Below are 55,505 nucleotides of genomic sequence, written 5' to 3'. Positions count from 1 at the left end.
GGCAGCCGCCGCAGCCGCAGCAGAGGCAGAAGCCGAAGCCAAGCGTTTGGCCGAAGAGCAAGCCGCACAGGAAGCCGAAGCGCTGAAAGCCGCAGAAGCTGAAATCGCAGCTGAAGGTTCGGATGCCGACAATTCCGATGCCGATGCTGACAAGAAAGAAGGTGACGCATGAAACTCGATGTCATCAAACTCGACGGTGGCAAAGCCGGGTCCGTAGACCTGGACGAAGCACTGTTCGGCCTTGAGCCGCGTGCCGACATCCTGCACCGCGTCGTGCGCTGGCAGCGTAACAACGCGCAGCAGGGTACGCACAAGGTCAAGACCCGGTCCGAGACCAGCTACTCGACCAAGAAGATCTATCGCCAAAAAGGCACCGGCGGCGCACGCCACGGTGACCGTAACGCGCCGATCTTCCGTAAGGGTGGTATCTACAAGGGTCCAACCCCGCGTAGTCACGGCCACGAGCTGACCAAAAAGTTCCGCAAGCTGGGCCTGCGCCACGCGCTGTCCGCTAAAGCAAAAGCCGGTTCCTTGGTCATCATCGACGAAGCCACATCCGAAGGCAAAACAGCCGCTCTGGCCAAACAGGTGTCGAACCTGGGTTGGAAGCGCGCGCTGGTCATCGATGGCGCTTCGGTCAACGAGAACTTCGCACAGGCCGCGCGCAACATCGAAGGGCTGGATGTCCTGCCGTCGATGGGCGCAAACGTCTATGACATCCTCAAGCGTGACACTCTGGTGATCACCAAAGCGGGGATCGAAGCATTGGAGGCACGCCTGAAATGAGCGCCAAGCATGAACACTATGACGTGATCCGCAAGCCGATCATCACCGAGAAAGCAACCATGGCGTCCGAACAGAACGCTGTCGTTTTCGAAGTGGCGATTGAAAGCAACAAGCCGATGATCAAAGAGGCCGTTGAGGCGCTCTTTAACGTCAAGGTGAAGGCCGTGAACACGTCCATCACCAAAGGCAAGGTCAAGCGTTTCCGGGGTCAGATGGGCCGCCGGAAAGACGTGAAAAAGGCTTATGTGACGCTCGAAGAGGGCAACACAATCGACGTATCCACCGGGCTGTAAGCTTTCGGTTTGGTATTTGGGAAAGGCCTCCGCATTGCGGGGGCCTTTTCCGTTGTGGCGGGTGGCCCTTTGGGGATCACACATATGATTTCCCGACGAAGGGTGCCCCCCCCCCGGCAGCGGGCCGTAGGCGCTGGCCTTTCGGTTCCGTGGGAAGCTTTGCTGCATGGGCCGTTTCCGGCCTAAATGACGCTATGCAGCGGCAAAAGGCATCGGGGGCGTTGCTTGCGGCGCGCTTTCCTCTACAAGACCTCGGAGAACGACAAAAAGCAGGTCTATGTCCCACGAAAAATCTACCCCCGGCGCGTCTGCGGACGTGTCGAACGCGCGCGACTGGGTGCGCGTGCTGGCCCGCTACCGCGAGCCAAGCACTTGGCGCAGCAGTTTTGAACTGGCGATCACGCTCGGGCCGTTTGTCCTTCTTTGGGCACTGGCTTGGTGGGCGTTGTCGATCAGCGGCTGGCTGACACTTGGCATTTCGCTGGTGAATGCCGGCTTCCTGCTGCGGCTCTTTGCGATTCAGCATGACTGCGGCCATGCGGCCTTTTTCAGCAGCCGTCGCACCAGCGATTGGGTGGGCCGCGTGCTGGGGGTGCTGACACTGACGCCCTATGACGTTTGGCGCCGGACCCATTCGATTCACCATTCCTCGGCTGGGAACCTTGGCCGTCGAGGGATTGGCGATATTCACACACTCACCGTTGCAGAGTATCGCGAGCTGGGGCTGCTTGGGCGGTTGCAGTACCGTCTCTACCGCAATCCGGTCGTGCTTTTTGGTCTTGGGCCGAGCTACCTGTTTTTTGTGCAGAACCGCGTCCCGCTGGGGCTGATGGCGCAAACCCGTTATTGGTTCAGCGCGATGGGCACCAACCTGACGATCCTCGCAGCACTTGCGGTGATCTTCTATTTCGGGGGGATCATGCCCATTCTGCTCATCTTCGTCCCCAGCACCCTTTTGGCGGCCACGGCGGGCATGTGGCTGTTCTATGTGCAGCACCAGTTCGAGACGACCCATTGGGAAGAGAACGAAGCGTGGGATTTGCATGACGCGGCCTTTCATGGTTCGTCGCATTACATCCTGCCTCGGCCCTTGCAGTGGCTGAGTGCCAATATCGGCATTCACCACGTGCACCACCTTTACAGCCGTATCCCGTTCTATCGCTTGCCCGAGGTGCTGCGCGATCACGTGGCACTTGCCGAAGGGAATCGGATGACGATTCGCGAAAGCCTCGCCAATGCGCGGCTGCATCTGTGGGATGAAAAGAGCAAGCGCCTGTTATCATTCGCACAGGCGCGCCGCGCCGCTTAAGCCCTAACATATCGCTGATGTAAGACCCCCGCTCCGGCGGGGTTTTTGCGTTTTTAGGGGGTGGCATTACCCATGAGCGATCCCGGCGAGGCCCGCTTCAATCAAGTGGCGATCCATAAAAAGTTCCGAAAAAATGCTATCAATTTTCTTGGAACAGAGCGGAAAGCTGCCGGTTGTCTCACCGTGGAAGACGGGGTGCTGGGCGCCTCAACTATCTTAAACGAATACGGGAGAGACCTAATGATCTATACCAAAACACTCATGGCCGGCGTATCCGCCGTTGCCCTTTTCGCAGCCGCTCCGGTTCTGGCGCAGGACGCAACGGAGAACGTCGAAGAGACCATCGAACGCAACGCCGAAGCCGAAGCCGAGATGGAAGCAGAAGCTGAAGCCGAAGTTGAGGGTGACGCAGCCGCGACCGCTAATGTAGCCGGCGGCCAAGTGGTTGTTGAGCAGGAAGACGCCCAAGTTGATGTGACCGTGCCCGAGCCCGATGTAAACGTTTCGCAGGACGCTCCCGTGGTGACGGTTGAGCAGGGCCAGCCCGAAGTAACCGTAGCCGTGCCCGAGCCGACCGTTCGCGTGCAGCAGCAGGCGCCGATCATCACCGTTGAGCAGGCACAGCCGCAGGTGACCGTGCGTATCCCTGAGCCGGTCGTGACCGTGCAGGTTCCCAAGCCGCAGGTTGATGTGGAAACAGGCGAGCCGATCGTTGATCTGGAGCAGCCCGAACCCGTCGTGAAATTCGTGCGCCCCGAGCCGAAAGTGACCATCGAAGAAGCCGAGCCGCGCGTGACTGTTGAGCAGGCCGAAGCCAATGTGAACGTGGCTGAATCCGAAGAAGCCCGCGTCGCTGTTGAGCAGGAAGAAGCCAACGTGAACGTGCAGCAGGGTGAAGACGCGAATGTCGTCGTCGAAGAAGCCGAAGCGCCTGAGGTCAACGTTGAAGGTGCCGAAGGCGCCGAGATCAACGTCGAGCAAGAGCAAGCCCGCGTGCTGATGGAAGACTTCAATGCTGACGAGCAAGGCAATATGGCCGAAGAAGACCGCGCGCGCTATCAGGAAAACGTGCAGCGTCTGCCGATCTTTAACCTGACCGCCGAAGAACTGACCGGCCGCAGCGTCGCCACCGAAACCGGTGAAGACGTTGGTGAGATCGACTTTATAGGCGTCCGTGGCGACACCGTTGTTGCGATCATCGGCGTTGGCGGATTCCTTGGGATGGGCGAAAACGAAGTCGCCATTCCGGTTGAGAAGCTGATCATGCGTGAAGACGAAGTGATCGTCCCCGGCGTCACCGAAGAGCGTCTGGAAAGCATGCCGGAATTCAACGAAGCAGAAGTTGAAATCCTTGACCCCGGTATGCGTCTGGCCGAGAGCATTGGCCTTGACTAATACCCGCTTTGGGTAATCGGTAAACCTACAGAAGAAGGCGCTTCGGCGCCTTCTTTTCTTTTGTGCGGGCAGGGGAGAGGAATTTCGTCATGCCCACTGGACGGGCAGAATTGAACCTGTTAGGTCGCCACATCGGCTCAAGCCCCGGATTCGTCCGGGGTTTGGCTATTTGAACGATCCCGGTGGATGGGATGCCTGCCTCGCAAGAGATTTAAGCCCGCCCACCACTCCTACAGGGGACCTTCGGGGCCCTACAACCAACGCGCTTTCATCTTGATGGATGCGTGCCAAGCAAACGGAAGACAGAGAACATGGCACTCAAGTCGTACAAACCGACGACGCCAGGCCAGCGTGGACTGGTACTGATCGACCGTTCGGAGCTGTGGAAAGGCCGCCCGGTCAAAGCCCTTACTGAGGGTTTGACCAAATCTGGCGGTCGGAACAACACCGGACGAATCACAATGCGTCGTACAGGTGGTGGTGCAAAGCGCCTCTACCGTATCGTTGATTTCAAGCGTAACAAGCTGGACATGTCCGCTGTTGTCGCGCGGATCGAATATGACCCCAACCGGACCGCTTTCATCGCACTGATCCAGTACGAAGACGGCGAGCAGGCCTACATCCTGGCCCCCCAGCGTCTGGCCATCGGCGACAAGATCATCGCCGGCGCCAAAGTGGACATCAAACCCGGTAACGCGATGCCTTTCTCGGGCATGCCAATCGGTACGATCGTCCACAACATCGAGATGAAGCCCGGCAAGGGCGGTCAGATCGCACGTGCCGCCGGCACCTACGCCCAGTTCGTGGGTCGTGACGGTGGCTACGCTCAGATCCGTCTGAGCAGCGGCGAGCTGCGTCTCGTGCGTCAGGAATGCATGGCCACCGTTGGTGCCGTCAGCAACCCCGACAACTCCAACCAGAACTACGGTAAAGCGGGCCGCATGCGTCACAAGGGCATCCGTCCTTCTGTACGTGGTGTGGTGATGAACCCGATCGACCACCCGCACGGCGGTGGTGAAGGCCGGACCTCTGGTGGTCGTCACCCGGTTACTCCTTGGGGTAAGCCGACGAAGGGTGCCAAGACCCGCAACAAGAACAAAGCGTCCAGCAAGCTTATCATCCGCTCGCGTCACGCCAAGAAGAAGGGGCGTTAATTCATGGCTCGTTCAGTATGGAAAGGTCCTTTTGTTGACTCTTATGTCCTCAAAAAGGCAGAGGCTTCCCGCGAGGGCGGCCGTAACGAAGTGATCAAGATCTGGTCGCGCCGCAGCACGATCCTGCCCCAGTTCGTGGGTCTGACGTTTGGCGTGTACAACGGTCATAAGCACATCCCTGTTAACGTCAGCGAAGACATGATCGGTCAGAAGTTCGGTGAGTACTCCCCGACTCGGACCTACTACGGTCATGCCGCCGACAAAAAAGCGAAGCGGAAATAAGCCATGAGCAAGGATAAGAATCCCCGCCGCGTGGCAGACAACGAAGCAATGGCAAAACTGCGCATGCTTCGCACCAGCCCGCAGAAACTGAACCTGGTTGCAGCTCTGATCCGTGGCAAGTCCGTGGACAAAGCGTTGACCGACCTCACCTTCTCCAAGAAGCGGGTCGCGCAGGACGTGAAGAAGTGCCTTCAGTCCGCGATTGCCAACGCCGAGAACAACCACAACCTGGACGTCGATGAGCTCATCGTGGCCGAGGCCTATGTCGGTAAGAACCTGACCATGAAGCGCGGTCGCCCACGTGCCCGTGGCCGTTTCGGCAAGATCATCAAGCCGTTTGCCGAGATCACGATCAAAGTGCGTCAAGTTGAGGAGCAAGCCTGATGGGTAACAAAGTCAATCCGATCGGTATGCGCCTTCAGGTGAACCGCACCTGGGACAGCCGCTGGTACGCCGACACCAAGGATTACGGTGATCTTCTTCTCGAAGACCTCGCAATCCGCGACTTCATCAAGAAAGAGTGCCACCAAGCTGGTGTTGCCCGTGTGATCATCGAACGTCCGCACAAAAAGTGCCGCGTCACGATCCACACAGCACGCCCCGGTGTCATCATCGGCAAGAAAGGCGCGGACATCGAGACGCTGCGCCAGAAGATCGCCAAGATGACCAAGTCGGAACTGCACCTCAACATCGTTGAGATCCGCAAGCCCGAGCTGGACGCACACTTGGTTGGTGAAAGCATTGCACAACAGCTGGAGCGCCGGGTGTCTTTCCGCCGCGCCATGAAACGTGCCGTGCAGAACGCCATGCGCATGGGCGCACTGGGCATCCGCGTGAACCTCGCGGGTCGTCTTGGTGGGGCCGAAATCGCGCGTACCGAATGGTACCGTGAGGGTCGCGTGCCGCTGCACACATTGCGTGCCGACATCGATTACGCACATGTCGAAGCGGCCACCGCTTACGGCATCATCGGGATCAAGACATGGATCTTCAAAGGCGAGATCATGGAACATGACCCCGCCGCGCGTGACCGTAAGGCACAGGAACTCCAAGATGGCCCAGCACCTCGCGGTGCCGGCGGTCGTCGCTAAGGGGGAATGAGAAATGCTTCAACCAAAGCGTACTAAATTCCGCAAGCAGTTTAAGGGCTCGATCAAGGGTCTGGCAAAGGGCGGGTCTGACCTGAACTTTGGCACCTACGGCCTGAAGGCACTGCAGCCGGAGCGGGTTACAGCCCGTCAAATCGAAGCGGCACGCCGCGCCATGACGCGTCACATGAAACGTCAGGGCCGTGTCTGGATCCGCATCTTCCCGGACGTTCCGGTCACCTCCAAGCCCGTCGAAGTTCGTATGGGTAAAGGTAAAGGTTCCGTCGACTTCTGGGCAGCCAAGGTCAAGCCGGGCCGTATCATGTTTGAAATCGACGGTGTCGGTGAAGACGTGGCACGCGAAGCTCTGCGTCTGGCAGCCATGAAGCTGCCGATCAAGACCCGGGTTGTCGTCCGCGAGGACTGGTAAGCCGCACGCCCCGCGAGGGGTGGGTAAGAGGAATGAACCCCCGTCGAGCGATCGGCGGGGGTTTTTCTTTGTTAGACCAGCGCGTCGGCCTCAAGATCAAGCCAAAGCTTTCCATCCCGGTAGCCGCCTTTGATCAGGTGTCCCGGCTCTGCGATTTCCGGATGGGCGTCCGCCCAATCGCGGAACTGATCGCGGCTGACGACCTGCCCGCCGTAGTCTCGGGCGGATTGGAGTATATAGGGGTCCGCGGGCGTGCCCTTTGGGACGACCATCACCCGGTCCACCGGCAGGTCAAGTTGTCTGCTCAGCGCCTTGTCATGTTGATAGCGACCCGCGAGCAGATAGCCCGCGTTGGCGTCAAACACGACGCCGGGGGAATAGCCCCTCATGCGTAACTCATCCACAACGTCCCGGACCGCATTCATGTCCGGCGCGCCGGTCTTCCAATGCATGACGTTGGAGCCGTCGACGATGATCCATTTTGTCCGCTGCTGATGCGCGCCGCGGAAAGACCGGAGCAGAAGGATCGCACTGGCGATAACGCAAAGCGCCCCGAGCAGGCTGAAGTCCCCATAGCCCGGCGTGGATGCGGCTGCGGTTGTAAAAGCGAGCGATATAACGAGCAAAAGGAACGGGACAAACATCGGCAGGGATACTCAAATAAATCTAAAGGTTGAATGTTCACCAATCGGGCAGGCGGGGCAAGCAGCACCTGCAACGCTGGCCAATGCGCTTTATTCTAGGTAGCCTTTGCCTAACCCCATGCCGCAGGAAAGGCCCAGCCAGATGAAGCACGTCCCAAAGCCGAACACCGACGAAGACCTCATCAAAGCGTTTCTCGACAAGGGCGGAGAGGTGAAGAAGGGCAAGACCAAGCCGATGCCCAGTGATCTCGGGCTCAGCAACAATCAGTGGGGCAACAAGCTGACCAAGGAAGAAAAGGCCGCGGTCAAGGCGCAGGAAGAGGCGGCGAAGAAGCTGAAATAGCCGCCAGGCGGTGCCTCAGATGTCGACCTGATAGACGCCCAATGCCTCGGCCAAGGCGCTCTCTTCGAATTTGAAATGCGAGCGCACTACTGCGACCAGTTGGTCGAATATCGCGCGGGTTTCGGCGAATTGTTCTGAGCTTGGTGCCACAGTCAATCCGTCCGCCGCCGCGCCCAGCCGTTCGAGAAGCGCGTGAACGACCTCATGTTCGGCCCGCAGACGGTCCACGATTGCACGTACGGGTTCAGAGCCGCGCGCGTGCAGCTGCGGGAAAATGCTTTGTTCTTCGATATTGTGGTGCATCGTCAACGCCCAGCATTGTTGTCCGCAGAGCGTCCCGGCGGCGGCGAAGTTCTGCGACATCTGGCTGTGCAGAACGATATGCGCAAGATCAGCCGGAGGCGCATCACCGGCCTCGATACGGGTCATCACCTTTGCGATTTGGGATAGGTCGCTGAGGTAATGGCGGTGGATCGCCGCGAGGTGCCGCCCGGCCTGCCGTTGGGCTTCGGATACCTCGCCCATGTCGGGCAGGGGCGGGCGGGTCTCGGCGTCGATTGTCAGGTCCGACAGGGGGAGGGCACTCACGTCCTCGGCCATGGGTCAGGCCCAGTTGTAGTTGAATGAGACCGAAACGCGGTCTTCTTCGATCATGTTCATTGGCACCTCATGGCGCAGCCAGCTTTCCCAGAGCAGCACGTCGCCCGCGTCGGGTGCGACATAGATGAAGGGGCGCAGCTCTTCGCGAGCGTCCTTCACCCGGCCCGGCGCGGCCATCATCATCGGCAGGCGCGGATCCTCGAAACGGATCGCGCTGGCGCCTTCGGGCATGGTCACATAGGTCGTGCCCGAGATCACGGAGTGGGGGTGAATATGCGAGGTGTGGATGCCGCCTTCGGGCAGGATGTTCAGCCACAGGGAATCGAGCACCAGCTTGCGCGCGCCCAGATCGAAGTCGAGATCCTTGGCAAAGGCGGCCACATGTTTGTCCAGCACCGCGACCAGATCCTTGAAGATCGGAAAGCGGTAGGGCAGGTCATCGAGCGACGCATAAGAGGTGTAGCCCGCATAGCCGTTCTCTTCGCACCAATCCTGCCCGGCCTCATCATCCTCGGCGATCGAGAAACAAGAGGCGGCCAGTTCGTCGGTGTCGATGGGTTTGCCATGGTCCGACAGGGCGGCGTGATAGAGGCGGGTGGCGAAAAGCGATTTGATGTTTGACATAGGCCCTTCTTATGCGGAACATGTTCCTATCGCCAGCGTCTTTCCCGCCTAATTCACAGGCGCCGGGCCATCGGGGGTTGCCATGTGCGACCTCAGCGCGTATTGGCACCTTTCATCATGAACTCCACCAGAATCATGGTCACCCCACAGGGGCCTACTGGTGATGTTGAAAGGAAGAGGCCGTGAAAGCCAGCGAACTGCACGACAAGACGCCGGACCAGCTCCGCGACGAACTTGTGAACCTGAAAAAAGAATCCTTCAACTTGCGTTTTCAGCAGGCCACCGGCCAGTTGGAAAACCCCGCACGTCTGAAGACTGTTAAGCGTGACGTGGCCCGTGTCCACACCGTGCTGAACCAGAAAGCCGCTGCTGCGGCAGCCGAATAATAGGAGCCTGAAACATGCCCAAGCGTATCCTTACAGGCACCGTGACATCGGACGCCAACGCACAAACAGTTTCCGTTTCCGTAGAGCGTCGCTTTACGCATCCGGTTCTGAAAAAGACCATCCGTAAGTCCAAGAAGTACCGGGCTCACGATGAGAACAACACGTTCAAGGTGGGCGACACTGTGCGCATCATCGAATGTGCCCCCAAGTCGAAAACCAAACGTTGGGAAGTTCTGACTTCGGACAAAGCCGAGGCCTGAGCCCCTTAAACGAAACCCTGGGATGAGGGCCGCATCGCCCCCCAGAAGGTCGGGAGAAACCAAATGATCCAGATGCAGACCAACCTGGATGTTGCTGACAACAGCGGCGCGCGCCGTGTTCAGTGCATCAAGGTCCTGGGTGGTTCCAAGCGTAAATACGCATCCGTCGGCGACATCATTGTCGTCTCGGTCAAGGAAGCCATCCCGCGCGGTCGTGTGAAAAAAGGCGACGTCCGTAAGGCCGTTGTCGTTCGCACTGCCAAAGAAGTTCGTCGTGAAGATGGCACCGCCATCCGCTTCGACCGCAACGCTGCTGTTATCCTGAATAACAACAACGAGCCTGTCGGCACCCGTATTTTCGGGCCGGTTGTTCGTGAACTGCGTGCGAAGAACTTCATGAAAATCATCTCGCTCGCTCCGGAGGTGCTGTAATCATGGCTGCTAAACTTCGCAAAGGTGACAAGGTCATCGTCCTGTCCGGCAAGGACAAGGGCAAGACGGGCACCATCTCGTCTGTTGACCCCAAGTCGAACAAGGCCATCGTTGACGGCGTGAAAATCGCCATCCGCGCAACGCGCCAGACACAGACATCTCAGGGCGGCCGCATCCCCAAGGCGATGCCGATCGACCTGAGCAACCTCGCACTGGTGGATGCCAACGGCAAAGCCACGCGCGTAGGTTTCAAAATCGAAGGCGACAAGAAAGTGCGCTTTGCCAAGACCACGGGGGACGTGATCGATGCTTGATACCGCAACCTACACACCCCGCCTTCAGGCCGAATACCGCGAGAAGATCCGCGCCGCCCTGAAAGAGGAATTCGGCTACAAGAACGACATGATGATCCCCAAGCTGGACAAGATCGTTCTGAACATCGGCTGCGGTGCCGAGGCCGTACGTGACAGCAAGAAAGCCAAGTCGGCTCAGGAAGACCTGACCGCGATTGCAGGCCAGAAGGCTCTGACAACCGTGGCCAAGAAATCCATCGCTGGTTTCCGCGTGCGTGAAGACATGCCTTTGGGTGCGAAAGTTACCCTGCGTGGCGACCGCATGTACGAATTCCTTGATCGTCTGATCACGATCGCAATGCCCCGTATCCGTGACTTCCGCGGCATCTCGGGCAAGAGCTTTGACGGCCGTGGCAACTACGCCATGGGCATGAAAGAGCATATCGTGTTCCCCGAAATCGACTTCGACAAAGTTGACGAAACTTGGGGTATGGACATCGTGATCGCCACCACGGCGAAAACCGACGCTGAAGCCAAGGCGCTGTTGAAAGCTTTCAACATGCCCTTCAATTCATAAGCGCGGGAAGGATTAGAAATGGCTAAGAAATCCATGATTGAGCGCGAAAAGAAGCGCGAAGCACTGGTCAAAAAGTACGCTGAGAAGCGCGCGGCTCTGAAAGAGATCGTGAGCGACGAAAGCAAACCGATGGAAGAGCGTTTCCGCGCTTCCCTGAAACTGGCGAAACTGCCGCGCAACAGCTCTGCTGTGCGTCTGCACAACCGTTGCCAGCTGACGGGCCGCCCGCACGCCTACTATCGTAAACTGAAAATTTCGCGGATCGCGCTGCGGGACCTCGGCTCTTCGGGCCAAATCCCCGGCATGGTCAAGTCGAGCTGGTAAGGAGCGCATCAGATGAACGATCCTATCGCAGATATGCTGACACGCATCCGTAACTCTTCGCTGCGCGGCAAATCCACCGTCTCCACACCGGCTTCCAAGCTGCGTGCATGGGTATTGGACGTGCTGGCCGACGAAGGCTACATCCGCGGCTACGAAAAAGTCACGGGCGCCGATGGCCACCCCGCCATCGAGATCAGCCTCAAGTACTACGAAGGCGAACCTGTTATTCGTGAGCTGAAGCGGGTTTCCAAACCCGGTCGTCGCGTCTACATGGCCGTCAATGACATTCCCGTCGTCCGTCAGGGCCTCGGCGTGTCGATTGTCTCCACCTCCAAAGGTGTGATGTCGGACGCATCTGCACGCTCTGCCAATGTTGGCGGCGAAGTGCTCTGCACCGTATTCTAAGGAGAAGACAATGTCTCGTATTGGTAAGAAACCAGTCGCCATGCCTTCGGGCGTCTCGGCATCGGTGAGCGGTCAGACGATCGAAGTGAGGGGCCCCAAGGGCACCCGCAGCTTCCGCGCAACTGACGACGTGACCCTGACGGTCGAAGACGATGCAATCTCTGTGACACCGCGTGGCAAGTCCAAGCGCGCGCGTCAGCAGTGGGGCATGTCCCGCACCATGATTGAAAACCTCGTGACCGGTGTTACCGAGGGCTTCAAGAAGGAGCTGGAAATCCAGGGTGTTGGTTATCGTGCGGCCGTTAATGGCAACACGCTAAAACTGAACCTCGGCCTCAGCCACGATGTTGACTACGTTGCGCCCGAAGGCGTCACCGTGACAGCACCGAAGCAGACCGAAATCGTTGTGGAAGGCATTGACGAACAGCTTGTTGGTCAGGTCGCCGCGAACATCCGCGCATGGCGCAAGCCCGAGCCCTATAAGGGCAAAGGCATCCGCTATAAGGGTGAGTTCGTGTTCCGCAAAGAAGGCAAGAAGAAGTAAGGAACGGAAAGATGGCAAACACCAAAAGACAGCTGTTCCTGAAACGCCGCATGCGCGTTCGGAACAAACTCCGCAAAGTGAACGCCGGGCGTCTCCGCCTGTCGGTACACCGTTCGTCCAAAAACATCTCGGCTCAGCTGATCGACGATGTGAACGGCGTGACACTGGCTTCCGCTTCCTCGATGGAAAAGGATCTGGGCGTTTTCGGCAAGAACAACATCGAAGCAGCGACCAAGGTCGGTGCCGCGATTGCCGAACGTGCCAAGAAAGCCGGCGTCGAAGAAGCATACTTCGACCGTGGCGGCTTCCTCTTCCACGGCAAGGTGAAGGCTCTGGCCGACGCCGCGCGTGAAGGCGGTTTGAAGATCTGATTGTGCGGTGCGTGGGCAACCACGCACCCGCTTTCATATGGAGGCTGTGCCCTGCGCATAGCTTTCCTGCGAAGAGGGCCGGGTTGGCCCTCTCGATGATCCGGGGGCCAAGCGCTCACCAGGATTGATCCTAAGGGCCTCAGGGCCACAGAAAAAGGAAGATGCCAGATGGCAAGAGATGACAACCGTGGGGGCAACCGCCGCAACCAACGCGACGAAACCCCGGAATTCGCTGACCGTCTGGTCGCGATCAACCGCGTGTCCAAGACCGTTAAGGGTGGTAAGCGTTTCGGCTTCGCCGCACTCGTGGTCGTGGGCGATCAGAAAGGCCGCGTGGGCTTTGGTAAGGGTAAAGCGAAAGAAGTACCCGAGGCCATCCGCAAGGCGACTGAGCAAGCCAAGCGTCAGATGATCCGCGTTCAACTGCGCGAAGGCCGCACCCTGCACCACGACATGCATGGTCGCCACGGGGCAGGCCGCGTTATCATGCGTACAGCACCTGAAGGTACCGGTATCATCGCCGGTGGTCCGATGCGTGCTGTGTTCGAGATGCTGGGCGTGAAGGACGTTGTGTCCAAATCGGTCGGTTCGCAGAACCCCTACAACATGATCCGCGCCACTCTGGACGGTCTGAAGAAAGAGCAATCGCCTCGTTCCGTCGCGCAGCGTCGCGGCAAGAAAGTGGCTGACATTCTGCCCAAGCGTGAAGACAACGTAGAGTCCTCCGCACAAGTGGCTGAGGAGGCATAAGCATGGCCAAGACACTCGTAATCAAGCAGGTCGGCTCGCCGATCCGCCGCCCCGCCAAGCAAAAGGCAACTTTGGTTGGCCTGGGTCTGAACAAAATGGGTCGTACCCGTGAGCTGGAAGATACCCCTTCCGTCCGCGGCATGATCAACAAGGTCTCGCATATGGTTGAGATCGTCGAAGAGAAAGGCTGAACTTTGGTTCAGCGGTAGAGTGGGGGACCACTCTACGAAAGCGCCTCGCAGGGAACTGCGGGGCGTTTTGCTATTTGTGGCTTCTGAAGCTTTGTTGGCACTGTGTTCCCTAAAGGCGCAGACGGCTTGAAGCCGGTTTACCTAAGGGGCCCCGTCACCTCATCCGCCGAGCCCAGTTTATTACACTTGTTAATATTTGCTTAACCTTTACCTTCGAATGGCCTCGTAGAATTTGGCGAGGTCGTAAACGTATCGGATAAACAGTGAAAACCTTTTCAGCTTTAGCCCTCATTATCGCGACGATTGGCGTGCCATCCTTCGCCTCGGTGCACACACAAGTCGCCATCCCCTATACGCCCGAACATCCCTCCCATGGGGGCGGATGCCGGAAATCTTCACCGCCCGGTCAATGCTGCCATGCCGGATCAGAGCCATATCACTGCCATTAGAAAAGCGGGCTACACAGACGGGGGAAGGATGGAGCCTCACCTGAGTAGCCCACCCCCCTTGTCACGCCCCCCGCCATCCCCTATACGCCCCCGGTGGCCCATGTTGGGTCGCAATGGAATCGCAACGCCGCGTTTGGCCACTCCCGTCGCTGGGGGCCATTTCCGGCATAAGGAGAAGCGACATGAAACTGCACGAACTTTCCGACAACGAAGGCGCAACCAAGAAGCGTATGCGCGTTGGCCGTGGTCCCGGCTCTGGCAAGGGTAAGATGGGTGGCCGTGGTATCAAGGGTCAAAAATCCCGTTCCGGTGTCAGCATCAACGGCTACGAAGGCGGCCAGATGCCAATCTACCAGCGTCTGCCCAAGCGTGGCTTTAACAAGCCGAACCGCAAGTCTTTCGCTGTTGTGAACCTGGGCCTGATCCAGAAATTCATCGACGCCAAGAAGCTCGACGCCGGCAACACCATCGACGGTGCCGCCCTGATCGCGTCCGGTCTGGTCCGTCGTGAGCTGGACGGTATCCGCGTTCTTGCCAAGGGTGACATCACCTCCAAGATCGACCTGAACGTCGCTGGCGCTTCCAAGTCCGCCATTGAGGCGGTGGAGAAGGCAGGCGGCAAGGTGACCGTGACCGCCCCCAAGGCGGCCGAGGCATCCGAGTAAAGCGGCCTTAAGGCTTGTGAGCGGCGCGTTAGCCGCTTACATATCCTCAAGTTTTCCCGAACGCCGCCCGCCGGAAAACGGCCCGGGCGGCGTTTTCGCAACAAAAGAAGAGACCCCTCATGGTATCTGCCGTCGAAAACATGGCCGCGAACACGAGCTGGGCCGCATTGGGCAAGGCAACAGACCTGCGCAATCGGATCCTGTTCACACTCGGGCTGCTTATCGTTTACCGCCTTGGCACCTTTATCCCGGTGCCCGGCATCGACGGCGGCGCACTGCGTGACTTTATGGAGAGCGCAGGTCAAGGCATCGGCGGCATGGTGTCGATGTTCACCGGCGGCGCGCTTGGCCGGATGGGTATCTTCGCTCTGGGTATCATGCCCTATATTTCGGCCTCGATCATCGTTCAGTTGCTGACCTCCATGGTCCCGGCGCTGGAGCAGTTGAAAAAAGAGGGCGAACAGGGGCGCAAGAAGATCAACCAGTACACGCGCTACGGCACCGTGGCGCTGGCGACCCTGCAGTCCTACGGTCTTGCGGTCAGCCTTCAGGCTGGTGACATCGTGGCCGATGGGCAGATGGGCTTTAGCTTCATCGCCGCCTGTATGATTACCCTCGTCGGCGGCACCATGTTCCTGATGTGGCTGGGTGAGCAGATCACCGCACGCGGCATCGGCAACGGCATCTCGCTGATCATCTTCGTCGGCATCATCGCCGAGGTTCCCGCCGCCATCGCGCAGTTCTTCGCTTCGGGCCGCTCCGGTGCCATCAGCCCTGCGGTGATCGTGGGTGTGCTGGTCATGGTGATTGCGACGATCATGTTCGTGGTCTTCATGGAGCGCGCGCTGCGGAAAATACACATCCAATACCCCCGCCGTCAGGTCGGGATGAAGATGTATGACGGCGGCACCAGCCACCTGCCGGTAAAAGTGAACCCGGCGGGCGTGATCCCGGCGATCTTTGCTTCGTCTTTGCTGCTGCTGCCGGTCACCGTCAGCACGTTTTCGGGCAATTCCACCAGCCCGGTGATGTCCTGGCTTCTGGCGAACTTTGGCCCTGGCCAGCCGCTTTACCTGCTGTTCTTCGTGGCGATGATCGTCTTCTTTGCCTATTTCTATACTTTCAACGTCAGCTTCAAACCTGATGACGTGGCCGACAACCTGAAGAACCAAAACGGCTTTGTCCCCGGCATCCGCCCCGGCAAGCGCACCTCCGAGTATCTGGAGTATGTGGTCAACCGCATCCTCGTTCTCGGCTCGGCCTATCTGGCGGCGGTCTGTGTTCTGCCCGAGATTCTGCGCGGCCAGTTCGCCATTCCCTTCTACTTCGGTGGCACCTCAGTGCTGATCGTCGTTTCGGTCACCATGGATACGATCCAACAGGTTCAGAGCCATCTGCTGGCGCACCAGTATGAAGGTCTGCTTGAGAAGTCTCAGCTGCGCGGCAAAGGCGCGGGCAAAGGCAAAGGTACACGCAAGAAACGGAGCCCCGTACGTCGATGAATATTATCCTACTCGGGCCTCCGGGCGCAGGCAAAGGCACCCAAGCACGTCATCTGGTCGAGACCCGCAACATGGTTCAACTGTCCACCGGCGACATGCTGCGTGAGGCCAAGGACAGCGGTACGGAAATGGGGAAGATTGTCGCCGATGTCATGGACCGCGGCGCGCTGGTTACTGATGAGATCGTCATCGGCCTGATCCGCGAAAAGCTTACCGACAAAGCCGAGCATGGCGGCTTTATTTTTGACGGTTTCCCCCGCACGCTGGCGCAGGCCGATGCGCTGGCCGATTTGATGCAGCAAGAGGGCCAGACCCTCGACGCCGTAATCGAGATGAAGGTCGACGATGAGGCGCTGGTCGCCCGCATCACCGCACGCTCGACCTGTGCGTCCTGCGGCGAGGTCTACAACGACCTGACCAAGCCGATCCCCGAAGACGGGAAATGCAGCAACTGCGGCGGGATCGAGTTCAAGCGCCGCGCGGACGACAATGAGGAAAGCCTCAAAACCCGTCTGATGGCGTACTACAAACAGACCTCTCCGCTGATTGGCTATTACTATGCCAAAGAGATGCTCAGCGGTGTAAATGGTCTGGGCCAGATCGAAGAAGTCCGCGGCGCGATTGCGCAGATTCTCGACAAGTGATTGCCCGGTGGTGCGGGCAGGGGCGACGCCGCCTTTCGCGCCGCGCCGCCGATCCTACGGGAGTTTTGTGCAAGGCTTGACGCCCTGCGCAAAACCTCATAGTCACCCCTATCTCGCAAGAGAATCAAATTGCGGCAAGGGTTCCGCCCAGCCCCGCAAGATCACCTGATCAGCCTCAGCCCGATGGCCCAAACGCCTCGGGCTTGTGTTGTGAAAAAAGGGTCTGGAACGACGGACCCGCAACGAAAAGGAATAGCTAACGTGGCACGTATTGCCGGCGTAAACATCCCGACTGCAAAGCGGGTTCCAATCGCCCTCACCTATATCACCGGTATTGGCACCTCCTCCGCCAAAGCCATCTGCGAAGCCGTTGGCATCGACGCGACCCGTCGCGTTAACGAACTGTCCGACGCCGAAGTTCTGGCCGTGCGTGAGCACATCGACGCCAACTACACCGTCGAAGGCGACCTGCGTCGTGACACGCAGATGAACATCAAGCGTCTGATGGACCTTGGTTGCTACCGTGGCCTGCGCCATCGTCGTAACCTGCCCGTCCGTGGTCAGCGTACCCACACCAATGCTCGCACCCGCAAAGGCCCCGCTAAGGCCATTGCTGGCAAGAAGAAATAAGGGAGGGTCTGATCAATGGCACGCGATAAGACAAAGACCAAGCGTAAGGTCTCCAAGAACATCGCCGCAGGCGTGGCGCATGTGAACTCGAGCTTTAACAACACCAAGATCCTGATCTCGGATGTTCAAGGCAACGCAATTTCCTGGTCCTCCGCTGGCACCATGGGCTTCAAAGGGTCGCGTAAATCGACACCCTATGCCGCTCAGATGGCCGCAGAAGATGCTGGCCGCAAGGCGCAGGATCACGGCGTCAAGACGCTGGAAGTTGAAGTTCAGGGCCCTGGTTCGGGTCGTGAATCCGCGCTCCGCGCTCTGGCGGCTGCCGGTTTCAACATCACGTCGATCCGTGATGTGACCCCGATGGCCCACAACGGCTGCCGCCCGCCCAAACGCCGCCGCGTTTAAGCCGGGACTGTTTTACATGGGGTCGCGCCTTGCGTGCGGCCCCATACCGCTTTTCAGAAACCTCGAGCGTTTGTGTCATTTGGACATGAGGCACAAACAAGGATGGAGGGACGCATGATCCACAAAAATTGGGCTGAATTGATCAAGCCGCAACAGCTTGACGTCAAGCCGGGCAATGACCCTGCACGTCAGGCGACCGTCATGGCCGAACCGCTGGAGCGGGGCTTTGGCCTGACCCTCGGCAACGCGCTGCGCCGCGTGCTGATGTCCTCGCTGCAGGGCGCGGCGATCACATCTGTGCAGATTGACAACGTACTGCACGAGTTTTCCTCCGTCGCCGGTGTGCGCGAAGACGTGACCGACATCATCCTGAACCTCAAGGGCGTCAGCCTGCGCATGGAAGTCGAAGGCCCCAAGCGCCTGTCGATCTCTGCCAAAGGTCCGGGCGTTGTCACTGCCGGTGACATCTCCGAATCCGCTGGTATCGAGATTCTGAACCGCGAGCACGTGATCTGCCACCTCGACGATGGTGCGGATGTCTACATGGAGCTGACCGTCAACACCGGCAAGGGCTATGTCTCTGCCGACAAGAACAAGCCGGAAGACGCGCCCATCGGTCTGATCCCGATCGACGCGATCTATTCGCCGGTCAAGAAGGTCTCCTATGACGTGCAGCCCACCCGTGAGGGCCAGGTGCTGGATTACGATAAGCTGACCATGAAAGTGGAAACAGACGGTTCCATCACGCCGGATGACGCCGTGGCCTTTGCCGCGCGCATCCTGCAAGACCAGCTGGGCATCTTCGTCAACTTCGACGAGCCGGAATCGGCGTCCCGTCAGGACGACGACGATGGTCTTGAGTTCAACCCGCTGCTGCTCAAGAAAGTCGACGAGTTGGAACTGTCTGTACGTTCGGCGAACTGCCTGAAGAACGACAACATCGTCTATATCGGCGACCTGATCCAGAAGACCGAAGCCGAAATGCTCCGCACGCCGAACTTTGGCCGCAAGTCTTTGAACGAGATCAAGGAAGTGCTGTCGGGCATGGGTCTGCACCTTGGCATGGATGTCGAAGACTGGCCGCCAGAGAACATCGAAGACCTCGCCAAGAAGTTCGAGGATTCGTTCTAAGACACACGGACCCGGAAACTTTCAAAGTTTCCGGGCCGATTTCTTCAAAAGAAATCGGGCACCGTTACGACCGGGTGCAAGCCCCAAGGAGAGCCCGTGACACGCATCGCGGGCCAGACAAAGCAAAACCGCCCGTAGAGGGCTTCACGACTGGAGTAAGACAATGCGTCACGCACGTGGATACCGCCGCCTGAACCGTACACATGAACACCGCAAAGCGCTGTTCTCGAACATGGCAGGCTCGCTCATCGAGCATGAGCAAATCAAAACAACCTTGCCGAAAGCCAAGGAACTCAAGCCGATCATCGAAAAGATGATCACGCTGGCCAAACGCGGCGACCTGCACGCCCGCCGTCAGGCCGCGTCGAAGCTGAAAGAAGACCAGTATGTCGCGAAACTGTTCGACATCCTCGGCCCGCGCTACAAAGACCGCCAAGGTGGTTACGTTCGCGTTCTGAAAGCTGGCTTCCGCTATGGTGACATGGCGCCGATGGCGATCATCGAATTCGTCGACCGCGACCGCGACGCCAAAGGCGCCGCAGACAAAGCGCGTCTGGCCGAAGAAGACGCCGCAGAATAAGATTTCGCAGATTGCGGAATGGAAAGCCCTGCCATTTGGCGGGGCTTTTTCGTTGTCGCGGCAGAGATTTCAAGATCATTCCGAAATGGGAGTTGCGCCAGCCGGGGCGGCTGCGCATATCTGACGACATGAGATATTTGCTGATGATCCTGACGCTGTTTGCCGCCCCCCTAGCGGCGCAGCAGGTGCCCAGTTCCGCCGCGCAGATTCAGTTGAGTTTCGTGCCACTGGTCAAGCAGGCGACCCCCGCAGTGGTCAACATCTACGCCCGCATCCTGACCAAGCCACAGCGCACGCCGCTTCAGGCCGATCCGTTTTTCGAACGATTCTTTCGGGATCCCTTCTCAGAGCGGCCCCGCGTGCAGAATTCGCTCGGCTCTGGGGTGATTCTGTCGGCGGATGGCATCGTGGTGTCGAACTATCATGTGGTGGGCACGGCGACTGATATCCGTGTGGTCTTGAATGACCGGCGCGAGTTCAGTGCCCATGTGCTTTTGGGGGATGCGGAGAGCGATCTGGCGATTCTCAAGCTGGAAAGCGCGGCGGACCTGCCGTTTCTTGAGTTGCGCGATAGCGATGCGGTGGAGGTGGGTGAGCTTGCCTTGGCCATCGGCAATCCCTTCGGCGTGGGGCAGACAGTGTCGAGCGGGATCGTCTCGGGCCTTGCGCGGTCGGGGGCGGCGGATAATGGCGGGCAGGGCTATTTCATTCAAACCGATGCGCCGATCAACCCCGGCAACTCGGGTGGGGCGCTGATTGACATGGCGGGGCGGCTTATCGGGGTGAACACCTCGATCCTGACGCGCTCGGGCGGCAGCAACGGCATCGGCTTTGCGATCCCCGCTGATCTGGTCGCAGCCTTTGTCGCGCAGGCCCGCGCGGGGGAGGTGGCGTTCAGCCGCCCTTGGGCGGGGTTGGCCGGGCAACCGGTGGATGCAGATATGGCCGGGCCGCTGGGGTTGGATCGACCGGGCGGGATCATCGTGTCGGGGCTGCATCCCTCCAGCCCTTTCAACGCGGCGGGGCTGCGGGTGGGTGATGTCATCGTCAGCGTCGATGACCAGGCGGTTAATACGCCGTCAGAGATGATCTACCGCATGTCGGTCGCCGGGCTCGGTCATTCCGCGCGCGTGGGCGTCAGGCGCGATGGCGTTTTGCAAGAGATGACGGTGGCGCTGATCGCCGCCCCGGATGAACCGGACCGGGCCGAGGTCACGCTGGGCACCCGGAGCCTTTTGCCCGGGTTGCGCGCTGCGCGAATCAATCCGGCGGTGATTTCTGAACTGAACCTGCCGTTGGAAAGCAGTGGCGTCGTCGTCATGGATGCAGGCCGCTATGGCCCGCGCGTTGGGCTGCGGGATGGTGATGTGATCCTTTCGGTGAATGGGGTAGAGGTGGCAGAGACGCACAGTCTGGCCGCTCTGCTGTCGGGCGAAGTGCGGCGCATTCAGATGGTCATTCAGCGCGGCGACCGGCGTGTCGCTCTGCGGTTCAGGGGGTAGCGTGGCGGATCTATTTGGTGACGGCGACGCAGCGGCGGAGGCCGGGCACCGCCCCTTGGCGGACCGGTTGCGGCCGCGCGCGCTGTCCGAGGTGATTGGGCAAGAGAAAGTGCTGGGCCCCGATGCGCCGCTGTCGGTGATGTTGGCCGCGGGCGCGCTGTCTTCGCTGATCTTCTGGGGCCCGCCCGGCGTTGGCAAGACCACCATCGCGCGGCTTCTGGCGGATGAGACCGATCTGCATTTCGTGCAGATCAGCGCGATTTTCTCGGGCGTGCCGGAACTGCGCAAGGTTTTCGACGCGGCCAAGATGCGGCGGCGGCAGGGGCAGGGGACGCTTTTGTTTGTCGACGAAATCCACCGTTTCAACAAGGCGCAGCAGGATGGGTTCTTGCCGCATATGGAGGATGGCACGATCCTTCTGGTCGGTGCCACCACCGAGAACCCGAGTTTCGAATTGAACGCCGCTGTGCTGTCCCGCGCGCAAGTGCTGGTGTTGGAACGCCTGCCGCTCACCGATCTGGAGCGATTGGCGCAACGGGCCGAGCGCGAGTTGGGCAAGCCCCTGCCGTTGCAGCCCGAGGCGCGCGAGGCGCTTTTGGAGATGGCCGATGGCGACGGGCGGGCGCTGCTCAACCTGATCGAGCAGGTCACGGCGTGGAAGGGCGATGCGCCGCTCGACAAGGCGGGGCTGTCGAAACGGCTCATGCGGCGGGCCGCGCAATACGACAAATCGGGGGATTCGCATTACAACTTGATTTCATATTTAACTCTATAGACCAAAGCAAAAAAATACCCAAACCAGCGTTTTGAGGGTCGTTTCGACGACGGGGTATATTTTTACGGCAAAATGTAATATTGAATGGTGAATTAACTACCTGCCCACAGCCTGCAGATCATCATCAGGAGCAGTATGAGCGGATTTGAGGTTGTCACTTGCGAAGTCGAACACCAAGGCATGGTGAGAACCGTCAAGATGATCCGAGACGGTGATACGCTCGCACCCTACTTCCCTGCGTCTATCTGGCTCATGAATGAATACTACCGGAAGCCGAGAGGCTATGATCAACTGGCTCACCAAGTCGCAAATTTCCTGAACTTTGCCAAAAGCAAAGGGATAGAGCCTCTCCAAGTCGATGCGTTCTTTCTCGAAGCATACTTAGACAAACATCTCTTTCAAGAGAAGCGATTAGAAGCGACTACCGTTGAACACTATCACGGGTTCATCGCAAAGTTCTATAGGGCGATGGAGCATCTGGGGTTCATTGAGAAGGCTATAGAGGTATCGGAATACATAAATCATAGTCTGCAAGAGGAAGTGAATCTGGCGGCCGGAACAAAGAATTCACTCGATCCGTTTGGCCTTTACGCGAAATACCTTTCCTATAAAGACTTCGAAACCCTCTCTGGTTACGTTGTTAAAAAGAACGCGAGGCTAAGAAGGCGAGATGAACTCATACTTCGTGTAGCCTACGAGACCGGTTGCCGCGGCGCTGAAATTGTTGATCCCGACAACTTCAGTATTCCAAGAATTAGGAGTGAGCTGAAGAAAGCTGAAAGCAGCCAGAGAAACGAATTTTTGTACGCAATCATTGGTAAGGGGCGGGGTTCCGGAAAGGTACGGAAGATTGCTTTCCCAACTGCCTTGGCGAAGGATATCCTCCGCTATGTTAATACCTTTCATGTGTCGGGCGATATTGCGTTTGGGTCGGCGCGCGACAGAAGATTAAGCACGTCATATCCGTCAAAAATTTATAAGTCTTGCAAGGACGCCATACTATTGAATGGGAATGCGAACACTCCCAATCTCGATATGTGGATACGGCATAGCCGGACACGGACATTCCACGGATTGAGACATACCTACGCGACTAACCTTGCAAATAGGCTTCGCGCTTTGAACGAAAACTATGAGCAGCTTAGAGAGAGGTTAGGGCATGAAAGTCTCGACACCACGAATATATACATCAACTTCGAAATCCTTCTCCATGGCAACGCCGAAGAACAGAATGCCAAAATGGTCGATCAAACATCTGATGCCAGCCAAGTCCGCTACTTGACGGAGGAGTTTGAATGACTAATCGATCTTCATTTGCGGAAGCGCGTTTAATTCGTGGAGGCCTTACTGAAGAAGAGAGCGACTATGCTGCAGAATACCGTAGCAACGTCCAGAATGTACCAGGCACATTGAAGGGGGTGGCACGGATTGGTGTAGATAGCCTCGGCGTGGTTCAAGAGGTTGGCGTCCCTGCCCAACTACGATGCCACCGATATATCGGGCCGATGATTGCAGTCATAAATTCCCCAGAATCGGGCATCACAGCTTCCCGTGTGCCAAGTTATAAAAGAGCATTTGAATATATAGTGAAGGTAGCGGTCAGCGGTGAAGAATCAGACAGGCGTTATTTTGGAAGAGCGCTACTCAAGCGTTTAAAGTCTGAGTTGACATCAGAATACAGCATTAAGGCAAGCATGGACGACGCCAAGAGGCTGTTCAATAAAGCCGCCGATAAGAGCGATGATCTAAAAGTGAAGCGCGAGATCAGAACCCTTATCGGGGGGAAGGGGGCAAAAGCCCTCGATAGCGGCTATTGGCCAAACCTAAGAGCGGTAGAAAGATACCCGACCAGGTCTCTCGAAGATGTATTCGGCGATAGTCTTAACTATACGAATGAGCAGTACATCGATGCTGTTACTGATTATGCATCTGCGTTTATCCGAAAATGGTCAGATGTTCGAAAGCGACTTCGGAACGAACATCCAGAGCTATATGCTAAGATCTGTGATGCGGTGACGCGGATCGGCGTGGAACGGCTCAAGAAGATTGAAAGAACACAAGCGTACTCACCCAGAGTTCTGAAATGGGAGAATGAGTGGTTCGAAATCTTGGGTATTAACATCGAGATTCTGGTGGCTATGGATGATGCGTTTCTCAATGCAATCGCAATGTCCCAATGGCGGAAGTCAATACATTTCGAACGTTTTTCATCCGCAGTGAATTTGGCCAAAAATGGAGCGAAGGGTTTCGCAGACCAGCTTTTAAAAGTCACTGCGTCATGTTCATACCCGAAATCTCAATGGTCTATTTGGGAAAATGGAGGGAAGAATTTCTCCATTATGTCCAGATTAATGCTTTCACTTCTCGACTTCTTAGGCCCCAGTTTGGAAGAAGAGACGTGCCTTGTCTGGCTGTTGGCATCACGAAGAATTCAGTTGTCTAACACGGTTCGCCTCAAACGGGCGCAAATTGATGAAGATGCGACAGGAATTTGGATTAGAAGCTTCAAGGGGCGGAGTGGTAAGGCCGAGAACGTTTGTATTAAGAAGAATACTAGGATGGGTCGAGCGCTTAAAGCATATCTGTGGGACTATGATCAGCGCCCATTGGGGAATGTCGTTTCTGAAGCGATGATATCACCCTATAAACCGCAGACTGCCCGTTTTAGCTCCACCTGGAATTTCTATCATTTGGCTTTCTCCGATCACTCGGAAGGGCTGATCGAGTACGGTTTGTCAGACGCAAACTTAATTGTAGTTAAACAGATATACTTAAGCGTCGTTCAAGTCAAACGTCAGAATGGCAGAGCGTTTAATTTTGGTGACGTCGAAAGGCGTACGGCTAAAGCGCTGCTTCCTTCGGCAATTGCTCAGTCGCATGTATATGCGGAAGAAGCAAAACGAGGAGGATTCATTAAATCCACTACGCTGCTGAAGTCCTATTACAGTGAAGATCCAGATGAACTCTCACGACAAGCGCAGAATGAATTTCATACATTGAAGACCCGTGAGGAAATCTATCGGGCGCGGTCGAGAGATAAAGTGAAGCTGAGGAAGGGCAGGGCGTTTGCCGCCGCCGTGTCAGAGGAAATGGCCAGTATTTCACATGATATTATTGGTGAATGGGAGGAGAGAACAAGCCCGTTTTCAGTTTCTGCTTTAGTGGATTTTATAGGCTTGCGGGGAAGTAGTCTCGAAGCTCCTCCCGAAACAATCCTAGCGGCCGCCAAGGCAGAGAAATTTATTGTCGAAAAAAGCGGTTTGATTAAAAAGGATGGAATGATTTATCTCTTCGATTCCGGTCTCACGGCTCGCATGATGATGGAAGAGGTGCGCCATATCGAGGGAGAGTTAGAGGGTCTTTTTGCCACCCAAGACCTCGACAAGGCTATCAATGCGTGGGCAAAGCTTAACTTTCTTGAGTTGCTCCTGAAGCGCTTCAGTGCTGTCAGTCTGAAAGATGCATCTGAAAAATATGGGCATTTGGAACGCAGGATACCACATGCACCGATATCGGAAGGGGGGAACTCATGGATCGTGGAATGATAGATGCTGCTAGTTCGTCTGACGGTGCTCCTCTCATTGACTCTTCTTGTTACGCCAAGAACCCAGGTAAGTATTTCGACGATATTTGGTTTATTCATCACGTCGATTCAGGCGAGGTAGTGAAAATTGACTTTAGGAGTCGTTTCGGGGAGCTTCGAAGCTGGCAGCAGCTGGTCGCAAAGAATATTGTGTTCTTGCGTTGTGAAGGGGTGGATAATGGCTTTGCGACTGTGCAGAGTCCCAGAAGCATGAGTTCTACCTATGGTAACATTGCCTCAGTATTTCATTTCATGAACAGTAAGTTTCAGGGGCGACTGCTAGCTGATCTCAGTGAGAGTGAACTTATAGAGCTCGTGATACACAATATCGATGGTTCGATTGCTCGGGGGCCCACGGTGTTCAGTAGAATTCGTCTACTTGCGTGGATGTATGATCTGCGGTACGCGGAGCACCGTTTGGTGCCTGAGCAGTACTTACCGGCGTCTAATCTAAGTGGGCGTTGGGAAGACCTTTGCTCAGTATGGGTGAGAGATGCCGGCGAAAGCTACGCAGATTGGCGGGCTGGCGGAAGTTTTTCGATCGTTCCTTTCGAAATTGCTTTGGCTGTCCTAGGTTATTGTTTCCAGCTGATAAAATCGGATGAGACCAAATACGTCCTCGCGTGGTTTCAAACGGAACGAAGGCTTCGCGAAGAGGGAAGGCTTCCTAGTTGGAAGACCGCTGGCCAATTTTTCTCAAATTTTGGTGAACGGAGCACATGCTATGGCAGCCGATTAAAGGCTTGGTCTGTAGATCAAGTGTTCTTCGAGGAGCTTTGCAAGTGTTACCCGAACGTGAAGTCGAGAGATCAGCTTCCCCTTCCATCAATCCCATTCGCGATTGGCACACATTCAATTAAGAGTTCAATTACCCGAAAGGGGGACCATCTTCTTACAGCATGTTATTTGGCGATTCTTATTTTGACTGGTATCCGACATAGTGAAGCGAGCGGAATGGCACGCGACGCGTTCGAGAAAAAGGGGGCGGACTATATCTTCGCGTCGAACATCGAAAAAACCAACCATGGGGTCGTTACGGATCGGCATGTTTCGGCTGCTGTCGCCGATTTTATCGATGTCCTGGATGGTCTAGGTGGCGTCGGCTTGACCTGCGAGAGGAGGAAAGAGCTTTTCTCCTACTTTAGGTATAGTTTCAACTCGCAGAACCAGCCGGTATACTCTCTGAATAAAAACGCTATTAACGTTACGATGCAGGTTAATTCCTTCTACGAGATTTTTCTTGAGGGACAGGGTGATGATGTCCGTAACTATTGCCCGCACGTAACAGCTCATGGATTCCGCCATGCTTGGGCCGAGTTTGCCATGCGCCGTTTCGATGGAAATATTATGCCACTTATCCGCGATCATTACCGGCACCATTTCGGGTCGAAAATGACTGGAGTCTACACGCATAATAAGGTCGAGCTGTCGGAGTATCAGCACCTTGGTAGGCGCCAGATTTTTGAACTCGTCAGTCGATACGTAGATGGTGCTGCCACCCTCCATGGGCAGCTGGGTGAATTCCTCACGAGGCAAGCGGACAATATTGGTTTAGTCGAGATGCACGATAAGAGTGCGCGTGATGCAACCATTAGGCAGATTATAGAAGAGCATGTTGGCGAGCCGATTGTCACCCCTCATGAATATGGTTTATGTGTTTTGACTGAGAACACAAAACAACTCGCGAATTGCCGTGACGAAGCGGGTATTCCAAGAACCCAAACGGCTGATGTAGATAGCTGCGTAGGGTGTGTAAATAGTTGCATAATAAAACAAACTGACAACAAGGATGATCCTCACTTCCTGACATTAAAACGACGTCTTGCGACCTACCGAGCGGAGGCTCAGGAATGGCAAGGCAATGATCTGATCGGCCCACTGTTCGTTGATGGCGCTCAAAAGACTCTTAGGGCTCTGGAGGCTCTGGTGAGAAAAATGGAGAAGGTGGATGTCTGACCTTGAAATGGAAGATTTTGATCTCGATTTCTCTCCTCAGCTGCCTGACAAAGCTCGCCCGCCTCTCTGGTATTATGATGCTGATGTTGCGCAAAGCTACAAAAGCATTGTGGATGTCGCACTCGTAGCGTTCGAGAAGAAGCTGGCATTCACCCGGGGATTGAAGCCCGGACGCACAGTCAAAATCAAGGAGTGGAAATTGGTCGCCGCAACTCTCAACAAAGCAGCGGGGCTCAACGAGGGACACCTCAGAAATAAGGATCGGCGAGATGTTCTGCGCACTGTAGAGTTCATAGGGTCGCTGAACACGCGCTTGGAGGCCGCGATCAAGGCCCGGAGTTTGAGCAACGCTAGGCCCTCAGCAACTGAGAGAAAGGCCGCCTACTCCGCCCTGCTTGAAAAGTATCGTAAGCTCGAGCAGATAAAGCTTTCGGAGTATGCCAAAGCGGCGTTCGAGCAAAACATGGCCGATCGCCTAGCGTCCCAGAACCATTCCTATGTTTCGCTATTCCAACAGAACAATCGTCTTCTCGAAAATAACGCCAAGTTGGATGAGGATGTAGAGCGACTACAAGGGAAGCTTGTTGAAGCATACGAAGAGATCAGCAGGCTTAAAGATCAGTTGAGGACCAAGTTCCAGATGAAGGTGGCGGAATAATGTCCAGCGGTCGGCAATTAGGGAGCGAGAACTTTGCTCGCTTCGTTGCATGGGTCTCTGAGCGGGAAGCGCGGGGTGATCATGCGGACTATATTCGTCGGGGTAAGCTAAACCGCAAGGAGGTTGCCACTGAGCTTGGCTTCAACAGACGTTCATTTGGACAGAACCCCGCCATCAAACAACTCGTCGAAGAACTCGACGTTCGATGGGGTTCGCAACATCCAGCCCTATCCAAATCCATCGCTGAGGAAAGCGCCGCGAGGGAAAGAGCCAATGATCGAATGAAGCGCACAGCGACGTCGAATTCGAAGCTGTTGCAGCGGATCGCAAGCTTGCAAGAGGAGAACCGACAATTGCGCCGTGAACTCGAAGAGGTGAAGCATTTCAAGTCGGCGAGAGATGCCTTCTTGGAGACGACGAAAGACTTCCGCTGACCCATGCTCATCCAGGTATCGAAGAGGCGTCGAAATGGCTCTGTCAGCGCCATGCGCATCGCAGCTGATGGCAGCGTCATACACGTGGCGAATAGCCTCTCTGTTTCGCTGCCAGAAGCCTGCAAGGATGCTGCCAAGGTTGGTTCCTTGTGGGAAGTCGACGGGCCGACGGCACAGACAACGTTCACGGCCGGCGGATACACAATCATCGAGGATCATCTCGAAGCCCATACAGCTCGGTTCGTAAAGCCAAACACTCGCTTGCTGGAAACGTGGCTCCAGAGAAACGTGAAGGGCATTGGGGAGGTCAAGGCTGGTCGCCTGGCCCGCAATCCTCGCTTGATCGAGATCATCGAGGAACGGGACATTAGCTCGCTTTTGGAGGCTGGGGTTCCGAGTCGGTCCATCGGCCCACTGCTACTGGAATTCCCAAGCGATGCCTACATGGCAGCTATCAACTGGCTTGCTGATCACCATCTGCCGGTAAAGCTGGCTGAAACGCTTTCGGCGGTTTGGCGTGAGAAAACCATCGCGATGTTGAAGGAGAACCCGTTTCGGCTGCTGAACTTCGACGTCCCATTCGAGCTGTGCTGCAAGATTGCAAAGGGGTTGGGCTTTGCCTCGGATCACCCGAAATACCAAGCTGCGTTGGCAGCTGATCTCATTTCGCAATATTGTCGCGCTACGTCATCGACTTTGATGCTACGGCCTGCGTTCGAGAAGAAATGCAGAGAGATGGGTGTCGACTTCAATGTCGTCCTGCGGCACGCGATGGAACAGGAACTCATCGGCTATATCCGTGGCGAGGACGGCTTTCAACTTGAAGGGGAATTTCTGCTTGAGGCCCTTACGGGGCAGAGGCTGCGTGATGCAATCCTTCGACCGCCGGGCGCGGGCAGCAGCGCGGCGGATTGGGAGTGCAATCTAACCGTTGAGGCGGTTAAGGAGCGATTGCGCGAATTTGAGCAGACCATTCAATTCAGGCTCACGGATGAGCAAAGGCGTGCGGTGTTGCTTGCGTCAAGTATGAACGTGTTCGCGCTATCGGGCGGAGCAGGGACGGGCAAGACGACAATCCTTCAGGCTATCGTGACGGTGTTGGAGAGGGTCTCCTTTGGTGTTGATATCTTCCAGGTCGCGTTGTCAGGGCGGGCTGCACAAAGGATGGTTGAAGCCACTGGTAGACCTGCTTCGACAATTGCTAAGTTCTGTGCGGACATGGCAAGGAAGAAGCAGGACCAGCGTCCCGACCATTGCATCGTTGTGATCGATGAAGCCAGTATGGTCGATCTATATTCCATGCACGCCCTTCTGCTACACCTACCTGCTGCCACGCGTTTTATCTTCGTAGGTGACGTGGACCAATTGCCGCCCGTCGGGGGCGGCCTGTTGTTTCATAACATTATGAAATCGACCTTCCCGGCCGTCGAACTAACTGAGGTGAAACGCCAAGGAGCCGAGAGCGGAATTCATCGGTTTGCAACGGCGGTGAGGCATCAACACGGGTGCATAGCTTTGCCTGACTATCAGGAGGGAGTGGAAATTGATTGCGCTGTCCTACGACGCGTCGACCCAGATGAAATTGGTCAGTTGTTCCAGGTTCACGGGGGGGCTGAACGGTGCGCAATTCTAACCTCGATGCAAGCTGGCGAAGCTGGTGTCGGAAACCTGAACATGGGCATGCAACGCCGGCTGGGCTTCAACCGTCCTGTAGTTCGTCTAGTCCATGAGGACGGCGTCTATGACTACGTAAATTTCACAGGCAGCAAGTTCTACCTGAACGATCCAATCCTCATAACAAAGAACGACTACGACATTGGCGTTAGAAATGGCGATCTCGGCACCATCGTGGAGATCTTCGATGAACAAACCGAGGACGGGCACCTTGGCTGCGTTAAGATCGGCGGCCGGATGTTCGATCTAAATGCAGACCTGTTGGACAAGATGAGCCTCGGTTACGCTATGACCATCCATAAGGCGCAGGGGTCGCAGTGGGAGAACGTAATCCTCGTCTTGAACAGAAGGGCAACGCACATGCTGGATAAGACGCTGCTCTACACGGGCGCGACACGCGCACAGAAGAAACTAATTGTTTGCAGTGAGGATATGGGCCTGGTCCAGCAAGCGGTGGATCGAGGCTCAATCGCCCTCCAGCGAAAGACTAACCTTTTACAGCACCTGGACGCGGACTTCTAAGGTGGCCCGAATTCGATGCACGTTTGTCGCGAACCTCGAACGAAGACCTGATGTGCCTTTGATTGGGGAAATGAATGGAGCGACGAATGAACCTGTTTGAGCAACAAGACGATGCGACTGAGCCTGAAACAGGAAAGGCTAAGACCCGCCCCTTGGCTGACCTACTGAGGCCTCAAGCCATCGAGGAAGTTATCGGTCAAGACAAGCTACTGGCCGGCGATGGTCCGCTGGGCTCCATGTTGGCAGCAGGGAAAATCTCGTCTCTAATCCTGTGGGGGCCGACCGGCGTCGGGAAGACCACTATTGGCAGGCTGCTGGCTATGAAAACGGATTTTCATTTCGAGCAGATCAGTGCAATATTCAGTGGCGTCGCGGACCTTAAGAGGGCTTTCCAGGCGGCGCGCGGCCGCCACCGCAGGGGGCAGGGAACACTCCTTTTCATTGACGAGATCCACCGTTTCAACAAGACCCAGCTTGACGCCTTGCTGCCAGTGATGGAAGACGGGACGGTTACCGTATGCGGAGCAACGACAGAGAACCCATCATTCTCTGTGAACAGGGCTGTGCTTAGCCGGTGTCAGGTGATGGTCTTGGAGCGCCTTGACGAACGAGCGCTATCCGCCATAATTGCACGCACTGAGAGGGTTCTTGATAGCCCCCTGCCTTTGGACGACGAAGCGAAGGAGCTCCTTTGTGCCATGGCGGATGGTGATGGGCGAGCTCTTCTGAATTTGGTCGAGAGCACGCTCACTTGGCCCCGGGACCATATCTATTCTGCAAAGGAAGTGGCCAATCGCTTGACACAGCGCGCGGCGCAGTATGATCGCGCGTCAGATGGTCACTACTCGATCGCAAGTGCCATCCAGAAATCGATAAGGGGTTCTGACCCCGAGGCCGCAATTTACTGGGTCCATAGAGCGCTTGAGGGCGGCGAAGATCCTCGTTTTATCCTGCGGCGGCTGACAATGATCGCATGGGAGGACGTAGGGTTGGCAGATCCGGAGGCATCCCGTATCTGTCTGAGCGCGTGGGACACTTTCGAAAAGCTTGGCAGTCCCGAAGGCGATCTGGCTGTATCTCAGGCCGCAATTTACTTGGCCTTGGCCCCGAAATCGAATGCCGGCTATTTGGCACACAAAGCCGCGCGCGCTGATGCGAAAATATCCGGTTCCGCACCTCCCCCCATGCACATCGTGAATGCGCCCACAGCAATGATGAAGAATCTTGGATACGGCGAAGGGTATCAATATGATCACGATGCTCCCGACGGTTTCTCTGGTCAGGTTTTCTTTCCTGATGGGATGGCAAGGCCCCAGCATTATCTGCCTGTTGAACGCGGGTTCGAGCGAGAACTATCAAAAAGGGTTCGCTACTTCGAAAAGCTTCGGAAAGTCCGCAACTCCGAAGGCGGGTAAGAACTAGTAGGTGCGCCCCGCCGATCATTTCGCAGCAATGAGGGCCGACCGCTCTCATCATTAAGGGCCGTAGGTTGGCCCTCATTGTTTGTTGCGACCGGGCTATCGCCTGATAGACTTTTTACCTTCCGCGGTAGAAAAGGCGCTGGTACCAAATACTCGCACAGGAGGCTGTATATCTGCATGAATTGCAGGACGGGTTTCAAGCCAAGCGCTTAATCAAAGACTGGGTCGGGTTTTACAACTCCGAGGTGTCACACACGGCTCTCGACAAACAATCCTCTGACGACGCATTCGTTGAAGCAGAGCGGACCCAGAGGGCGGCATGAAACCAACCAAATTACATCTTAGCTGAGCCACAAAGCTGTCCTAAAAAACAGGACCATTTCAGGGGCACGAGAGAGGGGCGATATCGAGGTGAGCTTCACCGATACCTCGGGCTGATGTTCGCAGAAGCGCATCGGTGAAACACATGACGGAGCGAAACTCATCACTGGCAGGGGCGGCGCAGGTGAAAGCGATGCCCGCAGCTTACCCGACGGCCACTTCGGACGTAGGGTCGATTTTCTGACGGGGTGGCGTTCGGTCTTTTAACGCTGTCTGAAAGCAGTTTGTGGGGCCTTATCGTGGAGGCATTTCACTCGCCCCACCGACTTGGCCGGATGGTCCGCCACTCTTCATTCTTGTGCGCATGAGTGCGCTCCATACCGTTTGCTCTGGCAAACGATGCCGGTGACATTGTCACTGTCTTTCAGTATCTTTGTTGTCTTCGTGGTCGGGTTTCTTCTCTACGTCGCCGTGGCCGAAGAGTTGGACGTTCTGGTGCGCGTGGTGGATGTTCTCGAACTCAAAGCTGGAATGCATTATGCTGAACTCCGCACTCAGCCGTTCTTTGATTTCCGCCTTGACCGGTTCGATGCGGCTCCAGCCCGCCTCTGTCAGCACCACGTGACAGTCGAGCGCTGCTTCGTGTTCCTGCATTTGCCAGAGATGAACGTGATGCACGTCCTCGACACCATCCACCTCGGTCATCGCCCGGACCACTGCACGGCTATCCATGTCGGGGGGGCTGCCGAGCATCAACGTACGGATCGGCTTTCCGATTTCGGTCAGGGCGAGGTAGAGAATGTAGAGGGCAATGGCAATCGTGATCGCCGGATCGACCCAAGTCACGTCGTAGAGAATGATCAGCGTCCCCCCGATGATCACCGCTACTGAGGCCAGTGCGTCGGATAGATTGTGTAGGAAGAGCGCGCGGATGTTCACGCTGCCTTTCTGCATCGACCAGGTGAGCCATGCGGTCAAGCTGTCTACCGCGAGCGCCACGCAACCGAGGATAACGACGGTCCAGCCAGCGACCTCCGTTGGCTCGATAAAGCGCATCGCGCCCTCGTAAATCAGATAGACGCCGACAAGGATTAGGGTGGTGTAGTTGATCAGCGCCGCTACGATCTCGATCCGGCCATAGCCGAAGGTCATGCGTTCATCTGCCGGTCGCCGGGCAATCTTGCGCGCGACGAAGGCGATGACTAGCGATGCCATATCAGAGAAATTGTGCAGTGCGTCTGCAATGAGGGCAAGACTGCCAGAAAAGATGCCGCCGACGACCTGCGCAACAGTCAGAAGAGCATTGGCCCAAATGGCGACCGATACCCTCCGGTCCCCGGAAGTCGGGTCCATGTGGGCATTACCGTGATCATGCGGCATAATGCGGCTCCTCTTGATTGTGGGCCGTAATCTCTGGCGAGGGGACCAAGCGGCCCGACCGGAGCGCGGCGACACGTGCGTTCATCCAATGGCGAATTCCGTGTCGGTAGAGCCATCCACGAAGGCGTCCGAATTCCTGCCGATGTTGCCGATAGAATTCATCCGGGGCATCAAATGTTCCGAGGTCGCGCGTGATGCCAGTGCGTTGGATGTAGGTGTCACCACCGCGCCAGTCGACCGGTGGTGCGCCGAGACAATCTGTCCCGATGCCGTAACCGCAGAACTCTTTGCGTCCGGGGAAGTGCGCTTGGAGCCGGGTTAGGTAGTCAGTATCCAGAATAAAGCCTTCGAGGTTCACCCAGGTGCCAATAACGCGAACCTCGACCCATGAATGCAGGATCTCTACCGGCGCAATCGGGTAGACTGCTTCGGGCACGACGCCACGCTGAAGAGCCTTGTGAATGGTGAAGCCATGCAGCCGGCAAGGGAAACCGAGCGCGCGCAGAAGCGCCATCAGCAGCGTGGCCTTAGTATTGCACTGGCCATAGCCGTCCATCAGCACGACTGAGGCCGGAATGTTGTCCGCGCGGTTATAGCCGAAGTGGATCTCATTACGGACGAAATCATATGCTGCGCCGATCCGACCATGTTCGGAAAGCGCCAGCCAGCCACGCTTTTCGATGAGACTACTGATCGGGCCTCGGCAAAAGTCGAGTAATTCTGTCGGCTGAAGCAAAGTTGTGTCGGCATTCATTCCCGTCTCCATCGAATCGTGATGAGACAAGTGTAATTGCTACAGTAGATGTAGCTTCAAGTCGAAAGTTATCCCGTGCGCTGCGCTACTAGGATGATGTTCGCTCCCGCGAGGCACCATCACCAAAAAAGTCGAAATCCATTTTGAACATCCTGGAGGTTGATCCCTAGGTTAATGCGCTACACGAAGCCAACTACAAGTTCGGACCACCTAAGAACTCGAATTCCGTTCAGGGCGGTTAGCTCAGTTCATTTGTGTGGAAAAATCTGCTGCGATGGTGAGGTGCCCACATGCCAATGGATAGCGATGACCGTTTCCTTAACTACATCTTAGCTGGGGGCTGCGGCGTTAGCTGGGGTTTATGGGGCTACTTACATGCCTGTATGCCTGTGAAAACGGATCAGCGCCAATGGCCCGCGTCAGGAAGTGGCTGGCGTTATACATTCATAAAAGCCGGCCTTTGACCCTTGGCCGCAAACCGCCTGCTATTGTCCGTTGGCAGAGAATTGAAACGGTGAACTCGTATCATCAGTTGCTAGAAGTAGCTTTTTTCGTCACAGAAACCGCCCGAGTAGGGGTGTTAACACAAATAAGGGAACGGATTTAGGTTCCAAGAAGCCCGGTTCGATAGAAATATTTCTCTTGAACCTACAGCGGCTTTAGGAGTTAGGACCGCAGGCGAAGAACGGCATTCGAGTCAAACAGGCCATACTGCTTCAGGCTTTCCTTACTGAACGGCAGAGTGGTCTTGTTTAAGCTTAGTTTGCCTACCTAACGTTGAAGGAATAAGAATGATGCTGACAAGACGACATTTTCTCCAGACCAGCGGTGCGCTGTTTTCTACTCCAATCGCTGGCCCGCTACTGGCAGCCACCCGGCCCACCAAGGAGGAGAAGGCCGCCTGGGACGCGCAGGTCACACCTCCCGCTTTTGATCCAACTACGTCAAACCCGTGGGGCCTGCACCCGCGCTTTTTGCCCCAGCGGGTGGACGCTAAGGACGGGCTTGTTCCGGGAGACGTCCACGTCGATGCCGTAGCGCGCTACATCTATCACATCGAAGAAGGGGGAACTGCGATGCGTTACGGTGTGGCGATCGCCCGTGGTAACCTGTACGAGCCCGGCACGTATACGATCCAGCGAAAAGTGGAATGGCCAAACTGGACGCCGACCCAAAACATGATCGCACGCGATCCCGAGCTCTATGGCCCGGTTGCCGACGGTGTTGACCCTGGCCCAGAAAACCCTCTTGGCTCGCGGGCGCTTTACCTTTTTGAAGGCAACCGAGACACCTATCTACGCATTCACGGGACGCCCGAACCAAGAAGCATCGGCGGGCGCGCGAGTTCGGGGTGTGTCCGCATGGTCATGGCACATATCAACCATCTATACCCGAACGTCAAAACTGGTTCGACGGCGTTCCTGTATTCGGCAGAAGAAAGCGTGACCCCGCGAACGTGATCTACGCCCAACCAGTCTGCACTGGTCAATTAGTCACGCCGAGCGCGTGGTGCAGATCGGGTTGCCACCTATTGAGCGGAGCGGCACCAGTGTCGTTTCTACTGGACCGCTGTGCTCATACCAGTAGCATCCATCCTCGGAACGAAGCCGAGCTGTTGTGAGGTCCTGACCAGGTGCAGCTAGGTTAACGATTTGTTCGGGAAGGTTTCCAACCGCGTCTACCGGCGCGCGGGAGTTAGCCATTGGTGCGGCACATCCGCTTGCGAGCAGCAGGGCCGCTCCAATCATCATATGTCGTGTTTGCATTCAGTCCTCTGACCTGTCCTAATTTGGTTTTCACCAACAATCTTGCATACCGGGCACAGGTCCACAAGAACCACCCTGGGGCGGTCGGAGCGCGGCATCTTCAAAAGAGTTCATAAAAAGAAACGCAATTTTTCTATTGAACCTCTAGTAACTGTAGGGGCTATGTCAGAGTTGAATCAATCTAATCCTAGGGTCAATCTATGTCTATCCATGACCACCGCCGCGACCACAAACACAAATCTGACCGCGATCGCGAGCACAGTGATTATCAAGAGCATCCGAAAGGAGTTTCCCACTCTCATGGAGAAGGTGGTACGTGCTGCGGTGCTGGAGCCGACACGGAACCAGCACAACCCATCCCCGCGACCGGACGAAGTTTCCAGGTCTCTGGTCTGGATTGTGCCGAAGAGGTGGCGATCCTGAATAGGGCTGTCGGTCCAACAGTTGGCGGGACAGAGCATCTGGCGTTTGATGTCATTAATGGACGAATGACGATTCTGGATACTGCGGATAAGATTTCAGATGATGAGGTCGCTGAGTTGGTCGCGAGCACGGGCATGAGCGCGAAACCGTGGGATGCCGACAACGCGGCCGAAAATCAGGCAGCGCATTTGGCACGTCAAAAGCGTTTTACCACGCTGAGCGGCGGGTTTTGGGCGGCAGGATTTCTCTACCATATCGTCGAAACGGGCATGGGTGGTGCGCTTGGTCTGTTTGCAGGGCATGGCACGGCGCCGATGCCCATCGCGGAAGCCGGGCTGTTTGCCGTCGCAATCCTTTTTGGCGTCTGGCTCGTTGCACCAAAGGCCTGGTCTTCAGCACGCAGAATTAGCCCTGACATGAATCTATTGATGGTGGTGGCCGTGGCGGGTGCTATCGGGCTGGGCGAATTATTCGAGGCAGCGACAGTTGCGTTTTTCTTTTCACTGTCGCTCTACCTTGAGAGCTGGAGTGTGGGGCGGGCGCGCAATGCGGTGTCGGCCCTTCTGGATTTAGCACCACCGACAGCCAGGATTATCCGGCCGGATGGTAGCGAGGCGAATGTTCCAGCGGCAGAAGTTGCCGTGGATGATCGCTTCATCGTGCGCGGCGGCGACCGCATCCCACTTGATGGCGAGGTCTTAGAGGGGGCCGGGGCTGTCGACCAGGCCCCGATCACTGGCGAAAGCGCACTGGTTCCGAAGGAACTCGGCGACGAGGTTTATGCCGGCACAATCAATGGTGAGGGCACACTGACGGTGCGCGCGACGAAGGCCGCCTCGGACACGGTGCTCGCGAAAATCATTCGCATGGTCGGCGATGCCCATGCCCGTCGCGCCCCGGTCGAGCAATGGGTCGCGAAGTTTGCACGCATCTACACCCCCATAGTGATGGCGCTGGCGGTCGCCCTTGCGCTGGTGCCGCCGCTCCTCCTGGGCGGTGCCTGGGACTATTGGTTCTACAATGCGTTGGTGCTGCTGGTAATCGCCTGCCCCTGTGCCCTTGTCATCTCAACACCAGTTTCGATCGTGGCAGCGCTGACCGCGTCGGCGCGAGCAGGGGTGCTTATCAAGGGGGGCGCTTATGTTGAGGCGCCAGGTCGCACCACTGCGCTGGCGATGGATAAGACGGGAACGATCACTATGGGCGAACCCGAGGTTGCAGCAGTTCACGCATTGGGCGAAGCCTCCGCGCGCGATCTCATAACGCTGGCAGCGAGTTTGGAGGCACGGTCTTCGCACCCGCTGGCACGGGCCATTCTCGCGCGCGCGCAAACTGATGGTGTTTCCATAACTGCTGCAGAGGATACACGCACCGTGCCTGGACGCGGGCTGGAAGGGCGCGCCGACGGGCGTGTAATCTGGCTCGGCTCGGATCGGTTCGCTGAGGAGAAGGGGTTTGGCAATCACATTCCGACAGATTTGAGAGATCGAATAGAAGGAGCAGGGAGCACCTTAGTTGTAGTGGGTGACGAGACTGCCGTGGTCGGCATACTAGAGCTGCGCGACCGCATCCGCCCTGATGCTAAGGGGGTCGTTGAAAAGTTGCATGCGCAGGGTGTGGAGACGATCGTGATGTTGACGGGCGACAACGAACGCACCGCGCGTGCCGTCGCGGCCGAAGTTGGGATCGACGAAGTGCGCGCCGAACTTTTGCCAGAAGATAAGGTGACGGCCATCGAAGAACTGGTGGAAATCCACGACATGGTGGCGATGATTGGTGACGGCGTGAACGACGCACCGGCCATGGCGCGGGCGCATTATGCCATTGCCATGGGGGCTGTCGGATCTGATGCGGCCATCGAGACGGCCGACATTGCGCTGATGACTGACGATATCGGCAAGGTGCCCTGGCTTATTGGTCATTCACGCCGGACCATGTCGATCATCCACCAGAATATTGGTATATCGTTGGCGACCAAAGCGCTGTTCGTCGGGCTGACCGCGTTCGGCATGGCCTCTATGTGGGGCGCCATCGCTGCGGATGTGGGCGTATCCCTGTTGGTGGTCGCCAATGCACTGCGGCTTTTGAACGGCTATCAGGTCGAGGGCGGGCCTTCGGGCGGTGAACCGGTGGGCGAGAATATGGCAAAGGGAGCACTCGCGCACGGTCATTGATCCGGCATTTGCGGTTAAGTAACGCCTAAAACACATCAGACCTCACGAAAGGGGCATCAAGCAGTAATGACTACCAATTTTCCACGACGGGTCTTTATTCTAAGTGGGTTGGCTGCCTTCCTGTCAGGCTGTGCAGATAAGTTCCGGACCTACAACGGACCCAAAGTAACCCGTCTTCGCATGTACAAGGCACAGCGGTTGCTCGTCCTTGACGGGAAGGCGGGCGTTTTGCGTACATTTCCCATCGGATTGGGCTTCGCGCCCCAGGGTCACAAACAGTTCGAGGGAGACGGCCGTACGCCAGAAGGCACCTACGTGATTGACCGACGCAACCCGGACAGCCTCTTCCACCTCTCCATCGGCATCTCATATCCCAACGCGGCGGATATTGCCTTTGCTGAGTCCCAAGGAAAGTCGCCGGGTGGCGATATTTTTATTCACGGTGGGCCACGCAAGGGGATCGACCCGATGAACAAGCGTGACTGGACCGCAGGATGCATCGCCGTAACGGACCGTCAGATCGAGGAAATCTACGCAATGGTGAAAAATGGAACACCGATCGACATTTATGCTTGATGGTTAGGTAAATCGACGACGCAGCGTGATGTTGATCGCCTCGATGACGATGACTAGGCCGACGACGGCAATCGTGACGCTGGCCGCCTTGTCATACTGAAAAGAGCGGATGTAGGTCTGGATGTAAAAGCCGATCCCGCCCGCGCCGACGATGCCGAGGACCAACGACTCACGCAGGTTCAGTTCGAACCGGAAAATCGTGTCGCGGGCGATGACTGGGGCCATCTGTGGCCAAATCGCATGTCTGAGCCGCACGAGCGGTCCAGCCCCTGCACTTTCAAGTGCTGCGATGGGGGCGCGAGATACGCCGTCGATCGCCTCGGCATAGAATTTAGCGAGCATCCCAGTGGCATGAAAGGCAACTGCGATGATGCCGGGCAGCGGCCCGAGCCCGACCGCGCCCACCATGAGCATGGCCACGAGGATCAGCGGTACCGCCCGGATAAAGGCCAGCAGCGCGCGGACCGGCCCGAACACCGCACGCGAAACCATGGTTTCGGACGCGAGAATAGCCAGAGGGGTCGACAGCAGCACTGCGCCGAGGGAGCCGAGGATTGCTATTCTTAGTGTCTCTGCGCTGCCTTTTTTGATCTCGGTCATCACTGTCGGATCGGGCGGGAACATCCGGCCGATAAAGTCGGTAATCCGTGGACCGGCCGAAGCAAGACGCGACAACTCGACATCGGTTGTGACGAGGGACCATAGGATGGCAATAGCGATCAGCGAACTGGTGACGAAGCCGCCGAAGTCGCGGGGGGCCATCATAACACCGCCCGGGGACCGAGTTCCGGCGTCGGTCCTGACCCCCGATAGAGTTCGGCAGTCGCATCGTCTTTCAACTCGGACGTTGGCACGTTAAACGCGATCCGCCCCTCTCGTATGCCGATGATGCGCCCTGCAAAACGCCGCGCCAGATCGGGTTGGTGCGAGGAGAATAGCGCTGTTGCATCACGCGCTCGCGCCGCCTTGGTCATCAACCCCAGAACCTCTCCAGCGCGGGCGGGGTCGAGGTTGCTCACTGGCTCGTCGGCGAGGATCAGCCGTGGTTCCTGCGCCAGACATCGCGCAATAGCCACGCGCTGTCGCTGTCCTCCGCTGAGACTGTCGACACGGCGTTCCGCGAGTTCTGCGATGCCGCAATCGGCGAGTGCTGTGCGGGCAATATCGAGATCGTGAGCCATTGGCGATCCCAGTACTGCGTGGAAAGGTGACATCCGCCCCAGGCGGCCGTTGAGCACGTTGCGTAGTGCCGTGGAGCGTTCTACGAGGGCGAATTCCTGAAACACGAAACCGGTATCAGGACGGCGAGCTCGGGGTGGTGGGCGGTCGGGATTGAGCGGCGCACCCAAGACAGAAACGCGCCCGCGCCATCCCTGAATCCTACCGTCGAGCAGCGCCAGCAACGTCGTTTTGCCCGCCCCGGATGGGCCCAGTAAAGCGACACACTCGCCCGCCGGGATCCGAAATGAGACTCGTTCCAACGCTGGTAGCTGTGCGCCCTTATGGACATAACTCAGATCGTCTATTTCGATAGCCATGCTCATCGTAACAGCCCGTATTTCTTTGCCATATCGCGTACGCCTTCATACGCGGTGCCGTCTGCCCTGACGTAGCCATCTGGTCCGTAAAGATAGCTCAATTTGTCGCGGTGCTTCGGTTCGTTGAGCTTCAGCATGACGTCAACAAAACGAGCTTGCAGGGCGGCATCGAGTTCTGGGCGTGCGATCACAAGGTGACTTGGAATCGGCGCGCTTTCTACGAGCCAAGTCACCTCGGCCTGCTGTTGTGGGGTCAACAACAAATCCGCATACTGACTGGCACCGGCGGCATCGACCAGACCTTCGGCCATAGCCTGCATGGCTTGCTGGTAGCCTCCCGCAAAGAACACGCGGCCGAAGAATTTCTCCGCTGCGCCAGGACCCTCAATTAGCCCGGCCTTAACGAATTCGGAAAGAGGATAAAGATAACCTGATTCAGAGATCGGGTCGGCAAAGGCGATATCGCGCCCGCGCAGGTCTGCCAGCGTTTCGATACCGCTGTTGCGGCGGACAAAAATGCGTCCTGTGTAACTTGACGCGCCCCGGTAGACCTCAGACAAGAGAGGTACCGCGCCAATTTCCGCCTCCGCCAGAACGAAAGGCAATGCGCCCATGAAGGAGACGTCTGCATCTCCGTTGCGAAGTGCCTCGACAGCCGCAGCATGGTCGATGGTGACGAAGCCTTCCACGGGAACGCCAATCTGTTCGGATAGCCATCTTGTGATGGCCTCAATGTCGCCTAAGAGCTTGTCGGGATTCTCCTGCGGAATGAAAGCAAGCCGCAAGGGAGTGTCTTGTGCGGTCAGCGGGGAGGCCAGCGAGATCGCGCCTGCACTGGCCAAGGCCAGCATATTTCTGCGGGTTAGGTAGAATTCCATCAGAATGCCCTCTCTTCGATCGCGTCGGCTTCGGTCTTGAACGCGGTCCAACTTGCTTCGGCGGCCCCCCAGTCGTCGTCACGGACTGCATCGCCGACTGCGGCAAGACGCTCGGCCAAGGCATAGACTTCGGGCCGTGCGGTCAGGTTCGACATGGTGCTCGCGTCTGCGGCGAGGTCCGCAGCGACAGTATCGGTCAGCAGCAGGATGTGCTCTGCGTCACGTCGGGGCAGAAGCGTGTCGAGCGTCGATGCAAATGTCGCCAATTCGGCAAATGTCAGGCGAAAGGCGGTGTTCTCTGCGTCGAACTTCTCGTAAGGCTCGTCTGCCGACCCTACAGTCTCCAGATACGCGGTCAGTTCAGTCCGTTCCGTCTCTGATAGCCCAAGCGATTTCGTCTCATCGAACCACTCAACAACGGCGGCCAACGTCGACAGCGAACCGTCGTGAAAATAGGGGGCGGTATATGCGGTTCCCAGCAAGGACGGCGTATCCAGCGCGCCTGCGCGCGCGCCACTATATGCCGGCGAGACCGATCCAATGTCATGGGCTTGCCGATCGAGGAAATTTGCGTCAGGCACGTGGCAACTAGCGCAGGAGCGATCGCCTAGCCCAGCGAAAGGCCGATTAAAAATAGCCTCGCCTCGGTGCGCCGCGTCCGGGTTTGCCTCGGACAGCGTACCATCCGCATTCAGCTTAGAGTTTGGTAGGAAGTCGAACTCGAGCATGTATCCTACCAGCGCGTCGAGCATCAAGGGCGTCGGCTCCGCGCCGCCAAATTCATTGACGATCACGTTCCGGCTGAAGTCGCGCAGAGAGGCAAAGCGCCCATCGCGACCATAAGGCCCGGTGAAGCGCAGCCCGCGCAGGCTCGGAATGTCGATCGGGTCGTCGCGCCGGTCGTTGAAGATAGGATTAAAGAACGCGCCATCGACGTCGATGGCACCGGGTTGGTGGCTGGCGCCCGGGATGAAGAGGCGCTGGTTCACATCCGAGCGATTGTGACAGGTCGAACAGGCGATCCCGAGGTTTCGCGCAGGATTTCCGAATATCTGCGGGCTGTCGAAAAGCATGTCGCCATAAGCCACCAAGGGCAGATCGGTCTCGTCGATACCTTGTTCCTCGAAGTTGAGGACAAGCAATGGCAGCGGGTCCTGATCGAAGATGTCGGAGCCAGGCGGCAAGCTTGGCGGCACCTCGATAGTGCGTCGGCTGAACACAGCGGTTTCGGGCAGGGCACTCAGTGTCTGACGTGGAGCATAGTTGGCTAAGAGGTAATTTTCCGCGAGATAGCTGGAAATGACTGCGCGCGCGGCCTCCAGCGTGTCGCGATCCGCGGAAAAGGCGCCAGCGCCGAGAAGACCAGCGGACCCCGTGCTACTGTTAAGTTCCAGCCAAGCGAGGCCGATACGTCTTGCTGCTTCGGGGTCGGCTGCCGCGATACCATCCTCAAACGCACGGTAGAGCTCGCCTGCCGTTCGCAGAGCCTGGCGCGCCTTTGCAGGCTCTTCGGCTGCGAGAGTCCGGTCCAATTCCTCTTCGATCCTAAGCGCTACAAGACGAGTGGCCTCTGTGAAAACTGCTTGCCGGTCTTCACGTGCCATGGCGTCAAGGATACCATCCGGCTTGATACCGCTTTTGCGGTCCACCCACTCCAACGCGCCGGTCGAGAATTCCGAACCCCGGTGAGGTTCTGTCCAAGCGGTCTCGATGTCGTCCCAAGGCACTGGCGCGAGATTTCCAAGAAAAAGTGTCAGCCGATAGGCTGCCGCCTCAGGAAGCCACGGAGCCTCTTTGACAGGCGTCGCCCCCCCGGGTCCGGACAGCAGGACCGCGCTTGCAGCGGTTAGCAGCAGCCTCGAAAGATTTTTTATCACCATAGCCTCCAGCGCTAAAACTTAGACTCGTCTAACTTAGGTATTCTAGGCTAATTAGATTGTCAATTTTAGTTATTCGTTGCAATGTCCGGACATGTCGAAGCTACAATCATACGAACGCGAGGCGTTCGAGACTGTCGAGAGAGCTCCCGAAGCGCAGGCTAAGGGTTTCGCGACTGTGCGCCGAGCACATGAAAGCGAAATGGCGGAGGATTATGTGGAACTGATCGCAGAGCTGATCGAGTTGCGGGGGGAGGCTAGGCCGGTCGAAATCGCCGAGCGGCTTGGCGTGAAATCTCCAACAGTGACCAAGAACATCTCCCGACTCAAGGCTGCTGGTTTGGTGCGGCGGGAGCGTTACCGCGCAATATTTCTAACCGATGCGGGCCGAGAATTGGCCGAGGCCTGTCGCCGCCGCCATAGAGTCGTTGTCGCGTTTCTTCTCAGCCTGGGAATCGACGAAGAGACTGCGGAACGCGATGCGGAGGGGATCGAGCATCACGTCAGCACGACCACGCTGGAGGCCTTCGAGCACGCCCTCCAGAAGTTTCAGAGCAGCAAGTAGCGCAGCATCGAGTTCTCTCGAAATTCAGCAAGGCGAGACTCAAGAGGCTGCAGCGTCAGCAGTCATACGTTGGCGGGGTAGCATTTGTGTCAATGCTTAACTCTGGTCCAACCCATCGCATCCTCTGAGTTTGGCCAGCACGAAATAGTGCGCCCAATATTCCTACCTGCGCCGACCATGCAGCGAAAATGCCGGTCGCGTGAAAAGAGGTAGGCGCAACCCTTGAGTGGGTCCTCTGTTCAAAGCGCATAGACAATTGTCACCACCGTTGTGATGACGATCAAGAACATGACCAATGCGCCTATGGCAAGGGTCCGGCCCATGTCGCGGTTTGTCTTTGCCACTTTCAGACGCAATTCTTCGGCGGTTTCCGGAAACTCCAGTGCCGCTGAATTCGAGCCGCGTAGCAGGTCGTATCTCGTATTCCAGCGACGTACTTCCGCAGCGTCCCAGCCGTTCATGACCAGAATGATCGCGACGATCATCACCATCGAAGACGGGACCCAAATAGTATAGCCGCCGATCGTTTCGTCGGACAGCGCATCGATCAATCCAATTCTTTCCCTATGGGAGAATGCGTAAAGGCTCACCTCCTTGAGTGTCGTCAGGGAACCTAGAAAAATGTTTGCTACGATCACAACAAAGGCGGACAACAGCCTCGCTCCGCGTTTGGCGCCCACAGGGGGGTCTCTGGGATCGAAGAGCATGGTAAAGAACCAGAGCCCTGCTAGTACCATTCCCAGATGAGCGAACACTTCGATAGCCGCGATACGCTGCGCAAGTGCGTAAATGACAGGTACCTGCCAGATAAATAGCGCTCCAACAATCAACCCAGTTGCGGCCGTTGGATGCGCTACGAAACTTTGTCCCCGGGAGTTCGCTGGCGCACTGAAGTGTTGACGCCGGCGTCTTTCGAGGCTGGATAGCAGGATGCGCCACGGCTGCGATACGGCGATGAGAAGGGGGCCGATAAGGCGAAGAAGAAGATGTTCGACCTGATGTATTGAGAATAAGGTATGTCCCATTACAGCGAGCGGTGCGTTCATGGCTGCAAGAATGCAAGCAAGGCCGGCGAAGAACAAGATCGGACGCCAGACAGAGATCGTTCCGCGGATACGCACGGGTCGTCTGAGGCCGCGCATATAGAACCATGCGGCCAAACTGACGGATACAATGGACACTGGCGAAATCGCAAATCCAAACGGGTCGAAAAGAAGAAAGAAGGGGATTATCAGCTCCTGTCATTTTGTATTGTCAGCCAGTCGATAGGTACCGATGAACGTCGGGATTTTCCCATTACGCAACCCTAGGAAGCGGGCAGTTTTAATTCGATACAAAGACCAAATTCGCGTCAGGAAGTGATGCGTAAGAGAACCACTGAGATGAAGAAACCCAGTAGGCCTAGGGCGATGCCGAAGCTTGCCGCATATTGAAGGATGTCTAGGTAGTTCCCTTTGCGGCTCCGGGCTAAATAGCCTCCCCAAAAAGCACCTCCGATAAAGCCTACAAACATTAGCATCACGGTTCCTTTGGGTTTGTTTTTACAGACTTATGTCGCTGTTTGGCCAAGCCGAAGGCAAATCTCAACGTCCAAGCTGCACAGATGAGCGACAGAAATGTCCAATCGCCGAAACGTCCGTAAGGCGTAGCCGTACGCGCTGCCGGTAGGCTTTCATTTATGACGTCTGTTCGCCCAGTGTCGAGGCGCGCGACGATCTCGCCGTTAGCATCAATAATTGCGGATATCCCGGTGTTCGCAGCGCGCACCACGGGTAGCCCTTCCTCCACAGCGCGCATGCGCGCGGATGCGAGGTGCTGCTCGGGCCCGATGCTGGCGCCGAACCAGGCGTCATTTGTGGCGTTGAAAATCCAGTCGGGACGAAAAAGATCGTCGACCACCTGGCCCGGGAAAATGATCTCGTAACAGATTGCCACCGCAACCAGAGGCGCGCCCGGAATTGCCAGCGTTCGTGGCCCTGGTCCCGGCGTGAAATCACCCAAACCTTCGGCCAGACGCTCGAACGGCAGCCAACCTTTCAGGGGCACATATTCCCCGAACGGAACAAGATGATGTTTTGCATATCCCGTTAGAATTTCGCCGCTGCCGTCATAGACCTGAACCGTGTTGAAATATCGGGTTCCCCCATCCCTCTCTACGCGGTCAGGCACACCTGTCAAAAGGATCCTACCGTCTGGCAAAACCGTGGATAACCGCCTGCGCGCCAAGGCGTCTTCGTCCAGAAAACCGGGAAAGGCCGTTTCCGGCCACAGCAGCAGGTCGAAGCGTCCGGGTTGAGCGGACAAGCCGAGGTATTTTTCCAGCGTGCGTTCGCGGCTGCCCGGCGCCCACTTCTCGACTTGCGGCACATTGCCTTGGACGATGCGCAAAGCAATGTCCGTTGGCGGCACGTTCTGATTTAGCCGAAGCACACCGCCCCCCCAAATTACCGTCACCGCGACGGCAAAGAGCGCCAAAACAGCTGCGCGGCTGTTTGGCGCGGCTGCGATGAACACACCTGGCAATATGCTGATAAATACCGTGACAAAGCCCAGACCGTAACTTCCGACCCATGCGGCGGGTTGGCGCAGGGGGGCATGTTCGACAAGGGCATAAGCAGCAAGGTTCCAGGGAAACCCCGTCAGGACATGACCACGCAGCCATTCCGCGGCAACCCAACACGTTGCAAGCAGAAGACCTGCCGTAATGCCGCCGACAGCACGGCGCTGCATTACGGTGGCAAATAACATCGCCGCAATAGCTGGAAAAATGGCCAGTCCGGCGGACAGTCCCGCGACTGCTGGGATCGCAAGGGCACCGAAACGTTCGGAATCGACGTAAAAGCTTTCGGCAATCCAGGAAATTCCAAACAGGAACTGGCCCATTCCAAAGATCCAGCCGATGACGAAGGCGCGCGCGGTGGAAACCTGCATGAGCACGAGAAAGAGTGCTGAGAAGGCGACTGGAACAGCGATGATCCATGAGAACGGTGGAAGGGTTAAAACCGTTAAACCGCCCGCCATAAAGCTAATCCCTGATCGCAGGGGAAAGCAACGGCTGCAGCCAGTCAATTGCAGCCAACCCGTCATCATGGGTCAGTGTGAAGTTTAGCGGCTAACCACGGTGCTAGGAGCAGCAGCCCCACGCCACCGACCACGAACACATCCGCCATGTTGAAGGCGGGCCAATGCGTGGAGCCGACGTAGAAATCGAGGAAGTCCGTCACACCCCAAAATCGAATGCGGTCGAGGACGTTGCCGAGCGCGCCACCGATGATCGCACCATAGGCGATAGCCTCAACCCGGTTGTCAGTGCGTACCAGCATGACGGTCAACCCGCCGCAGATGGCTAGGGCCAAGGTCGCAAGGCCCCACCATGGTGCTCCACCAAGCAGTCCGAATGTCACGCCATCGTTGCGCAAGTAAATAAGATTAAAACTGGGAAAGACCGGAATTCCGGCGCTCAAATCTGTCGCATTAGCGACGACGATTGCTTTTGTCACCTGATCGACAAGAAAAGCAGTTCCAGCCGCAATGAAGCCTTGGAAATGGGACTGTTTCATCTCATCACCCCAGCCATACATCTAGGAACAACATGATCACGAGGCCGACCGCGAGACCGAAAGTCGCCCTGTTTTGATGGCCGGATCGGTGGGTTTCGGGAATGATTTCGTGGCTGATTACGTAGAGCATCGCCCCGGCGGCGAAGGCGAGGCCCCATGGCAACAGGGGCTGCGAGATGCCGATGATGCCAGCGCCAAGAAGCCCGCCTACCGGCTCGACAAGACCTGTCAGGGCGGCAACCCCCCACGCACGGCGCCTGGAATACCCCTCACCAAGCAATGAGACCGCTACGGCGAGACCCTCGGGCGCGTTTTGCAGCCCGATGCCAATCGCGAGCGGCAAGCCACCAGAGAAACCATCAGCCCCAAACCCGACACCAACGGCAAGCCCTTCGGGAAAATTGTGGATCGTGATCGCTATGATGAAGAGCCAGACGCGGCGCAGAGATGCGGCGGCGGGCCCTTCTCGCCCCGTTTTGAAATGTTCATGCGGCAGTCGTTCATTCATCAGAGCGACCGCCCCCATGCCAAGCAAGATCGCAACACAAACGATGGCTGCCGGGAGAGCACCGTTGTCGAACTGTCTTTCGGCTGCGTCGAGAGCCGGAATGATCAACGAAAAGAATGAAGCAGCGAGCATGACACCCGCCGCGAAGCCAAGCAGCAAATCGCGCGTGGCACGGGAGGGGACGCGTCCAAAGAGAACGGGGGTCGCCCCGACCGCTGTCAGCGATCCGGCGGCAAGGCTTCCAAGAAAGCCGAGAGTTATTGGGGACAAGGGTTCCAAGCGCTGAGTTCCCGCCGATACGTCAGTCAGCGGCCAAATAGCTGCTAAGGATTTCGGTCGACCCATCGCCCTGGATCAAAAAGACATCGTAGCCCTCGCGATCATTTTCCGGTCCCATGCCCGGGGAGCCATAGGGCATACCCGGCACCGCCACCCCCACTGCATCTGGACGCTCATCCAACAAACGCTGGATGTCTGATGCCGGTACATGACCTTCGATCACGTAGCCGTCGACCAAAGCCGTATGGCAGGATACCATGCGCTGAGGCACGCCGGTGTCGAGTTTGAATCGCACAAGAGATCCCCCGAACATGTCCTCGCCTATCGGCGCGAATCCGCTTTCCTCAAGGTGCTTCATCCAGGACAGACAACAGCCGCAGCCGTTTGTCTTCCGGACATCAATCTGGATCGCATCGGCGACAGCTTGCGCCGCGGAAAACAAGGCCAGCGTGACTGCAAGAGCGGGAGCCAGTCGTTTCATGGATTAAAGCCTTTCGGTTGTTGTCTGCACAAATTCGCTGGTGAGCCTCTCGGCCAGTAGCGAGCGAGCCTCAGCCAATCGCTCAAGTGCAGCCGTGCCAACCGCATCCCGGTCGGCCGCCTCTACCAGTCGGTCGTCTGAGAGAGGATCCGTCGGGCGACCATCGACCAGAACCTCATAATGCAGATTTGGGCCGGTCGCGGTGCCGGTCGCACCGACGCGACCGATTATGTCTCCGGCCATCACGCGCTGCCCTTGTTCGAGTGTGTCCGGCACCTCGCTGAGATGTGCGTATCGTGTCAGGGTGTCGGAACCATGCGATATCTCCACCACCCGGCCATATCCACCACGACGTCCGATGAAGCTCACGCGTCCAGGCGCCGTTGCTTTTACAGGCGTACCGCGGGCCGCAGCAAAGTCGACGCCGGTGTGCATGCGTACATTCCCATAGACCGGGTGCGTGCGACGGCCGAAGACGGAACTCAGCCGCGCTCCTTCCACCGGTTGGGCAAAGACACGCAGGACCTCTCCATCCACATAGATCGTCGCTTGACCGCTGCCGTCATCCGGCCAGACGATCTCATAGACCGATCCAGCAAGGTCCAATGCGGCAAAGGCAAGCTCGGGCTGGCCAATCCTTTTGTTTCCTTCTCGCGCCTCACGCCAAAGGAGACGCATCCTCTCACCCCCGGAGAGTTCACGTCGAAAATCGATTGTGCCGCCCAGCATCTGTGCCAGATCGACCGCGAAGCGTGCAGGTATCTTTGCCTTGTCCAACGCTGCGGAAATCGAACTTTCAACCACCGCCTCGCTTGCGAAAATCACCACTTTAGGGTCTGGTTCCAATACGCGCGTAAGAAGTTCTTCACCAAAAACCGTTTCGATCCGCACTCCATCATCAATGGCCAGTTCTACGCGCTTCGGATTGCCGTCCGCGTTTGAGATCACGGTGATCTCATGGCCTGGGCGCAATCGGCGCAGATCATATTCCACTCCAAGTGCCAGAGCGATCTCCGCACGGGCGGGTGCGGCAACGCCGGCGTTCGCTAAAACTGCATCCAACGTCTCACCCGACGCGATTTGACGCGTCCAAGTCACCAAGGGCGGTTCAATTGCTGGCAAGGCGGTTTCGGTGACGTCAGGCTGCAAGAGAGGGACGTTTAGGATTTTGCGCGCTCCGCCGACTTGTGTGGTTTTGGGAACCGTCATGACGCTATCAGCAAGTCGCGGTTCCAAAACTGCAGCAGGCGCCCATTGCGTTGCTTCGGCAATCGATTGGGGCACCGGTTCTTTGGGCCACCACCCTAAGGTGGCGATGGCAGTCATCGAAAAGGCGCCTACCAGGGCCACCGAGGCAACTCTTATTCTCATGTTGTGATCTCTACATCTTCTGTCAACGCACGTCGGATCTTCGGTACTGCGAATTCTCTTGGCTCGTGGTGGTCAATCATGGTGACGAACTCACCGTTGGCGCCAAAAAGAAATATGCTTGCCGTATGGTTCATCGTGTAGTCACCTCCCTCGGTCGGGACGCGCTCATACGAAGCCCGAAACCCTTCTGTAGCGCGGGTAATCTGGTTTTCCGTCCCGGTCCAACCCCGAATGGCCGGATGAAAATAGCCGACATATTCGGCCATGGCCTCGACCGTGTCACGCGCCGGGTCGACCGTGATGAAGACCACGTTCATCTGCGCGGCTTCGTCTCCGAGATCTTCAAGCCAGCCTGAGATATCCGATAACGTCGTGGGGCAGACATCCGGGCAGTAGGTGAACCCGAAGAACACCATGGTCGGCCGTCCGATCAGGGTTTCTGGGCCCACTTCATGGCCTTCGTGATCGGTCAGTCGGAAATCCATCGCCGTTAGGGGGAGCGGCCTTTGGCCAGTAGGTTTCGGAGCGCCGGGACCATCCACGCGCCACCAGCCGATACCAAGCATCATAGCCAGAGCGCCTGCACCGTATTGGAACAATTGCCGACGCTGCATCAGCTTTCCGGCCCGCGCGCGGCGATCCCCAGAATTGGGACCTCAACAGTCACTTCGCTACCGTCCGAGAAAGTCAGTGTCAGCGGGAAGGTCTCGCCTTCGATCATCGGGTCTTGCAGCTTCATGAGCATGGCGTGCAGCCCGCCCGGCTCCAATGCCACGCTTTCGCCCGGCCCAATCGTGATGTCGTCTGCAGGTGACATTGAACTGACGCCTGCAGCGTTGGTTTTCGTCTCATGGATCTCGGGCATCGTGGCAAGTGGTGTTGTAAGTCCGGTCAGCGTGACTGTGTCTTCAGTTGCGTTATGTATAGTGAAATATGCCGCGCCCGGTCGGTTTATACCAATCGAAGCACGGGACCACGCGTTTACTACGATGACGTCCTCCGAACCGGCAAATGTCGGAGTCGATATGCCCGAGAGCAGCAAAAAAAGAGTCAAGCCCTTGATATAAGGTAGCTCTATCATGACAGATTCTCCTTTATCTATCCGAGCATCAACTTTGGCTGACCGCAATTTCTGCAGCGACCAGTCGCCGCAGTTCGGCCTCACCGAACGGGTCTAATGGCTTGGCGTTGACGAAGAACGTGGGCGTTTGTCGCACGCCTACCGCTTCGACATCAGCGCGGTCCTGATTGAGCACTGCCACGACACCGGGGGCCAGCATCTGTGTTCGAGCAGCTTCGACATCCAGACCACCGCTTGCGGCAATCTCAAGGATCAAACCCGGTGCTGGAGTGCCATGGGACGCCCATCGTGGCTGCTCGCGCAGGACCGCTTCCAGCACGGGTTCGAACACATCCTGCATCCGCGCAGCTTCGAGAACACGGATCGCTTCCACTGAAGCTTTCCCGTGAAAGGCAGTATATCGAATGACGACACGGACCGCACCACCGTGCTCAGTCATGATATCCTTGACCACGGGATAAAAGGCGCGGCAGGCCTCGCAAGCTGGATCGAAAAACTCGACAATCGTGACAGGTGCCGTTTCGGGGCCAAGGATCGGGGAATAGGACCGGATCAGCACATCGTTCACTTCTGGCGCGACAGGGACTGCCTCTGCCATGGGTTGGGGGCGGGTGGCATACCAAGCCGCGCCGCCAAAACCTGCGGCACCAACAGCCAGAACGGATAGAACGAGGCCGCGTCGATTCATGTTTATTTTTCCTTCAGTGAAAGGGCCGACAGCACCCCGATAATCGTGAAGGCGACAAGCGCCATCAGCGGAATCGGAATCCCGGAGACCAACTGGTTGTCGTCGGTACAAGAGGGGCCAGTCGCCGTGCAGGGCTGGATCGCCTCGGGGATCAGACCGACATAGAGGCCGATGTGATACATCGCCACCGCCGCCCCCCCAAGCGCCAGTGCAACGCCATAGCGCCCCACGCGGGAATCCTGCCACCACAACCCGAGCCCAAGAACGATGGCCAAGGGGAACATGAAGGCGCGCTGGAACCAGCAAAGGATGCAAGGCGTTTGACCAAGCACCTCGCCAATAAAGAGCACGGCAAGCGATGAGATAAGCGCAATGATCCACGCTAGGCCAAGGGCTGTTTCTCCGGAGAGTCGGGGCATGACGATCAGATCCTCTCTTTCAGATCGGCGAGGATCTCTTCGGCGGGCGTGCCATAGGGCCAGGAATCCGCGAAGCCTGCCTGTTTGTCGAAAAGGAAAAGGTGCGACGTGTGACCCATCGTGTATCCACGCGGCGCAGTAGCCTCCTCGATCCGCTCAAAGAAAATTGGGAAAGTCTCGGATGTTGCGGCGATCTGCTCCGGCGTGCCGGTCAGCCCGATGATTCTTGCGTCGAACACGGGCACGTACTCTGCTAAAGCCGTCGGCGTATCTCGCTCAGGATCGATCGTTATGAAAATCGGCTGAACCATTGCCGCCTCATCGCCCAGACCCTCCATCACGGCCGCGACTTCGGACAGTGTTGTCGGACAGACGTCGGGGCAATTGGTGAAGCCGAAGAAGACCAACATCCAGCGACCTTTGAAATCTTCCTCCGTTTGGACCATCCCGCGATGATCGGTCAGTTCGAAATCAGCAAAAAACGGTGGTTCACTCTCTGTGCGGGCAAGGTCGGCACGGTAGTCCAACCACAGCAACAGCCACATGAGAACGAACGCCGCCACGCCCGCCAACACCTTCGATACCTTCTGAAAACCTGGAAGCCTCACACCGCTACGCCCGAACTTGATTCTATATTTTGGAGGTGTCTACAACTTCTAGCAGCTGTAGGTTCAAGCGCGATTGTCGCTAATTGGCTGGCAATCACGGACCTGTGAGGAGGTGGTGAATCTTGTGATGTCTGCCACTTAAAGCTACACCCTCTGTAGCTAATGTGGAGAGCCTGAAATGTTGACCATTGGGACGCTTGCAAAAAAGACTGGTACAAAAGTGCAGACAGTCCGGTATTATGAGCAGATCGGGCTCATGCCAGAACCCGGCAGAACTGAAGGCGGCCAGCGACGATATGGTGATGCCGAGCTTGACCGCCTGTCGTTCGTCCGGCACGCGCGGCAACTGGGGTTCTCGTTGGATGCGATCCGCGAACTGCTCGACCTCAGCGATCACCCGGGAAAATCTTGCGCGGAGGCCGATGCGATTGCCCGCCGGCAGCTTAAGCAAGTTGAGCATCGACTGGCTCGCCTGGAGGCGCTGCGCACGGAATTGAAACGTATGGTGCATGAGTGCAGTGGCGGGCAGACCGCTGACTGCCGTGTGTTAGAGGTGTTGAGAGACCACTCCGAATGCCTGACAAACCATGAAGAGATCGGCGGCTAAGATGCCCGTTGCGTTTGTCTATCCGATCGCGGCGCTTGCCGAAATCGCAGGGTGTTTCGCTATCTAGGCCTGTTGGCACTTTGGGTTTCGCCTGGCACTGCTGCTGTCCTAGCCTTGTTCGGATGGCTCTAGGCGCAGGTGGAAGCTGTCGCCGCGGGACACACATTTACAGCTTATGGTGGCGTCCATATAGCGGCCTCGGTTGTGTGGATGTGGTGGGCAAAAGTAGGCCTGACAGCCGGGAACTGCTCGGGACCGTTATTTGTTTGCTAGGGGCAACAGCCGCACCGCATGAATACTAAGAAATGGGCCCGTTCGGCTCAAGCGAAATCTGGTTCAACTTACTTTGATTCATTCCAGAAAGACGAAAGAACTCCGGAATAATAGCTCGTCGTTTGAGTTTGCAATTCTGCAAGTTCTGGGATTAAGAATAGCGCATGGTAGAGCAGAAGAATGCATCGGAAAGACGCACACTCTGGATCGTTCTGGGGCTGAACATCGGGTTGGCTATCGCCTTCTTTATCTCGGGCGCATTTGGCGATTCAACCGCCCTTATCGCCAATGGTCTCGACAATTTATCAGATAGTTTTGTCTACGGGATCAGTCTCTTTGCCTTGTCCCGATCCGCGAAGTGGAAGCGTGGAGCGGCGAATGTTTCGGGCGGCCTGCTGATCCTTTTCGCCGTCGGCATCCTTTATGATGCTTGGCGTCGCTACGTTGGCGGATCGGATCCTCTTGGCATAATCATGATCATCATGGCACTGGTCGCGGCGGGCATTAACGCGCTCTGCGTTTGGCTGTTGGCACGTATTCGCGATCCAGATGTGAACATCCGCGCGGCGAACACATTCAGCTGGAACGATTTCGCCGCCAATCTCGGCATTGTTGCCGCAGGCTTACTCGTGGCTTGGCTTGGAGCGAATTGGCCCGACCTTATTGTTGGCGTTATTGTTGCTGGCATTGCTGCTTGGGGCGGTGTCGGAATACTGAAAGACGCACATGGTGAACATCATAAGGCTGTTTGCCATGACGATTAGGTAGGGACGTGGGCTTGACCGGAGGGGTAATGACAGTTTAGCGCGCTGTGATTGTTTTTCTTCTGGCCTTTCTACGCTGTCTATCTGATCAAGCGAACGACTGTAATTCGCTCTTATCCTGTCCGATTTAGGAAAAACCTTGGAAGGATTTCACATGACCCTCACACGCCGCCGCCTTCTGGCCTGTTCCGCGAGCTCATTCGTCGCTGCGCCATTCGCAGTTTGGGCTGAAGAAAAGCCTACCATCCACGTGATGAAAGATCCCAATTGCGGGTGCTGTTCGGCTTGGATCGACATCTTGGAAAAAAACGGTTTTGCCGTAACAACTGAACGCAGCTTTGGGACGCTGTTGATCCGGCACAAGTTGGACAGCGGCATCCCGCAGAACATGACCTCGTGTCACACCGGCGAGATTGAAGGCTATATGATCGAAGGTCACGTTCCGCCCGCCGACATCCGCAAACTGCTGGCCGAGCGTCCAGATGCCATCGGCCTTGCCGTGCCGGGGATGCCCTATGGCTCACCAGGTATGGGGTCAGAAGATGAACGCGAAGCCTATGAGGTCTTTCTAATCTTTAGGGACGGCAGCACAAAAGTGTTTT

General features: G+C 57.0%; 64 protein-coding genes and 1 pseudogene (2 of these 65 running past the window's edge). 45 read left to right on the top strand and 20 right to left on the bottom strand.

All coding sequences use genetic code 11. From position 1 onward, the window contains the following. From rplC to rplP, 10 genes are all read left to right on the top strand, one after another. Positions 1-172: the 3' end of a 50S ribosomal protein L3 gene (gene rplC / locus O4H31_RS15490; protein WP_007118831.1), read on the top strand. 707 nt of this gene lie to the left of the window's left edge; the window shows 172 of its 879 coding nt (coding positions 708-879); its start codon lies off the left edge, out of view; it ends in the stop codon at positions 170-172. Then, positions 169-786 (top strand): 50S ribosomal protein L4, encoded by a 618-nt coding sequence (gene rplD, locus O4H31_RS15485; RefSeq protein ID WP_067622160.1) that lies wholly within the window; start codon positions 169-171, stop codon positions 784-786. The genes rplC and rplD overlap by 4 nt, the downstream gene beginning before the upstream one ends. Then, complete coding sequence (locus O4H31_RS15480; RefSeq protein ID WP_007118833.1) at positions 783-1,079, top strand: 50S ribosomal protein L23; 297 nt, start codon at positions 783-785, stop codon at positions 1,077-1,079. Before rplD ends, O4H31_RS15480 begins: the two co-directional genes overlap by 4 nt. Positions 1,080-1,356: 277 nt before the next feature. Then, a complete protein-coding gene (locus tag O4H31_RS15475; RefSeq protein ID WP_269347162.1) occupies positions 1,357-2,388 on the top strand; it encodes a fatty acid desaturase family protein in 1,032 nt (343 codons plus the stop codon). 240 nt (positions 2,389-2,628) lie between these two features. Continuing rightward, a complete protein-coding gene (locus O4H31_RS15470) occupies positions 2,629-3,783 on the top strand; it encodes a PRC-barrel domain-containing protein (protein WP_269347160.1) in 1,155 nt (384 codons plus the stop codon). Positions 3,784-4,094: 311 nt separating this feature from the next. Next, a complete protein-coding gene (rplB, locus tag O4H31_RS15465; protein WP_067625855.1) occupies positions 4,095-4,937 on the top strand; it encodes a 50S ribosomal protein L2 in 843 nt (280 codons plus the stop codon). Between the two features lie 3 nt (positions 4,938-4,940). Then, positions 4,941-5,219, top strand: a complete 279-nt coding sequence (rpsS, locus tag O4H31_RS15460; RefSeq protein ID WP_007118838.1) for a 30S ribosomal protein S19 — start codon at positions 4,941-4,943, stop codon at positions 5,217-5,219. Between the two features lie 3 nt (positions 5,220-5,222). Next, positions 5,223-5,603: a 50S ribosomal protein L22 gene (rplV, locus tag O4H31_RS15455; protein WP_067267968.1), complete on the top strand. Its 381-nt coding sequence runs from the start codon at positions 5,223-5,225 to the stop codon at positions 5,601-5,603. Further along, positions 5,603-6,310 (top strand): 30S ribosomal protein S3, encoded by a 708-nt coding sequence (gene rpsC, locus O4H31_RS15450; protein ID WP_174859664.1) that lies wholly within the window; start codon positions 5,603-5,605, stop codon positions 6,308-6,310. The genes rplV and rpsC overlap by 1 nt, the downstream gene beginning before the upstream one ends. A 13-nt stretch (positions 6,311-6,323) precedes the next feature. Then, positions 6,324-6,737, top strand: a complete 414-nt coding sequence (gene rplP / locus O4H31_RS15445; RefSeq protein WP_007118841.1) for a 50S ribosomal protein L16 — start codon at positions 6,324-6,326, stop codon at positions 6,735-6,737. A gap of 71 nt (positions 6,738-6,808) precedes the next feature. Here the strand turns inward: rplP and O4H31_RS15440 are convergent, their stop codons facing one another. Continuing rightward, complete coding sequence (locus O4H31_RS15440; protein WP_269347153.1) at positions 6,809-7,381, bottom strand: NYN domain-containing protein; 573 nt, start codon at positions 7,379-7,381, stop codon at positions 6,809-6,811. Between the two features lie 142 nt (positions 7,382-7,523). Here O4H31_RS15440 and O4H31_RS15435 point away from each other — a divergent pair, with 142 nt between their 5' ends. Further along, positions 7,524-7,724, top strand: coding sequence for a hypothetical protein (locus tag O4H31_RS15435; RefSeq protein ID WP_067625860.1), 201 nt, complete (start codon positions 7,524-7,526; stop codon positions 7,722-7,724). A gap of 15 nt (positions 7,725-7,739) precedes the next feature. Here O4H31_RS15435 and O4H31_RS15430 read toward each other — a convergent pair whose 3' ends face one another. Together O4H31_RS15430 and O4H31_RS15425 are read right to left on the bottom strand one after the other, a co-directional pair. Next, the gene (locus tag O4H31_RS15430) at positions 7,740-8,324 is read right to left on the bottom strand and encodes a hemerythrin domain-containing protein (protein ID WP_269347149.1); all 585 of its coding nucleotides are present in this window, start codon (positions 8,322-8,324) and stop codon (positions 7,740-7,742) included. Positions 8,325-8,327: 3 nt separating this feature from the next. Beyond that, positions 8,328-8,948, bottom strand: coding sequence for a TIGR02466 family protein (locus O4H31_RS15425; protein WP_269347147.1), 621 nt, complete (start codon positions 8,946-8,948; stop codon positions 8,328-8,330). Positions 8,949-9,130: 182 nt separating this feature from the next. On the opposite strand from O4H31_RS15425, the gene rpmC reads away from it, so the two are divergent. The 27 genes and pseudogenes from rpmC to O4H31_RS15290 all read left to right on the top strand — a co-directional run bounded on the left by rpmC (position 9,131) and on the right by O4H31_RS15290 (position 32,006). Further along, positions 9,131-9,334: a 50S ribosomal protein L29 gene (rpmC, locus tag O4H31_RS15420; RefSeq protein ID WP_007118846.1), complete on the top strand. Its 204-nt coding sequence runs from the start codon at positions 9,131-9,133 to the stop codon at positions 9,332-9,334. Between the two features lie 14 nt (positions 9,335-9,348). Further along, positions 9,349-9,594: a 30S ribosomal protein S17 gene (gene rpsQ, locus O4H31_RS15415; RefSeq protein ID WP_067267977.1), complete on the top strand. Its 246-nt coding sequence runs from the start codon at positions 9,349-9,351 to the stop codon at positions 9,592-9,594. 63 nt (positions 9,595-9,657) lie between these two features. Next, the gene (gene rplN / locus O4H31_RS15410) at positions 9,658-10,026 is read left to right on the top strand and encodes a 50S ribosomal protein L14 (RefSeq protein WP_005621870.1); all 369 of its coding nucleotides are present in this window, start codon (positions 9,658-9,660) and stop codon (positions 10,024-10,026) included. Positions 10,027-10,028: 2 nt separating this feature from the next. After that, a complete protein-coding gene (gene rplX, locus O4H31_RS15405; RefSeq protein WP_067267981.1) occupies positions 10,029-10,340 on the top strand; it encodes a 50S ribosomal protein L24 in 312 nt (103 codons plus the stop codon). After that, entirely contained in the window at positions 10,333-10,896 is a 564-nt protein-coding gene (gene rplE, locus O4H31_RS15400) for a 50S ribosomal protein L5 (RefSeq protein ID WP_067622246.1), read from the top strand. The genes rplX and rplE overlap by 8 nt, the downstream gene beginning before the upstream one ends. Before the next feature lie 18 nt (positions 10,897-10,914). Next, a complete protein-coding gene (gene rpsN, locus O4H31_RS15395) occupies positions 10,915-11,220 on the top strand; it encodes a 30S ribosomal protein S14 (protein WP_007118851.1) in 306 nt (101 codons plus the stop codon). A 12-nt stretch (positions 11,221-11,232) separates the two neighbouring features. Further along, positions 11,233-11,625: a 30S ribosomal protein S8 gene (gene rpsH / locus O4H31_RS15390; protein WP_067622243.1), complete on the top strand. Its 393-nt coding sequence runs from the start codon at positions 11,233-11,235 to the stop codon at positions 11,623-11,625. A 10-nt stretch (positions 11,626-11,635) separates the two neighbouring features. Then, positions 11,636-12,169, top strand: coding sequence for a 50S ribosomal protein L6 (rplF, locus tag O4H31_RS15385; protein WP_269347100.1), 534 nt, complete (start codon positions 11,636-11,638; stop codon positions 12,167-12,169). Between the two features lie 11 nt (positions 12,170-12,180). After that, positions 12,181-12,540 (top strand): 50S ribosomal protein L18, encoded by a 360-nt coding sequence (rplR, locus tag O4H31_RS15380; protein ID WP_067622237.1) that lies wholly within the window; start codon positions 12,181-12,183, stop codon positions 12,538-12,540. 168 nt (positions 12,541-12,708) lie between these two features. Further along, positions 12,709-13,290, top strand: a complete 582-nt coding sequence (gene rpsE / locus O4H31_RS15375) for a 30S ribosomal protein S5 (protein WP_067267992.1) — start codon at positions 12,709-12,711, stop codon at positions 13,288-13,290. Positions 13,291-13,292: 2 nt separating this feature from the next. Further along, a complete protein-coding gene (gene rpmD / locus O4H31_RS15370; protein ID WP_007118856.1) occupies positions 13,293-13,481 on the top strand; it encodes a 50S ribosomal protein L30 in 189 nt (62 codons plus the stop codon). 631 nt (positions 13,482-14,112) lie between these two features. Further along, the gene (gene rplO, locus O4H31_RS15365) at positions 14,113-14,595 is read left to right on the top strand and encodes a 50S ribosomal protein L15 (RefSeq protein ID WP_067622231.1); all 483 of its coding nucleotides are present in this window, start codon (positions 14,113-14,115) and stop codon (positions 14,593-14,595) included. Positions 14,596-14,714: 119 nt separating this feature from the next. Further along, positions 14,715-16,097, top strand: coding sequence for a preprotein translocase subunit SecY (gene secY / locus O4H31_RS15360; RefSeq protein ID WP_120351861.1), 1,383 nt, complete (start codon positions 14,715-14,717; stop codon positions 16,095-16,097). Next, positions 16,094-16,741, top strand: a complete 648-nt coding sequence (locus O4H31_RS15355; protein ID WP_269347095.1) for an adenylate kinase — start codon at positions 16,094-16,096, stop codon at positions 16,739-16,741. Before secY ends, O4H31_RS15355 begins: the two co-directional genes overlap by 4 nt. 261 nt (positions 16,742-17,002) lie before the next feature. Further along, complete coding sequence (rpsM, locus tag O4H31_RS15350; RefSeq protein WP_007118860.1) at positions 17,003-17,371, top strand: 30S ribosomal protein S13; 369 nt, start codon at positions 17,003-17,005, stop codon at positions 17,369-17,371. A 15-nt stretch (positions 17,372-17,386) separates the two neighbouring features. Then, on the top strand, positions 17,387-17,776 hold the full coding sequence (gene rpsK, locus O4H31_RS15345; RefSeq protein ID WP_067622222.1) for a 30S ribosomal protein S11: 390 nt from the start codon (positions 17,387-17,389) through the stop codon (positions 17,774-17,776). Positions 17,777-17,890: 114 nt separating this feature from the next. Beyond that, entirely contained in the window at positions 17,891-18,907 is a 1,017-nt protein-coding gene (locus O4H31_RS15340; protein ID WP_007118862.1) for a DNA-directed RNA polymerase subunit alpha, read from the top strand. Between the two features lie 163 nt (positions 18,908-19,070). After that, positions 19,071-19,487: a 50S ribosomal protein L17 gene (gene rplQ, locus O4H31_RS15335; RefSeq protein WP_007118863.1), complete on the top strand. Its 417-nt coding sequence runs from the start codon at positions 19,071-19,073 to the stop codon at positions 19,485-19,487. Between the two features lie 128 nt (positions 19,488-19,615). Next, the gene (locus O4H31_RS15330; protein WP_269347088.1) at positions 19,616-20,989 is read left to right on the top strand and encodes a trypsin-like peptidase domain-containing protein; all 1,374 of its coding nucleotides are present in this window, start codon (positions 19,616-19,618) and stop codon (positions 20,987-20,989) included. Between the two features lies 1 nt (position 20,990). After that, positions 20,991-21,755 (top strand): annotated as a pseudogene (locus O4H31_RS15325) (AAA family ATPase); the annotation flags it as partial. A gap of 144 nt (positions 21,756-21,899) precedes the next feature. Next, positions 21,900-23,063, top strand: coding sequence for a tyrosine-type recombinase/integrase (locus tag O4H31_RS15320; protein WP_093737972.1), 1,164 nt, complete (start codon positions 21,900-21,902; stop codon positions 23,061-23,063). Further along, positions 23,060-25,309: a hypothetical protein gene (locus O4H31_RS15315; RefSeq protein WP_139186604.1), complete on the top strand. Its 2,250-nt coding sequence runs from the start codon at positions 23,060-23,062 to the stop codon at positions 25,307-25,309. The genes O4H31_RS15320 and O4H31_RS15315 overlap by 4 nt, the downstream gene beginning before the upstream one ends. Further along, a complete protein-coding gene (locus O4H31_RS15310) occupies positions 25,294-27,303 on the top strand; it encodes a hypothetical protein (protein ID WP_093737968.1) in 2,010 nt (669 codons plus the stop codon). Before O4H31_RS15315 ends, O4H31_RS15310 begins: the two co-directional genes overlap by 16 nt. After that, entirely contained in the window at positions 27,296-27,961 is a 666-nt protein-coding gene (locus tag O4H31_RS15305; RefSeq protein WP_093737966.1) for a hypothetical protein, read from the top strand. The genes O4H31_RS15310 and O4H31_RS15305 overlap by 8 nt, the downstream gene beginning before the upstream one ends. Then, positions 27,961-28,395 (top strand): hypothetical protein, encoded by a 435-nt coding sequence (locus tag O4H31_RS15300; RefSeq protein ID WP_093737964.1) that lies wholly within the window; start codon positions 27,961-27,963, stop codon positions 28,393-28,395. Before O4H31_RS15305 ends, O4H31_RS15300 begins: the two co-directional genes overlap by 1 nt. 3 nt (positions 28,396-28,398) lie before the next feature. After that, on the top strand, positions 28,399-30,591 hold the full coding sequence (locus O4H31_RS15295) for an AAA family ATPase (RefSeq protein ID WP_093737962.1): 2,193 nt from the start codon (positions 28,399-28,401) through the stop codon (positions 30,589-30,591). Positions 30,592-30,677: 86 nt separating this feature from the next. Next, positions 30,678-32,006, top strand: coding sequence for a replication-associated recombination protein A (locus O4H31_RS15290; RefSeq protein WP_093737960.1), 1,329 nt, complete (start codon positions 30,678-30,680; stop codon positions 32,004-32,006). 741 nt (positions 32,007-32,747) lie between these two features. Here the strand turns inward: O4H31_RS15290 and O4H31_RS15285 are convergent. Both O4H31_RS15285 and O4H31_RS15280 read right to left on the bottom strand, forming a co-directional pair. Continuing rightward, entirely contained in the window at positions 32,748-33,713 is a 966-nt protein-coding gene (locus O4H31_RS15285) for a cation diffusion facilitator family transporter (RefSeq protein ID WP_093737957.1), read from the bottom strand. After that, positions 33,703-34,467, bottom strand: a complete 765-nt coding sequence (locus tag O4H31_RS15280) for a transglutaminase-like domain-containing protein (RefSeq protein ID WP_244153561.1) — start codon at positions 34,465-34,467, stop codon at positions 33,703-33,705. Before O4H31_RS15280 ends, O4H31_RS15285 begins: the two co-directional genes overlap by 11 nt. A 794-nt stretch (positions 34,468-35,261) precedes the next feature. Between O4H31_RS15280 and O4H31_RS15275 the strand changes: the two genes are divergently transcribed. The 3 genes from O4H31_RS15275 (at position 35,262) to O4H31_RS15260 (ending at position 39,406) form a co-directional block, all read left to right on the top strand. Beyond that, on the top strand, positions 35,262-35,927 hold the full coding sequence (locus O4H31_RS15275) for a L,D-transpeptidase (protein WP_067264455.1): 666 nt from the start codon (positions 35,262-35,264) through the stop codon (positions 35,925-35,927). A gap of 716 nt (positions 35,928-36,643) precedes the next feature. Then, the gene (locus tag O4H31_RS15265; protein ID WP_260012835.1) at positions 36,644-38,830 is read left to right on the top strand and encodes a heavy metal translocating P-type ATPase; all 2,187 of its coding nucleotides are present in this window, start codon (positions 36,644-36,646) and stop codon (positions 38,828-38,830) included. Between the two features lie 66 nt (positions 38,831-38,896). Continuing rightward, entirely contained in the window at positions 38,897-39,406 is a 510-nt protein-coding gene (locus tag O4H31_RS15260) for a L,D-transpeptidase family protein (RefSeq protein ID WP_067264398.1), read from the top strand. Between the two features lie 3 nt (positions 39,407-39,409). On the opposite strand, the gene phnE is transcribed toward O4H31_RS15260, so the two are convergent. From phnE to O4H31_RS15240, 4 genes are read right to left on the bottom strand one after another with little or no spacing between them, the layout of a single operon-like run. Continuing rightward, a complete protein-coding gene (gene phnE / locus O4H31_RS15255) occupies positions 39,410-40,171 on the bottom strand; it encodes a phosphonate ABC transporter, permease protein PhnE (protein WP_244153745.1) in 762 nt (253 codons plus the stop codon). Continuing rightward, positions 40,168-40,944, bottom strand: coding sequence for a phosphonate ABC transporter ATP-binding protein (locus tag O4H31_RS15250; protein ID WP_244153747.1), 777 nt, complete (start codon positions 40,942-40,944; stop codon positions 40,168-40,170). The genes phnE and O4H31_RS15250 overlap by 4 nt, the downstream gene beginning before the upstream one ends. 2 nt (positions 40,945-40,946) lie before the next feature. Next, positions 40,947-41,822 (bottom strand): phosphate/phosphite/phosphonate ABC transporter substrate-binding protein, encoded by an 876-nt coding sequence (locus O4H31_RS15245; RefSeq protein ID WP_093744240.1) that lies wholly within the window; start codon positions 41,820-41,822, stop codon positions 40,947-40,949. Continuing rightward, on the bottom strand, positions 41,822-43,549 hold the full coding sequence (locus tag O4H31_RS15240) for a cytochrome c peroxidase (RefSeq protein ID WP_260010383.1): 1,728 nt from the start codon (positions 43,547-43,549) through the stop codon (positions 41,822-41,824). Before O4H31_RS15240 ends, O4H31_RS15245 begins: the two co-directional genes overlap by 1 nt. Before the next feature lie 244 nt (positions 43,550-43,793). Here O4H31_RS15240 and mntR point away from each other — a divergent pair, with 244 nt between their 5' ends. Next, the gene (gene mntR / locus O4H31_RS15235; RefSeq protein ID WP_260010381.1) at positions 43,794-44,264 is read left to right on the top strand and encodes a manganese-binding transcriptional regulator MntR; all 471 of its coding nucleotides are present in this window, start codon (positions 43,794-43,796) and stop codon (positions 44,262-44,264) included. Between the two features lie 239 nt (positions 44,265-44,503). Here mntR and O4H31_RS15230 read toward each other — a convergent pair whose 3' ends face one another. The 11 genes from O4H31_RS15230 to O4H31_RS15180 all read right to left on the bottom strand — a co-directional run bounded on the left by O4H31_RS15230 (position 44,504) and on the right by O4H31_RS15180 (position 53,223). Beyond that, positions 44,504-45,445, bottom strand: coding sequence for a cytochrome c oxidase assembly protein (locus O4H31_RS15230; protein ID WP_244153749.1), 942 nt, complete (start codon positions 45,443-45,445; stop codon positions 44,504-44,506). 337 nt (positions 45,446-45,782) lie between these two features. Further along, positions 45,783-47,354, bottom strand: coding sequence for an apolipoprotein N-acyltransferase (gene lnt, locus O4H31_RS15225; RefSeq protein WP_260010378.1), 1,572 nt, complete (start codon positions 47,352-47,354; stop codon positions 45,783-45,785). Further along, a complete protein-coding gene (gene lspA / locus O4H31_RS15220; RefSeq protein WP_394421859.1) occupies positions 47,351-47,845 on the bottom strand; it encodes a signal peptidase II in 495 nt (164 codons plus the stop codon). The genes lnt and lspA overlap by 4 nt, the downstream gene beginning before the upstream one ends. Further along, entirely contained in the window at positions 47,829-48,611 is a 783-nt protein-coding gene (locus tag O4H31_RS15215) for a ZIP family metal transporter (protein ID WP_067264372.1), read from the bottom strand. The genes lspA and O4H31_RS15215 overlap by 17 nt, the downstream gene beginning before the upstream one ends. A 22-nt stretch (positions 48,612-48,633) precedes the next feature. Continuing rightward, positions 48,634-49,092 (bottom strand): DUF411 domain-containing protein, encoded by a 459-nt coding sequence (locus O4H31_RS15210; RefSeq protein ID WP_260010374.1) that lies wholly within the window; start codon positions 49,090-49,092, stop codon positions 48,634-48,636. 3 nt (positions 49,093-49,095) lie between these two features. Continuing rightward, a complete protein-coding gene (locus tag O4H31_RS15205) occupies positions 49,096-50,463 on the bottom strand; it encodes a M23 family metallopeptidase (RefSeq protein ID WP_269347077.1) in 1,368 nt (455 codons plus the stop codon). Further along, the gene (locus O4H31_RS15200; RefSeq protein WP_120351836.1) at positions 50,460-51,077 is read right to left on the bottom strand and encodes an SCO family protein; all 618 of its coding nucleotides are present in this window, start codon (positions 51,075-51,077) and stop codon (positions 50,460-50,462) included. Before O4H31_RS15200 ends, O4H31_RS15205 begins: the two co-directional genes overlap by 4 nt. After that, positions 51,077-51,544: a copper chaperone PCu(A)C gene (locus tag O4H31_RS15195; protein WP_260010370.1), complete on the bottom strand. Its 468-nt coding sequence runs from the start codon at positions 51,542-51,544 to the stop codon at positions 51,077-51,079. Before O4H31_RS15195 ends, O4H31_RS15200 begins: the two co-directional genes overlap by 1 nt. A gap of 28 nt (positions 51,545-51,572) precedes the next feature. Beyond that, positions 51,573-52,232, bottom strand: a complete 660-nt coding sequence (locus O4H31_RS15190) for a DsbA family protein (RefSeq protein ID WP_067263745.1) — start codon at positions 52,230-52,232, stop codon at positions 51,573-51,575. Between the two features lie 2 nt (positions 52,233-52,234). Continuing rightward, positions 52,235-52,651: a disulfide bond formation protein B gene (locus O4H31_RS15185; RefSeq protein ID WP_260010368.1), complete on the bottom strand. Its 417-nt coding sequence runs from the start codon at positions 52,649-52,651 to the stop codon at positions 52,235-52,237. Between the two features lie 5 nt (positions 52,652-52,656). After that, positions 52,657-53,223, bottom strand: coding sequence for an SCO family protein (locus tag O4H31_RS15180; protein ID WP_260012833.1), 567 nt, complete (start codon positions 53,221-53,223; stop codon positions 52,657-52,659). A gap of 214 nt (positions 53,224-53,437) precedes the next feature. Here O4H31_RS15180 and O4H31_RS15175 point away from each other — a divergent pair, with 214 nt between their 5' ends. The 3 genes from O4H31_RS15175 to O4H31_RS15160 all read left to right on the top strand — a co-directional run. Further along, on the top strand, positions 53,438-53,866 hold the full coding sequence (locus O4H31_RS15175; RefSeq protein WP_067263750.1) for a MerR family transcriptional regulator: 429 nt from the start codon (positions 53,438-53,440) through the stop codon (positions 53,864-53,866). Between the two features lie 437 nt (positions 53,867-54,303). Continuing rightward, on the top strand, positions 54,304-54,903 hold the full coding sequence (locus O4H31_RS15165) for a cation transporter (protein ID WP_093743398.1): 600 nt from the start codon (positions 54,304-54,306) through the stop codon (positions 54,901-54,903). Between the two features lie 154 nt (positions 54,904-55,057). After that, positions 55,058-55,505, top strand: partial view of a DUF411 domain-containing protein gene (locus tag O4H31_RS15160; RefSeq protein ID WP_093743399.1) — the 5' portion only. The gene runs 20 nt beyond the window's last position; only the first 448 of its 468 coding nucleotides appear in the window; its start codon is at positions 55,058-55,060; its stop codon lies beyond the right edge, outside the window.

The sequence above is a fragment of the Sulfitobacter dubius genome (assembly GCF_027214245.1).
Taxonomy (GTDB): domain Bacteria; phylum Pseudomonadota; class Alphaproteobacteria; order Rhodobacterales; family Rhodobacteraceae; genus Sulfitobacter; species Sulfitobacter dubius_A.
This window is presented reverse-complemented; position numbering and strand designations above follow the sequence as displayed.

Excerpts from the sequence above, each read along its gene's own strand:
- rplD (WP_067622160.1), top strand. The coding sequence starts at position 169 with ATGAAACTCGATGTCATCAAACTCGACGGTGGCAAAGCCGGGTCCGTA.
- O4H31_RS15480 (WP_007118833.1), top strand. The coding sequence starts at position 783 with ATGAGCGCCAAGCATGAACACTATGACGTGATCCGCAAGCCGATCATC.
- O4H31_RS15475 (WP_269347162.1), top strand. The coding sequence starts at position 1,357 with ATGTCCCACGAAAAATCTACCCCCGGCGCGTCTGCGGACGTGTCGAAC.
- O4H31_RS15470 (WP_269347160.1), top strand. The coding sequence starts at position 2,629 with ATGATCTATACCAAAACACTCATGGCCGGCGTATCCGCCGTTGCCCTT.
- rplB (WP_067625855.1), top strand. The coding sequence starts at position 4,095 with ATGGCACTCAAGTCGTACAAACCGACGACGCCAGGCCAGCGTGGACTG.
- rpsS (WP_007118838.1), top strand. The coding sequence starts at position 4,941 with ATGGCTCGTTCAGTATGGAAAGGTCCTTTTGTTGACTCTTATGTCCTC.
- rplV (WP_067267968.1), top strand. The coding sequence starts at position 5,223 with ATGAGCAAGGATAAGAATCCCCGCCGCGTGGCAGACAACGAAGCAATG.
- rpsC (WP_174859664.1), top strand. The coding sequence starts at position 5,603 with ATGGGTAACAAAGTCAATCCGATCGGTATGCGCCTTCAGGTGAACCGC.
- rplP (WP_007118841.1), top strand. The coding sequence starts at position 6,324 with ATGCTTCAACCAAAGCGTACTAAATTCCGCAAGCAGTTTAAGGGCTCG.
- O4H31_RS15440 (WP_269347153.1), bottom strand. The coding sequence starts at position 7,381 with ATGTTTGTCCCGTTCCTTTTGCTCGTTATATCGCTCGCTTTTACAACC.
- O4H31_RS15435 (WP_067625860.1), top strand. The coding sequence starts at position 7,524 with ATGAAGCACGTCCCAAAGCCGAACACCGACGAAGACCTCATCAAAGCG.
- O4H31_RS15430 (WP_269347149.1), bottom strand. The coding sequence starts at position 8,324 with ATGGCCGAGGACGTGAGTGCCCTCCCCCTGTCGGACCTGACAATCGAC.
- O4H31_RS15425 (WP_269347147.1), bottom strand. The coding sequence starts at position 8,948 with ATGTCAAACATCAAATCGCTTTTCGCCACCCGCCTCTATCACGCCGCC.
- rpsQ (WP_067267977.1), top strand. The coding sequence starts at position 9,349 with ATGCCCAAGCGTATCCTTACAGGCACCGTGACATCGGACGCCAACGCA.
- rplN (WP_005621870.1), top strand. The coding sequence starts at position 9,658 with ATGATCCAGATGCAGACCAACCTGGATGTTGCTGACAACAGCGGCGCG.
- rplX (WP_067267981.1), top strand. The coding sequence starts at position 10,029 with ATGGCTGCTAAACTTCGCAAAGGTGACAAGGTCATCGTCCTGTCCGGC.
- rplE (WP_067622246.1), top strand. The coding sequence starts at position 10,333 with ATGCTTGATACCGCAACCTACACACCCCGCCTTCAGGCCGAATACCGC.
- rpsN (WP_007118851.1), top strand. The coding sequence starts at position 10,915 with ATGGCTAAGAAATCCATGATTGAGCGCGAAAAGAAGCGCGAAGCACTG.
- rpsH (WP_067622243.1), top strand. The coding sequence starts at position 11,233 with ATGAACGATCCTATCGCAGATATGCTGACACGCATCCGTAACTCTTCG.
- rplF (WP_269347100.1), top strand. The coding sequence starts at position 11,636 with ATGTCTCGTATTGGTAAGAAACCAGTCGCCATGCCTTCGGGCGTCTCG.
- rplR (WP_067622237.1), top strand. The coding sequence starts at position 12,181 with ATGGCAAACACCAAAAGACAGCTGTTCCTGAAACGCCGCATGCGCGTT.
- rpsE (WP_067267992.1), top strand. The coding sequence starts at position 12,709 with ATGGCAAGAGATGACAACCGTGGGGGCAACCGCCGCAACCAACGCGAC.
- rpmD (WP_007118856.1), top strand. The coding sequence starts at position 13,293 with ATGGCCAAGACACTCGTAATCAAGCAGGTCGGCTCGCCGATCCGCCGC.
- rplO (WP_067622231.1), top strand. The coding sequence starts at position 14,113 with ATGAAACTGCACGAACTTTCCGACAACGAAGGCGCAACCAAGAAGCGT.
- secY (WP_120351861.1), top strand. The coding sequence starts at position 14,715 with ATGGTATCTGCCGTCGAAAACATGGCCGCGAACACGAGCTGGGCCGCA.
- O4H31_RS15355 (WP_269347095.1), top strand. The coding sequence starts at position 16,094 with ATGAATATTATCCTACTCGGGCCTCCGGGCGCAGGCAAAGGCACCCAA.
- rpsK (WP_067622222.1), top strand. The coding sequence starts at position 17,387 with ATGGCACGCGATAAGACAAAGACCAAGCGTAAGGTCTCCAAGAACATC.
- O4H31_RS15340 (WP_007118862.1), top strand. The coding sequence starts at position 17,891 with ATGATCCACAAAAATTGGGCTGAATTGATCAAGCCGCAACAGCTTGAC.
- rplQ (WP_007118863.1), top strand. The coding sequence starts at position 19,071 with ATGCGTCACGCACGTGGATACCGCCGCCTGAACCGTACACATGAACAC.
- O4H31_RS15330 (WP_269347088.1), top strand. The coding sequence starts at position 19,616 with ATGAGATATTTGCTGATGATCCTGACGCTGTTTGCCGCCCCCCTAGCG.
- O4H31_RS15320 (WP_093737972.1), top strand. The coding sequence starts at position 21,900 with ATGAGCGGATTTGAGGTTGTCACTTGCGAAGTCGAACACCAAGGCATG.
- O4H31_RS15315 (WP_139186604.1), top strand. The coding sequence starts at position 23,060 with ATGACTAATCGATCTTCATTTGCGGAAGCGCGTTTAATTCGTGGAGGC.
- O4H31_RS15310 (WP_093737968.1), top strand. The coding sequence starts at position 25,294 with ATGGATCGTGGAATGATAGATGCTGCTAGTTCGTCTGACGGTGCTCCT.
- O4H31_RS15305 (WP_093737966.1), top strand. The coding sequence starts at position 27,296 with ATGTCTGACCTTGAAATGGAAGATTTTGATCTCGATTTCTCTCCTCAG.
- O4H31_RS15300 (WP_093737964.1), top strand. The coding sequence starts at position 27,961 with ATGTCCAGCGGTCGGCAATTAGGGAGCGAGAACTTTGCTCGCTTCGTT.
- O4H31_RS15295 (WP_093737962.1), top strand. The coding sequence starts at position 28,399 with ATGCTCATCCAGGTATCGAAGAGGCGTCGAAATGGCTCTGTCAGCGCC.
- O4H31_RS15290 (WP_093737960.1), top strand. The coding sequence starts at position 30,678 with ATGAACCTGTTTGAGCAACAAGACGATGCGACTGAGCCTGAAACAGGA.
- O4H31_RS15285 (WP_093737957.1), bottom strand. The coding sequence starts at position 33,713 with ATGCCGCATGATCACGGTAATGCCCACATGGACCCGACTTCCGGGGAC.
- O4H31_RS15280 (WP_244153561.1), bottom strand. The coding sequence starts at position 34,467 with ATGAATGCCGACACAACTTTGCTTCAGCCGACAGAATTACTCGACTTT.
- O4H31_RS15275 (WP_067264455.1), top strand. The coding sequence starts at position 35,262 with ATGCTGACAAGACGACATTTTCTCCAGACCAGCGGTGCGCTGTTTTCT.
- O4H31_RS15260 (WP_067264398.1), top strand. The coding sequence starts at position 38,897 with ATGACTACCAATTTTCCACGACGGGTCTTTATTCTAAGTGGGTTGGCT.
- phnE (WP_244153745.1), bottom strand. The coding sequence starts at position 40,171 with ATGATGGCCCCCCGCGACTTCGGCGGCTTCGTCACCAGTTCGCTGATC.
- O4H31_RS15250 (WP_244153747.1), bottom strand. The coding sequence starts at position 40,944 with ATGGCTATCGAAATAGACGATCTGAGTTATGTCCATAAGGGCGCACAG.
- O4H31_RS15245 (WP_093744240.1), bottom strand. The coding sequence starts at position 41,822 with ATGGAATTCTACCTAACCCGCAGAAATATGCTGGCCTTGGCCAGTGCA.
- mntR (WP_260010381.1), top strand. The coding sequence starts at position 43,794 with ATGTCGAAGCTACAATCATACGAACGCGAGGCGTTCGAGACTGTCGAG.
- lnt (WP_260010378.1), bottom strand. The coding sequence starts at position 47,354 with ATGATGACGGGTTGGCTGCAATTGACTGGCTGCAGCCGTTGCTTTCCC.
- lspA (WP_394421859.1), bottom strand. The coding sequence starts at position 47,845 with ATGTATGGCTGGGGTGATGAGATGAAACAGTCCCATTTCCAAGGCTTC.
- O4H31_RS15210 (WP_260010374.1), bottom strand. The coding sequence starts at position 49,092 with ATGAAACGACTGGCTCCCGCTCTTGCAGTCACGCTGGCCTTGTTTTCC.
- O4H31_RS15205 (WP_269347077.1), bottom strand. The coding sequence starts at position 50,463 with ATGAGAATAAGAGTTGCCTCGGTGGCCCTGGTAGGCGCCTTTTCGATG.
- O4H31_RS15200 (WP_120351836.1), bottom strand. The coding sequence starts at position 51,077 with ATGCAGCGTCGGCAATTGTTCCAATACGGTGCAGGCGCTCTGGCTATG.
- O4H31_RS15195 (WP_260010370.1), bottom strand. The coding sequence starts at position 51,544 with ATGATAGAGCTACCTTATATCAAGGGCTTGACTCTTTTTTTGCTGCTC.
- O4H31_RS15190 (WP_067263745.1), bottom strand. The coding sequence starts at position 52,232 with ATGAATCGACGCGGCCTCGTTCTATCCGTTCTGGCTGTTGGTGCCGCA.
- O4H31_RS15185 (WP_260010368.1), bottom strand. The coding sequence starts at position 52,651 with ATGCCCCGACTCTCCGGAGAAACAGCCCTTGGCCTAGCGTGGATCATT.
- O4H31_RS15175 (WP_067263750.1), top strand. The coding sequence starts at position 53,438 with ATGTTGACCATTGGGACGCTTGCAAAAAAGACTGGTACAAAAGTGCAG.
- O4H31_RS15165 (WP_093743398.1), top strand. The coding sequence starts at position 54,304 with ATGGTAGAGCAGAAGAATGCATCGGAAAGACGCACACTCTGGATCGTT.